The following is a 57,671-nucleotide window of genomic DNA, read 5'->3' on the forward strand; positions in this document are numbered from 1 at the left end:
GAAAAGCATTGCTTGCACGGCTGGGGATGGAACGGTGTAAAATAATGGAGTATCCCCAGGGGTGTAAGGATGCAAATGAGGTGTTACAGGCCCACCACCACGCCCTACGGGCACCCCTCCTCAAAAAGGAGGGGAGTTACGATGCCGCAGAAAACCCGGAAGCAGGAGGAGAGCCGGCGAGGCGCCGGAGCCAGATTCACGATGCCGGCAAACAGGTACTTGCCTCGCTGCTGGAGGAAGCGCAGGAAGTGCCGCTGGAAGGGGTATTCAGTCTGAAAGATGTGAGCCGGGATTTAAGGGTGCTCTTTGAGGAAGGCATACAGCCCGGAGCAGATACGGGCTGGCTGGACTTTGACAAGCTCTGTACGTTTGAATTGGGGCGGCTGTGTGTGATAACAGGCGTGCCGGGATCGGGAAAGTCGGAGTTTACGGACGAGCTGGTGATGCGGCTCAACGTGAGGCACGGGTGGAAGGCGGCATTCTTTAGTCCCGAGAATATGCCGTTGACGTATCACTTACGCAAGCTGATGGAAAAAGCCACCGGGCAACCCTTTGAGGTGGGACTGATGCCGGAACCGGACTATTGCCGGGCCGAACGGTATATACAGGAGAATTTCAGCTTTATACTGCCCGAAGAGGATTTTACGGTGGATCATATTCTGGATATTGCCCGCGAGCTGGTGCGCAAGCAGGGAGTAAGGATACTGAGCGTGGACCCGTTCAACCGGTTTGAGCATCAGATACCGCCAGGGCAAACAGAGACACAGTACATATCGGCCGTGCTTGACCGGTTTACCAACTTCGCCCTAAGGAATAACTGCCTGGTGATTCTGGTGGCGCACCCAAGGAAGATGAATAAGGCGCCGGGGCAACTAAAGGAGCCGGTGCCAGGGTTGTATGACATCAATGGGTCGGCTGCATTTTACAACAAATGCGATTTTGGAATGACTGTAGACAGGGATGATCAGGCAAAGGTAGTGCGCATACATATACAAAAGGTGAAGTTTAAACATCTGGGAAGCAGAGGGGAGGTGGCGCTGAAATATAATGAACGCAATGGGAGGTATGGTGACGATAGTGAGGGAGTTTTGGCTTTTCATTAAAAAAATCGCCCCTACCTGTGACAAATTGAAAATTGGTGCGACTGATAGGCAAAATGTCAACTCAATTATTTACCTTTGCTAACGACTGCCGCGTTAGCGCTAAAACTATATAAAAAAGATGAAAGACTTTCTAAAATTCACAGGCGCCACAGTTGTGGGAATTGTATTATCGAGTGTTGTAATGTTCCTCATCAGCATTATGGTTCTTGTTGGTATGCTATCCAGTGCAGATACTGAAACGATAGTTAAGAAGAACTCAGTGATGATGCTTGACCTGAATGGTACGCTATCTGAACGCTCTCAGGAAAACCCCTGGGATAAACTGCTGGGCAGTGACAACACCGTTTATGGTTTAGACGATATTCTGGCGTCTATCAAAAAAGCCAAAGAGCATGACGATATTAAAGGTATCTACATTCAGGCGTCATCATTAGGTGCTTCTTTTGCCTCATTACAAGAAATCCGGGAAGCCCTTGCAGATTTCAAAGAAAGCGGCAAATTTGTATATGCATACGGAGATTCCTACGCGCAAGGTCTATATTACCTGTCGAGTGTGGCAGATAAAGTGATGCTGAATCCTAAAGGAGCAGTAGAGTGGAAAGGACTTGCCGCACAACCAATGTTCTTCAAAGGATTGCTGGAAAAGATCGGCGTAGAGATGCAGATATTTAAGGTAGGTACCTACAAATCGGCAGTTGAACCATTTATCAACACCGAAATGAGTCCCGAGAACCGCGAACAAATGAAGGAATATGTAAATTCCGTATGGAATAGCGTGGTAAGCGAGGTTTCCGCATCACGTAAGCTAAGCGCCGAAAGCCTGAATGAGCTTGCGGATCAAATGTTACTGTTCAGCCCTGCTGAGAAGAGTGTAGAAGCCGGACTGGTAGACACACTGATTTATCACAATGACATACGCGATTATATTAAAACGCAAATAGGAATAGACGAAGACAAAAATCTTTCGGTACTGGATCTGAAAGATATGATCAACGTTAAAAAGAACGTTCCAAAAGATAAAAGCGGTAATATAGTAGCTGTATACTATGCATTTGGTAGTATTACATCAAGTGAGGCTTCGATGAGCGACGGTGAAGGGATTGCTTCGGATAAAGTAATCAAAGACCTGCGCAAACTTCAGAAAGATGAAAATGTTAAGGCGGTGGTACTACGCGTAAACTCGGGTGGTGGTAGCGCATATGCATCAGAGCAAATATGGTATGCCGTTGAGGAACTGAAAAAAGAAAAACCCGTAGTTGTTTCCATGGGCGACTACGCAGCATCGGGTGGATATTATATTTCTTGCGGAGCAGACTGGATTGTAGCAGATCCGACTACGCTGACCGGTTCTATTGGTATTTTTGGTATGATTCCTAACGTAGAAGGGCTAACCAACAAATTGGGATTAAACTTTGATATCGTAAAAACAAATAAGTTCTCTGACCTTGGTGTTATAGGCCGTGCCATGAACAATGACGAAAAAGCATTGATACAGATGAGCATCAATGAAGGGTACGATTTGTTTATTACCCGTTGTGCCGAAGGACGTAATATGACCAAAGAAGCAATTGATAAAGTTGGCCAGGGACGTGTGTGGACCGGAGAAAAAGCACTGGAACTGGGTTTGATTGACGAACTGGGCGGCATCGACAGAGCATTGGAAGTGGCTATCGAAAGAGCAAACATCGAAGGATATACGGTGGTAAGCTATCCGGAAAAGGAGAATATACTTACCTCTATCCTGAACGATAAGCCAACCAATTATATTGAAACCAAATTGCTGAAAAATAACCTGGGTAATTATTATAAAGAATTCAATTTACTGAAAAATCTCGAAAATGCTGATTATATGCAGGCAAGAGTGCCTTTCAGTTTGAATATGGAATAGAATAAATGTTGCTGCAATGGAGGAGCATCTTGTTAAGATAAACAAGTGGCTATATCCGGTATCATTCCTTTATGGAATGGGAGTTGGCCTAAGAAATAAGCTCTTTGACTGGGGAATTCTCCAGTCAAAGAGTTTTGACATTCCAATCATTTGTATTGGAAACATTGCCGTTGGCGGCACGGGGAAAACCCCGCACACGGAATATCTGATCAATTTGCTTAAAGATAAATACCGCGTTGCCGTACTGAGCCGGGGATATAAACGCCGGACCAAAGGGTATGTATTATCGGATTCGGGAAGCAGCGTTCGCAGCATTGGCGACGAACCGTATCAAATTAAAAAGAAATTTCCCCATATCACTGTGGCCGTCGACGAGAAGCGCGTCCGGGGGATAGAGAACTTATGCAAGCTGGATAAGCCTAAAATAGAACTGATTTTATTGGATGACGCCTTCCAGCACAGGTATGTTGAAGCCGGAATGAATATCATATTAACCGATTACCACCGGTTGTTCTGTGACGATGCCCTACTACCTGCCGGCAGACTTCGTGAACCGGAGAAAGCCAAAAACAGGGCGCAACTTGTTATCGTGACAAAATGTCCGGAAGATATAAAACCCATAGATTATAATATTATTGCCAAACGACTGGGGTTGTTTCCTTATCAGAAGCTGTTTTTTTCGTCTTTCCAATATGGCAATTTAATCCCGGTATTTCCCAAAACAAACATTACAGCCAGAAACCTCTCTTCACTTAAAAGGAGCGAACATGTTCTATTGGTAACGGGCATCGCATCGCCCACCATTATGAAGGAAGAAATATGCCGGTACACGCGGCATGTAGAATTGCTCTCCTTTGGCGATCATTACAATTTTAAGAACAAAGATATTAAACTGATTACAGATCAGTTCAATAAGCTGCAAGGCGAAAAAATCATCATTACTACTGAAAAAGATGCTACCCGGCTGGCAACCCACCCGGCCATAAGCGAGGAGTTGAAAAAGCATATTTACGCACTCCCGATAGAGATTAAGATATTACAGAATCAAGAAGATACGTTTAATAAAACAATTATAGACTATGTTAGAGCAGATAAAAGAAACGGCATCATTCCTTAGAAATAAGATGCACACAGCCCCAGAAACAGCAATCATTCTAGGTACAGGACTAGGTAGTCTCGTTAACGAAATAACCGAAAAATATGAAATCAGCTACGAGGTAATACCCAACTTCCCTGTGTCGACAGTAGAAGGCCATAGCGGAAAACTGATTTTCGGAAAACTTGGCAATAAAGATATTATGGCTATGCAAGGCCGTTTTCACTACTACGAAGGCTACTCGATGAAGGAAGTGACCTTTCCGGTACGTGTAATGAAAGAGTTAGGCATCAAAACCTTGTTTGTATCTAACGCAAGCGGTGGTACGAACCCTAACTTCGAAATCGGCGATTTAATGATTATTACCGACCACATCAACCAATTCCCCGAACATCCGCTAAGAGGTAAGAATCTGTATGGCGACCGTTTCCCGGATATGAGCGAAGCCTACTCGAAGGAACTTATTGAGAAGGCTAAAGGGATTGCCAAAGAGAAGGGGATTAAGGTGCAGGAGGGTGTTTATGTGGGCACGCAAGGCCCGACATTCGAAACTCCATCCGAATATAAACTATTCCGTATCATGGGTGGCGACGCCGTGGGCATGTCTACCGTACCCGAAGTGATTGTAGCCAACCACTGCAAGATCAAGGTATTCGGTATGTCGGTTATTACCGATCTGGGCGTGGAAGGAAAAATCGTGGAAGTATCGCATGAGGATGTACAAAAGGCAGCTAATGTGGCACAACCGCTAATGACTGATATTATGCGTGAGCTGATAAACCGCGCATAAGCGGCAACGTGGCGCTGCGAGATTTTTAATTATAATCAAACATGAAAACGGAAATAGCATCGTTAGGTGAGTTTGGCCTGATCCGCCGACTCACCCAGGATATAGAACTTAAAAACGAATCGAGTAAATATGGTGTGGGAGATGATGCGGCGGTACTCTCCTACCCTGATAAAGAAATCCTGGTCAGCACGGACCTTCTTATGGAGGGTGTGCACTTTGACCTGACTTATGTTCCTTTGAAGCATTTGGGATATAAGGCGGCGGCAGTGAACTTTTCGGATATCTACGCCATGAACGGTAGCCCCAAACAGATTACCGTATCCATTGCGTTGTCTAAACGGTTCTCTGTTGAAGACCTGGAAGAGTTTTATGCCGGAATACAACTGGCTTGCAAACACTATAATGTGGATATTGTAGGAGGAGATACCAGTTCTTCATTAACCGGACTGGCTATCAGCATTACCTGTATTGGCGAAGGAGAGAAAGGACGCATTGTATACCGCAACGGCGCCAAAGATACGGACCTGATCTGTGTAACCGGAGATTTGGGGGCAGCCTATATGGGATTGCAACTTCTGGAACGTGAGAAGGCGGTCTTTAGAGGTGAGGAGGATGTTCAGCCCGATTTCGAGGGGAAAGAGTATTTGTTGGAGCGCCAACTGAAACCTGAGCCGCGCGCTGATATCATCAAACGTTTGGCAGAGGCTAATATCGTTCCTACGGCTATGATGGATGTTTCTGACGGTTTGTCGTCTGAGCTTATGCATATTTGCAGCCAGAGCGATGCGGGTTGCCGGGTGTATGAGGAACATATTCCTATTGACTACCTGACGGCGGTAACAGCGGAAGAGTTTAATTTGAATTTAACGACTTGTGCCATGAATGGCGGTGAAGATTATGAACTTCTGTTTACGGTTCCTATTGCCGATCATGAGAAGATTGCAGAGATGGAAGGCGTTAAATTGATTGGGCATATTACGAAGAAAGACCTGGGGTGCGCTCTGATTACACGAGACGGGCAGGAGTTTGAGCTGAAAGCACAAGGGTGGAATCCGTTGAAGGAGGGGTAATACCTGGATTGCTTCACTGCGTTCGCAATGACGAACAGACACGAAAGGGGACCGTTTTATCCAGTTAACTACATGGACCTCAGTATTTTCGTTAATTTCCATTGCAGGAAATAAAAACTATTATTATTTTTGCGCAACCTTCACTAAATAACAACTACTTTGCTAATGAACCCTGAGGAGTCAAGACTAGAGAACCGACGACTAAACTTATTACTGGAAATCGCCAAAATCGGATGGTGGGAAGCTGATCTTATCAATGAAACATATACATATTCCGATTACACAGCGGAAGCACTAGGTCTGGATAAGAGCAGTTGTTCCTTTGCCACATTCCACCGCATCATACGGGAAGATTATAGTTCGTACCTTGTTCAGAATATGATGAATATTAAGGAAGGGGATACGATTACTGCCGAATTTCCGGTTCTAACTCCTAACGGAACCAAGTGGGTGCTTTCAAAATACAGTATAAAAGATCTGGAAAACGGAAAACCGGTTACACTGCTAGGCAGTATAGAGTTTATTGATGGTCCTAAGGAGACTAAGAACAAGGAGTATCTTGAGCATCTTTACCGGTATATGCCCATTGGCTATCAGCAAACCAAACTTATTTATAAAGATGGGGTGGCTGTTGATTATGAATTTACAGAAATAAACAAGAAGATAGAATACATAAGCGGTAAATCCCGTGCCTGGATATTATCCAAAAAAGGTAGCGAACAAGAGTATGCTTTCGAAAAAGAGCTAAACCGCATGGTCCGGATTGTCAATACCGATAAGCATATTGAATATAACTATCTGGAAGTAGAAACCGACAGGCATTGCCGGGCTATTATGTTCTCGCCACAAAAAGAAGTTATCGTAACGCTGTTATTGGACGTCACCGATACGTATCATGCTCATGAAGCCCTACAAGAAAGCGAACATCTACTGAGAGACATCTATGACAACCTTCCTGTTGGCCTGGAAGTTTTTGATAAAAACGGTATCCTTATTAAAGCAAACGAAAAAGATGTTGAGATTCTGGGAATGGCTTCCATGGATGATTATATGGGAGTAGATATCTTCAAACATCCCATATTACCATTGGAGGTTAAGGAAAGAATGAAACGCGGAGAAAGGATTGACTTCAATTCAAGTTATGAATTCAGCCGTGTAATGGAAAACTATTACAAGAAACTTCCGGTAAAGAAAGGTGTAACCAACCTGACCACCAAAATTGTTCCGGTTCTGGATAATAACAACCAGATTCAAAACTACCTCTTTATCAATATAGACAATACCGAAACGACCAACGCTTATCTACGCATTCAGGAATTTGAAGAGAATTTTTCTTTAATAGCAGATTTTGCCAAGGTAGGTTACTTTAAATGGAACCTGATAAAGAAAGAAGGATTTGCCATTAGTCAATGGTTTAAAAACCTGGGGAAAGATCCCAATACACTGGTCACTGAAGATATTGATGAGGCATACAGTACGGTTGATCCGGAAGACCTTCGCGCGATCAAAGAATTCCACGCTCTGGCTATGGCTGGAAAAGCCAAAACGCTGGACCGCGAGATTAAAGTATTAGGGAAAGAAAGCGACTCACCCCGCTGGCTGCGTTGCACGCTAACCATAAAGGAGTATGATCCCGATGACAGTATTGAGGTGATCGGCGTCAGCGTGGATATTACAGAACTGAAGGAAATGATATTGGCCAAGGATAAAGCCGAAGCGCTGGACAAACTGAAGTCGGCTTTCCTGGCAAGCATGAGCCATGAGATCCGCACGCCGTTAAATGCGATTGTGGGATTCTCGGATATGCTTTGTATGATAGACGACCCGGCGGAAAAAGAAGAATATGTGCGTATCATTCGTCATAACAATGACTTGCTTCTTAAACTGATATCAGATATTCTGGACTTATCGAAGATAGAGGCTAACATGCTGGAACTCAACAAAAACGAGATTAGCCTGAAAAGCCTGTCAAGCAATATTATAACTTCAATGCGGGTTAGAGAGACGGAACAGGTTAAACTGTTGTTTGACGAGACTCTGCCAGAGGTGGTTATGATTGGAGATCCGGACCGTATCAGCCAGGTGGCTACTAACCTGATCAGTAATGCATTGAAGTTCACAAAGTCCGGGCATGTGGAATATGGGTATAAAGTTGATGGGGATTCCGTTCTCTTCTATGTGGAAGATATGGATAAGATTTTTGACCGGTTCGTAAAACTAAACTCTTTTGTACAAGGAACCGGCCTGGGACTGCCGATTTGCCAAAGCATCGTCAACCAAATGGGAGGAAAAATGGGAGTTGAATCCAAGCTGGGCGAAGGTTCACGGTTTTGGTTCACACTCCCACTGTGGGCGCTATAAAGTAAATGTATACGTCTGCCCTGCTTTTGTTGATACATCATACAGATAGAACTCTTTCAGTTCAACTCCTTTTAAAGGAGCTTTCTCGCTGATTAACGGACGGGCTATTTGTTGTTTTACAAACAAGGGGTTTGCGTTAACACCCTCTGCCCGGGACAATGATTCGCCATTCAGTTTCAGTTGATTGTGGGCGCGCAGGCGTAAGTTACCTCCAATGGTCGATTTTATAACTGCCGATTCAATCTTTCCATCTTTCCATTTCAGTGATATGATTTCAAATCCACCACGGGTGCGAAGTCCTTTGATTTCTCCGTCTTTCCACGCATCGGGTAAAGCGGGTAATAAATGGATAGCCTCATCGTGGCTCTGCATCAGCATTTCTGCAATACCGGCCGCACAACCAAAGTTACCGTCTATCTGAAAAGGGGGATGTGCATCGAATAAATTAGGATATGTGCCTCCGTCTTGTCCTTTCTGCAATACGGGCGATACCAGGTTCAACTGATTGGTAATGAGCTTCAACGCATGATTTCCATCCAAACACCTTGCCCAGAAACAAACCTTCCATCCCATAGACCAGCCTGTGGAAGGATCGCCACGTTGTATCAAGGTATTGCGAGCGGCTTCGAATAAAACCGGCGAAGAGTAAGGAGAAATCTGATAGCCCGGGAAGAAACCCCACAGATGGGATATATGACGGTGATGATCACCGGGGTGGTCCCAATCTTCGAACCACTCCTGCAACTGGCCGTATTGCCCTACCTGCATGGGAGGAAGTTGCTTCTTTAATCCTGAAATGGTATCACAGAATGATTCATCTTTATACAAAAGGCGGGCAGCAGCTTCTGTGTTTGTGAAAAGATCAAATACCAATTGGTTATCCATTGTAATGCCGGCAAACAGATTGGCTTTTCCTTTTAAATGACGTGGAGCATTTTCGGGAGAGTTGCTGGGAGTAACGACCATATATCCTGTGTTGGGGTCTTCTACCAGGAAGTCGACAAAGAATTCGGAAGCGCTCTTCATGATCGGATATACACGGGCCAGGAATTCCTTATCGCCCGAATATAAATAACGATCCCACAAGTGCTGGCATAACCAGGCGTTGCATGTTGGCCACGGTCCGCAATATGCCCTGTCTACTGCACCGTTCATACGCCAGAGGTCGGTATTGTGATGCAACACCCACCCCCGGCAACCGTACATTTCGCGTGCAGCTTCCTGCCCGTTTTCATATAATTCGCTGATCATTTGCAGGAAAGGTTCATGCATTTCGGCCAGATTGGTTACCTCAGCGGGCCAATAGTTCATTTCGGCATTGATATTGGTTGTATATCTACATTTCCATGCCGGGTTTAGTTTGTTGTTCCAGATGCCTTGCAGGTTGGCAGGCTGTCCGCCAGGTTGTGAGCACGCAATAAGCAGATAACGTCCAAACTGGAAGTATAAAGAAACCAGATGCGGATCATTTGAAGTGGCAAACTCTTTCACACGGACATCCGTAGGTTTATCCGCTTGCGGAGTGCGTCCAAGTTCCAGAGAAACCCGGCGGTAATACTTTTGGTATTCATTAATATGCGCCTGGAGAGCTTTTGAGTAGTTCTTTCCGGCGTTTTTCAAATCGCTTTTATTGCGTTCAACCGGATCGGCAGATATATCTTTGTAGTTAACAAAGTTGGTTGCCATAGCTATATAGATGGTTGCGCTGTTGGCATTAGTAACCATCAACAGGCTATCGCCGGCAACGCTTTTACCCCCTTGAATATGCAACTTCAAATCGGCACGAAAACGCACTTTGCCTTCTGTAAATTCATCTCCCTTTGTAACTCCTTCCATCGTGAGCCGGTCTTTGCCGGAAGCCACGACATCGACCGCCTGCGGACAAGTCAGTTTGGTGTTGAATGTCAGTTTGCCGGGTTTAGAGGCAGTCAGGCGTACAACAACCAACTGATCGACAAAAGAGGTAAAGATTTCACGTTTATACTCTACCCCACCGACTGTGTATATTGTAGTGGCTACCGCCTTGTCAATATCCAGTTCGCGGCGAAAGTTGGTATAGTTTTCATGCCCTTCAAAATCCAACCATAAGCTACCAACGGTTTGATAAGGCATACCAAATCCGTTTTTGGAAAGGATCTTCTCCCCTGCCATCATCTGGGCTTCCGGATAGTTTCCATCAAAGATCAATTGGCGTATATCAGAAAGCGCTGCTTTAGCATCCGGATTATAGTTTTTGTAGGGTGATCCGGCCGAAACGGTTTCTTCATTCAACTGAATTTCCTCTTTTGCAGGATTACCGTATACCATAGCGCCTATTCTGCCATTTCCCAAAGGCAGAGCTTCTTCCCAATACTCAGCCGGTTTGTCATACCATAACACGGCTTGTTGTTGTGCATGTAAATGAACTCCCAGCATGATCATTAGAAAGCTGAGCGCTAATCTTGATAAATAGTCTTTCATGTTTTCAGTAATTCTTTTATATGATAATTAATTAGTGACAATATTAGCCATTTATTCATGCAACATGGGGGAATTATTAGCTTTTCGAAAAGATTTGAACAAATAATGCTCCAGATTGGATAATTAATCTACTCTTATTGCTCTGATTTAGATGAATATTGCTCTTTCTTTACAGAAATTCATCTTAGATTCGCAGAATTAATAACTAACCCATATTTAACGATGAAACGCATTTACGTATTCCTGACCCTATTGGTGCTTATCCTGCCACTTCACAGTAATGTCTATAATATAAAAGAACTGGGCGCCGATCATACCGGAAATAAGATTTGTACTGAGATTATTAATCAAACCATACTGAAAGCTCATCAGAGTGGTGGCGGTACTTTATATTTTCCGGCAGGAACGTATCTCACAGCTACCATCCGCATGAAAAGCAATATTGAGCTCCGGCTTGATGCAGGAGCCACTATCCGTTTCTCCGATCGTTTTGAAGATTATCTGCCCTTCGAAGAAATCAGGTGGGAGGGTACGGTAATGAATACGCTTACTCCGCTGATCTATGCCCGCAATGAGGATAATCTGTCTATTACAGGCAGAGGAACTTTAGACGGTAATGGGTTTAAATGGTGGGCGTATGACCGGAAGTTGTCTGCGGAAATCCGCAAGAATGGTAAACTCGGCCAGTTAACGGAGTTGCAGGAGTTATGGGTGGAGTCGAACAAAGAGCTTGTGGTGGAGGAGTATTATAAGAAGTCGTTGGAACGTAAGTTCTTTCGCCCCCCATTTATTCAGTTCTTTGAGTGCAGCAATATCCTGATTGAGAACGTTAAGATTATCAATTCACCCTTCTGGACTATCAATCCTGCTTTTTGTGACAATATAACGATTCATGGGGTTACTATAAATAATCCGTCAAAAGATCCCAAAGGTCCGAACACGGATGGGATTAACCCATCTTCGTGCAGTAACGTGCGGATTTCCGATTGTTTTATCAGTGTGGGGGATGATTGTATTACGATAAAATCGGGCAGGGATGGAAATGGCAGGAAATATGGCAAGCCTTGTGAGAATATCACCATTACAAATTGTATTATGCTTTCAGGGCATGGCGGGGTTGTTATCGGCAGTGAGATGTCGGGAGGGGTGAAGAAAGTAACTATATCAAACTGTGTTTTCAATGGCACGGATGCGGGAATCCGGCTGAAAGCTTCGCGAGGCCGGGGAGGTGTGGTGGAGGAAATCAGGGTAAATAATATTATTATGAATGATATACAGAGAAATGCTTTTATCTTCGATCTGTTTTACGACCGTCTGTCTACGCCTGAACCGGTTACGGAGCGTACGCCTACGTTCAGGAATATTCATTTAAGTAATATTACGGGGTCTAATATTGAGCAGATTGGGTATATATCGGGGATTGAGGAAATGCCTGTTGATGAGATCTCTTTCTCTAATATTAATCTGGAAGCCCGGAAAGGTTTTAAGGCGGAAATAGCAACGAATATCCGGTTTTATAACGCAGACTTTTCGGTGAAGGAGGGACCTTCGTGGAGTTTTAAGAATTGTAAGCATGTGATTCTTAATGATGTGAGATCAAAGAAGCCGATAGCCGGACAACCGGTTGTGGTTATGGATAATGTAGAGAATGGGGTTATTACGAACTGTTTCCAGATAACACCTACGGATGTGTTTTATGAGATTAAAGATTCGCAGGTGAGGATGGGGACGAATGGTATGGAGAATGGTGGGAAGTAGATATCGGCGTCAAGGGCGGACACAAGGCCCGCCCCTATGGAATTACAGGATTTAATCCTGGTATAGACCGATGCGGTTTCCTTCGCTATCTGTACACACGGCGAAATAACCTCTGTCTTCGGCTTCAATTTTGGTTTTAGGAATGGTCACCGTTCCTCCCTTGCTTTGAATGACGGATAAGGTCTTCTCCAGATCATCGCAATTAAAGTGGATGAGTACTCCGTGAGGCGAAGGCAGGAAATCTTTTGCCCAGGAGATGGCCCCCACAGACTTTTCGCCTTCATTGAAGAAAGCCATTTTTTCTGCATCGCAGTCCATAACCGGAAGCGTCATGTTAAATACAGTTTGGTAGAAGTCGACTGCCCGATTAAAATCGGCGGCCGGGATTTCGAAAAAAGAGATAAACTTGTTCATGTTCTTTCTGATTTAAATGATTATTCGTTTGTACTTTGCAAAGACATGACAAAGGTAATGGCAATGAATCTCCTGCGATAGGAAAAAAAAGACATCTTATCCTACAGAGAAATAATCGGAATAAGGGGCACAAACGGCAAGGTACTCCGTAGGAGTATAACCGGAGAATAGTTTAAACTCTTTGATGAGGTGCGACTGGTCTGAAAAGCCGCAGGTATATGCCAGTTGTGCAAAATCAATCGCCGGTTGCTGTTGCATGGTGTACAAGGCCCTCTGCATACGTACAATACGCATAAACTCTTTAGGGGTGGTGCCTACATGGTCTATAAATACGCGGTTGAATTGTTTGCTGCTCAGGCAGGCTATATCTGATAGTTTTGTTACGGTGGTTTGCGTTTGCCGGCCTATTTCGTCGATAGTGGCAGAGAGCCGTTGCAAATGGTAGGATGTATAAGTTGCCAGCCGTTGCATCAGAAAAGACTCGATATATTGTATGCAGGTATCGTTATCCGGGGTATCTGCCACACGTTTTGCCAGGTCGGAAAGGAGTATATCGTTGGTGTCGCAGACGGAGACATGCCGCCCGCGAAACTCATTCATCGGTAAACGGAAGAATATTTTTGCCGCATGAGGATGGAATACCACTGTGATCATATTCAGATCTCCGGTTGTTATGACATCCGAGAACCCAATGGTATGTCCGCATACCAGCGATTGAGGCTGCAATTCTTTCTCCGTCAGCGAGAAAAGCTGTTTCCCTTTATGAAAAACCATTTGCACACTGCCTACCGGAAAAATCCGTTCGGATACAGGCAATGTGGCATCATCCTGTAATATCCAGTAATGCTTTATGTAAGGTGCCAGTTCGGGACGGGGCTTTATGGTTCGAAACGATTGCATAATGTAAAAATAGTACTTTTACCTAAACCAGCGAGGCGCTGGACCCAGGTTTCTATGCAGACGATAACAATTATTTTAAAATAACCGTAACGCCACGCGCTCCATGTGCACCTACAACCAATGCTTGTTCAATATCGGCCGTTTTGGATGGTCCGGAGATGAACACGCCAAAGCCATATTCGCTATCCGGAATACGTTTATAGGCATCGTGCATGGTGGCTACAAGTTTGCTCTTATCTAACAGGATGACAAGATATTCGGAGATAAAATAAATCACTTTCTGCCGCACTTGTTGGGGTATCCAGATGCATCCGTTTTCTGCCACGCCGATCTCTCCTTCTATCACTGACAGATCCAGATTATCCAGTGCATGAGGATCATCTACCTCGTCGGGGTTTACGGTAGAAAGGGTTATGTCTGGCAGATTCGAAGCTATATTCCGGGCATCCGGATAGAGGGAACGAATCAGTTCGTTCACATCTTCTCCTTCTTTCAATTCAATGGCTTGCCCGCCCACAAAGCTGCTGATCTGAATGAATTGTTCTATATTATCGGTATAGCTAATCTGCTCCAGTGTTAATTCGGGCATATCGTAAGGAACAGGCGTATGGTTCTTTAGCCTGTTCATAAATTCGTTTCTTGTGCTCATCGTTCTTCTTTATTGTTTCCGACTTTTCCTTCTTTCCACAGGGTGGTGAATGATTTCTTTGCAAAGCGAGGCAACTCCCGGCCTTTCCCCCAGGCATTCAGTCCGTTGTATTTCAGAAAACGCGGGGTTACATTTACGATAGGTGCAAACCGCAGGGCTGTGTTATAGAGGCGTGGCCTTTTGAATAAGTACTTCATACCGCCCGACATGATTTTCTTCATGCGGTCGGCTTTGCCATAGTGGTCTAAATCCTGCCGCCAAAGGTAAATCTGATCGGCCAGATTGATTTTCACCGGGCAGACATTGTTGCAGGAATAACAAAGCGAGCAGGCCGACACGTTATCATAATAAGATAGCGGGTCTTTCGCCATGCCCAGATTGATACCGATAGGTCCGGGTATAAAATAGGTATAGGAGTATCCTCCGCTGCGGCGATACACCGGGCAGGTATTCATACAGGCACCACAACGAATGCATTTCAGGAGTTGATTGTGCGAGGTATTGCTTAGCGTATCGCTTCGTCCGTTGTCTACAATAATCAGGTGCATTTCACTGCCTTCACGGGGCTTGCGATAGTGCGAGGTATAGGTCGTCACCGGCTGTCCGGTGGCCGAGCGTGCCAGTAGGCGGGTGAATATGGCTAAGGCATCCAGGGTGGGTACGATTTTCTCCATTCCCATGGATACGATGTGTACAGGCGCGAGCGAGGTTCCCATATCTGCGTTGCCTTCATTGGTGCAGACCACGATGTCTCCGGTTTCGGCTACACCGAAGTTGGCCCCTGTCATGGCTGCATCGGCGGTGAGGAATTCGTTTCGCAGGAAGCGACGGGCGGTATGGGTCAGGTAGGTCGGGTCGCTATTGTCTTTCTCGGTTTGCATCTTTTCTTCAAAGAGCTTGCCTACTTCCTGGCGTTTCAGGTGGATGGCGGGCATGACGATATGGCTAGGTGCTTCGCCCATGAGTTGCAGGATGCGTTCTCCGAGATCACTCTCTACAACATCTATGCCTTGATGTTCAAGATAAGGGTTCAGATGGCATTCTTCGGTCAGCATGGATTTACTTTTTACCAGCTTCTTTACTCCGTGGGAGTGAAGGATGTCATACACCATCTGGTTGTGTTCATCGGCATCTTTGGCCCAGTGTACAATGATTCCGTTGGCTTCGGCTTTGTCGGCAAACTGTGCCAGATAGGTTTCCAGGTGGGTTACGGTGTGCATTTTGATTTCGTGTGCCAGTTCGCGAAGTTGCTCCCATTCGGGAATGTGCATCACCAGGTTGTCTCTTTTCTGGCGGACAAACCATAGGGTTTCGTTGTGCCATTGTTCCTGCGGACGGTTGGCTATGAACCGTGCGGCCGCTTTTGAATGTTTCGTACTCATAAGCCGGCGGATAGAATTTGAACAACATGAATAAACTTAATGGGAAGCTTTTGCCTTTCGACAACGCCTTGCATGTGCATCAGGCAGGAACTGTCGGCTCCGGTTATGTATGCTGCACCGATGGCCATGTGGTTGCGTACTTTATCTTCTCCCATGCAGGTGGAGACTTCGGGTTCTTCCACGGAAAACATGCCTCCGAAACCACAGCACTCGTCGACCTTTTGGGGTTCAAGGATTTCAATGTCTTTTACGAGGTTTAACAGGTCTTTTATTTTAGAATAACGGGGAATGTTGAGTTCGCTGGCAGAAGATAGTTTTAGTTCGCGCACACCGTGGCAACTGTTGTGCAGGCTTACTTTATGCGGAAAGATGCCGGGCATACTTGTTGGTTTGAGTATGTCGTGAATGAATTCACAGACATCGTATATTTTATCGCTCGCCTGGCAAAGGTGTCCGCCCGCTTTTAGTACATTGGGGTAGTTGAATTTTACGAAGGAGGCGCAACTTGCCGAAGGAGCTACTATATAGTCGTAGGCATTGAAGAGTTTCTCGAAAGAGAGGGCGAGCGGCAGGGCTTCATTCTCAAATCCTGCGTTTGCCATAGGCTGCCCGCAACAGGTTTGTTGCAAAGGGTAATCTACATCGCAGCCCAGATAGTCAAGTAATTTATAAGTCGCCACTCCTACTTCGGGATAAATGGCGTTTACGTAGCAAGGGATGAATAATCCGACACGAACAGCCTCACCCCGTCCCTCTCCAAAGGAGAGGGGGATGGGCTGCGCATCATTTAATTTATGAGTCATTAGTTTTATGTATCTATATATCTTTTATTACAAGGAACTTCACCCGCAGGAAGCCCCCTCTCCTTTGGAGAGGGCTGGGGTGAGGCTGTTCTATTTAGTTTCCAAATACACCACATGTGTTTGCAGATACTCTTCCAAACCATGTTTGCCATCGGCACCACCGATACCCGATTTGCGCCATCCGGCATGGAAGCCTTGCATGGCTTCGAAGTTTTCGCGGTTGATGTACGTTTCGCCGAACTTCAGGGAGCGCATCAACTTGAATGCGGCATCGAGGTTCTGGGTATATACGGAAGAAGTTAAGCCATACTCACAGTCATTTGCCCATTCAATGGCCTGATCGACAGTTTCGTATTCTACCACCGGCAGTACGGGGCCGAATGTTTCTTCCTGAATGATGTCCATTTTCTGGGTAGCGTTATCCAATATGGTTGGTTCGAAGAAATATCCTTTTGTACCGATGCGCTTGCCACCACATACTAGTGTACATCCCTGACTGATGGCTTTCTGTACTTTTTCTTCGATTGATTTCAATGCATTTGCTTCCACCAACGGTCCCATATCCAGATCGGCTACTTCATTTGGGTTGCCCACTTTCACGGCTTTCATGCCGGCTACGAGTTTCTCCATGAACAGAGCTTTCACTTTCTTATCTACATATACGCGTTCGGCACAGTTGCATACCTGGCCGGTATTGATGACGCGTGAAGCTATGATTGATTTTACAGCCAGATCCAGATCGGCGTCTGCCATCACGATAGCGGGAGCTTTTCCACCCAGTTCCAGCGATACTTTGGTAACATTCGGAGCCGCCGCCGCCATAGTTTGCTGACCGGCACCGACGCTACCTGTAAGGCTAACCATACCGACTTTCGGATTTGCAGCCAGTTCGCTACCGATCACGGAGCCTCTACCCATCACGAGGTTGAATACGCCTGCCGGAAGTCCGGTTTCTTCTACGATTTGCGCAAATACATAGGCATTTTCGGGTGTTACCTGACTGGGTTTTACTACGATGGTGTTTCCTGTTACCAAAGCCGGAGCAGCTTTACGGGCAATGAGGAAGAATGGAAAGTTCCAGGGCAGGATTCCTGTGGTTACACCGATAGGTTTTTTGAAGAGCATGATGGTTTCGCGTGGACGGTCGCTTTGGATGATTTCGCCTTCGTAACGGCGTGCCCAACCGGCCATATATTCCAGATAATCGGCCGTGAACAGTACTTCTACATTGGCCAATCCTTGTGTTTTACCACCTTCGCGAACAATAATATCGGTCAGTTCCTTTTCGCGTTTGCGGATACCTGCTGCCATCTTTATTAAATAGGAAGCTCTTTCCACTGCCGGGGTTCTCTCCCATGCGCCTTGCGCTTTCTCGGCGGCATCAATCGCTGTTTTTACATCATCAACGGTTCCTTCGGGCATCAGGGAAATCACTTCCTCGGTTGAAGGGTTTAATACATTAATCCATTTCCCTGTGGTGTTCTCTACGAACTTACCGTCGATAAACATTTTTAATTCTTTCATGGTACTTGTGTTTTATATTAAAAATTATGCAAACTTTGGAACCCTAAAATTAAGAAAATGAATAACCTAATGACTTTCGAAAATGATTTTTGTTTTAATGGAAATGATATTAAAGCAAAAATCACTCAGTTTCCGGATAGATATACAGGGATATTACATTATTTCGTATTTTTGCGTAGCATTGTACTAGAGGGGGTGTCTTACTGTAGGTTTACTCCACTTCGCCTACAGCTACCAATGACGTGGTCACTGTTCTACTTATGACACAGCCTCGCGGGAGCAGGGGGTGGACGTTGAAGTCAGCATAGAATTAATTCATTTCCATCCAGTTATGAGTGTAAATGATTAGCTGTAGGGGCGGTTCGCGAACCGCCCGAAAATGGTTTCCTGTGTATTCTGGGCATTGGGCGGTTCGCGAACCGCCCCTACAGTAAATCATTCCTTTCCATACCGTTTTACATTGTTTGTTTTGTGCGGAGAGTGACCATACACCCTACATATCTTTTCTCAAAAACGTGCTAAAAGTGTCACTCATTTCATTGGAAGCCTTTATTCAAGGGGCATATAAGGATGAGACTTTGTCTTTTTCCTACTAGCACTCATATAGCACTACTATCACACTCATGCCTGACGCAACTGGACGGACTTCTCCTTAATGACTTCTCAGGTTTCAATTGCCGGTTTCATTTCGTTTTCCCCACCTACATGGGGAAGCCTGCCCGACGTACATGGGGAAGAATCGAACACCTAGGTGGGGAAAGCGAAGTGGACCAGGCAATTGAAATTACTACAAGCAGAACTTCAAATTCAATCAAGTAGAACTTCAGATTCAATCAAGCTTCTACCCAATAGTTTGATGCTAGTAGTGAGACTAGAGTGCTAGCAGGAAAAAGACAAAGTCTCATTCCTGCATACCCCTTGAATAAAGGCTTCCAACAAAGCGAGTGCTACTTTTAGCACGTTTCTTCATTTTCTATGGTACAAAAAAACAGTTTCGAATCAATTCTTAACCTGCGTAACTCTGCGGTTAAAATCCCATCATTTCATTCCTGCTTTCCCTTCTTTCCGCAAAAACCTTTTCGTTAAAAACCGGCGGACCGGCTCATCATAAAGTTTCAAAGAAGCATACGCCAACAGAATACTACCTATCACCAAAGCCACGGCTCCGGGGAGAGATTCAACAAATGTGAGATCATTGTTTTTCACCCATGCATAATACCAATAAATAAAAGGATAGTGAACCATATATAAAGGATAAGAAATATCCCCCAGGAATTTACATATCCGAACCGTATACTTATCTGTCGTTTTGCCCGAAGCACCCAGGAAAACGATAAGCGGAAAGAACACAGCAAAACACAGCGTTTCATACAAGCCATTCATCCAGAAATGATCGGCTCCGCCCAGGCGGGGAACAGACAGTAGAACAACTATCGACAGGCTACACAGCCAAAACGCCCCCTTTATATGAACCGGCTTGAAGATGCGCGACAAGAGCAATCCCGCCGAGAAAGAGAAAAGCAAACGCAGGAAACCGCCCGTAAACTCCGTCCCCGTCAACTGAAACCCGGCACAGATATCACCATAAGGTCCGAAGATAGCAAATGTTGCCAATCCACACCCGGCGGCAACAACCAATACCGTAAGCGCTTTGGTAGAAAGCCGGCGGATAAACAATGCATACAAGATATTGCCGATGTATTCAAAAAACAACGACCACGTAGGCCCATTCAACGGATACATCTCTCCCAGCCCCCTGACTTCCATACCCGGCGTAGAGGGCAAGAGGAAAGCATTCAGCAAAGTCGCCATCAACAGCGCGCCTATCGTAACCTGCGAAACATCCCACACGGAGCATCCCTGAAGGTAAAACACAGCACCGCCGATGATCGCACCCAAAACAACCATCGGTTGCAGACGTATGACCCGGCGCTTAAGGAAATCCCATGTTTTCATCGTCTTCCAACGATCATCATACGCATACCCTACCACGAAACCGGAGAGGATAAAGAAAAAATCGACAGCCAGATAACCGTGGTTTATGTTCTGGTCCAGATGGCTGGTTGCAAAAGCTTCAAACAAATGGAAACAAACAACTGTAATTGCAGCTATCCCACGCAATCCGTCGAGGATATTGTAGTGTGGTTTAGTGTCAGCAAATGCAGCAGAGGGGGGTGGGGTCTGTTTTTGTGACATGAATATATGTGTTAATTTAATAATGATTTCTCTTACCGGCCGTTTATTTATGTTTGTTCAGATATTCCACAAGCAACATGCAACCGGGTGCACACATGCTCCCGTGGTCGAAGCCTTGCAACTCATACAGATATACACGCTCATTCCCTACTCCTTTGAGTACAGCGTATAGATGTGCATTTTCTTCATAGCGGGCCATCATTTCCAGTCTGCGATCTCCTGCAACCAAATGAATAGGGGGAGTATCTTTCCGGGCATGCTGTATGGGGGCAAACGCATCAATAAACGGAATGCCATCGGGCATTTTGCGCTCTTTGCGAATGGTATAATGAGTTACGGTCTGTCCGCTCAACGGAAACCATGCCATCATCTGGTCGGCATCCACACTATGTTTTGCCAGATAAGACTTGTCGAGTGCAAGTATCAACGCCAGATAACCACCGGCAGAATGGCCAGACACCACGATCCGTTCCTTATTACCGCCATACTTTCCGATATGATTAACCGTCCACGCTACAGCCTCGGCAGCATCCTCAATATAAGCCGGATGGGTGGCCTTCGGACTCAGGCGATAATTCACCGAAACAACAGCAAAACCCCGCTCCGTCAACTCCCGGGGAATATGTTTATTACCGCCCTCCAGTCCGCCGCCATGAAACCAGACAACGGTAGCGAAATTTGTTTTTCCTTCAGGGTAATAAACGTCCAACTTACAACGCTCCATACGATACGCATCCTTCTCGGTTGCAGGGATATAAGGAATGTCACGCTCGGTTTTATAAATATCCTGTGCTAAAACAGTCGATGTAAACAGGAATGACAGGATCAAAAGGAAAGACAGAGTCAGGCAATGTTTTTTCATATAGTAATTATATATTGATGGTTCAAGAACAGCTTTTGAGTTGATGGCAAACTTACATAAAAAGAATGATTTATAAGCGAGTCCAATAAAAATAATTAATGAACACAGAGTCACAGAGACACAAAGAAAGAATAAAAACTCTGTATCTCTGTGACTCTGTGTTCATTTTATAGAGGAAATATACCTGTATCAATCCTAAATAGCGGCAAAACTTACATTTTTTGCATCATATGTAATAAGGTAAGGGGTTACGAATACCTACTTTTGTCTGCACGCTATGCCTCGGCAACAGGTAGAGTGCAAACCTTATTATTCATCGTTAACCCTTATCCAAATGAAAATCATCAAATTTTCTTTTCTCGCTGTATTATGTATATGCCTCCCGGCAGTCCAGGCCGGCAATGACCCGATTTACAAAGATAAAAACGCCCCTATCGAAAGGCGTGTCGAAGACCTACTACGGCGCATGACCTTACGCGAGAAAGTGATTCAACTCCAAAATCGCTCTACCGGAGATATAAACAACCTTCATGGCACCTACCATGGAGAAAGCTTCGGGTCCATCCACGAAATGAGTCTATCGGCCCAGGATGCAGCCAACCTCTTCCAAAAAGTACATGAATACATGAAGAACGAAACACGTTTGGGCATTCCCATCCTCACCTCCTCCGAGGGCATTCATGGTATCTTACAGAACGGTTGTACCATTTTTCCCCAAGCCATAGCACAGGGAAGCACATTCAATCCCGGATTAATCTTTCAAATGGCCGAAGCCGAAGCCGCCGAAGCCCGCGTTCAAGGCATTCGCCAAGTACTATCGCCCGTGTTAGACATAGCCCGCGAACTTCGCTGGGGACGAGTGGAAGAAACCTTCGGGGAAGATCCCTATCTGATTTCCGAAATGGGAATCAACTTCGTTCGTGGTTTCCAGAAACATGGCGTAGGATGCATGCCTAAACACTTTGTGGCACACGGAACTCCTACCGGCGGACTGAACTGTGCCTTCGTGGCCGGTGGCGAACGCGAACTACGCAGTTTATATATGTACCCTTTTGCACGAGTCATTAAAGAAGCCGATCCAATTGCCATTATGAGTTGTTACAGTGCCTACGACGGGATTCCGGTGAGCGGTTCACCCTACTTTATGACCGATATTCTACGTGGAGAGTTGGGCTTCAAAGGATTTGTTTACTCGGACTGGGGATCTGTGGACCGACTGAAAGTATTTCACTTTGCAGTCCCCACCACAGCAGCAGCCGGCAAACAGGCACTTATAGCCGGTATCGACATGGATGTCTGGGACCCCGCATACGAAACACTACAGGAACAAGTAGAAAAAGGACAATTGGATGAATTCTACATAGACCAGGCTGTGCGCCGGGTGCTGACCGCCAAATTCAGACTGGGCTTATTCGACGACCCATATGGCGATCCGCAAAAAGTAGATCAGGTGGTTCGAAGCAAAGAACACGTTGCATTGGCTAAAAAAATAGCCGACGAGAGCGCCATTCTATTAGAGAATAAGAATAACATCCTCCCGTTAGATATGTCGAAATACCGTTCAATAGCAGTTATCGGCCCCAATAGTGCTCATGGTGTGGCGGGTGATTACGCATGGGTAAACCCGGAAGACGATGAATGTGTTTCTTTATATCAGGGAATCAAAAATGTATTCGGAAAGAAAGCAACCATCAACCAGGTAGATGGTTGTGACTGGTGGAGCCAAAACGAAGAAGGAATTGCCGATGCGGTAAAAGCAGTAGAAAAGAGTGATCTGGCCATTGTAGCAGTAGGAACACGAAGTTACTGGCTGGGACGCAATGCGAAAGCACATAAGGTTACTTCGGGTGAAGGTTTCGACCTTTCTTCGCTGGAACTGCCCGGCAAACAACTGGAACTGCTCAAAGAGATAAAGAAAACCGGCAAGCCGATGGTGGTGGTATTAATTACGGGTAAACCGCTGGTTCTTTCGTGGGTAAAAGAGAATGCAGATGCGCTATTGGTGCAGTTCTACGCCGGGGAACAACAAGGCAACTCTATGGCAGATATTCTGGCAGGAAATGTAAACCCGTCAGGCCGCTTAAATATATCTTTCCCGAGGAGTACGGGCAATACACCTTGCTACTATAATTACTATCCTACAGACCGCGAACAGATATTCGATACGGGTGGATCACTCGACAATCCCGGCGGGCACTATGTATTCGAAAAGCCTTATGCGTTGTATAACTTTGGATATGGTTTGAGTTATACTGATTTTAAATATAACACATGCACGCTAAATGATTCCATATTTTCGAATACAGGAACATTAACTGTAAATGTAGAGGTTGAGAATACAGGAAAACGGAATGGGAAAGAAGTGGTGCAGTTATATGTACGGGATAAAATAAGTTCGGTATCCACTCCTATCCAACAATTAAAAGCATTCAAAAAGGTAGAGATAAAGCCGGGGGAAAAGAAAATGGTTACACTGGAAATGCCTATTTCCGAACTGGCTTTGTATAATGCTTATATGAAACGGGAAGTAGAACCCGGCGAATTTGAGATACAGGTAGGTGGTTCATCGGACCGGATTTATTTTAATAATATAATTACAGTAAAATAGCTGTAGGGGCGGTTCGCGAACCGCCCGAAAATGGTTTCCGATGTATTGGGCGGTTCACGAACCGCCCCTACAGTTATTTAATCTCCAAACTCAATACCTGCAAATCCTGAGTTCTTGAACTTGACCCTACCATCAATTCATAACTTCCCGGATGTACCCGCATGGTATTAGAAGCCTCATCCCACCATTCCAGTTGTTTTCCGGTTAGGTTCAATTTAACCTCAGTCTGTTTTCCGGCCAGGATACGTACACGTTCAAAAGCACACAAAGCTTTAGCCGGTCCATTCACATCACCCAGTTTACGAAGATACACCTGCACCGTTTCATCGCCATCCATTTTACCAGTATTAGATACCGGAACAGTCAGAGATAAAGTACCGTCAACCGTAATCTCTGTTGCGCTCAGTTGCGGCTTGCCATATTCAAAAGTAGTATAACTCAATCCATAACCGAATGGGAACAAAGGCTCTTCTTTCATGTAACGATACGTACGTCCCGTCATATTATAATCCTCGAAATCAGGAAGTTGATTCACATCACGATAGAAAGTCACCGGCAAACGCCCGGACGGGTTATAATCGCCAAACAAAACCTCTGCTACCGCTTTACCACCCGATTGTCCCGGATACCAAGCCTGGAGTATAGCATCGCACGTTTTTGTTTCAGGCACAAGTCCGATAGGAGAACCGGAACAGTTCACCAAAATAACCTTCTTGCCGGCATCTTTCAGCGCTTTGATAAACTCGCGTTGCACGGCAGGAAGTTCAATATCCGTACGGTCGCCACCCCTGAATCCGGGCAGGTTCACTCCCATCTCTTCACCTTCAAGCGATGGAGATATACCACCGGCAAAGACTACTACATCAGCATTTTCAATTAAATGCAAGGTGGTCTTTATGTCTATTTCACTTTTATATCCCAGGTCAAAGTTTAGTTGTGCATCACCCATCAGATAAGCAAAATCAATTTGTATATCATAAGCCTTGCCCGCTTCAACCGCCATTTCGTAAGTGGTTTTACGACTACCATGCCCATTCTTAAATGATTTCACCTCTTCTCCGTCAACGTAAATCTTACCAATACCACAAGTGTACATATCAAAAATCACCTTACCCGACTGCTGGGGTGTAAATACGGAGTTATACGTAGCCGAGAAATCTTTCAGGTTTACTCCCGGAGCAAACACCGTTGCCCCCGATGTGCAAAGACGGAAAGGCGTGGCTATCTGAGCAGTAGCTACAGGCTCGCCGGTACGTTCAGGATTATTCCAGTAACGCGCAGAGAATCCGGGGCCTTCTTTGGATACACACTGAGTAAAGAGACTCTTCATCAGCGTCCTCTCCACCCATGAGCAACCGGGTGTATAGATCAAATTATCGTTAGGGGTTAAAGCCGAACGGATACCATCAAAAATGGTAATGGTACGGGCTGGAGTACCGTTATAATTTCCCCACTGCATCACAGAGTCATTGGCGTTTGGCCCTATCAAAGCAACAGTCAACCCACCACGTTTCAAAGGTAGTGTGTTATCTTTATTCATCAACAGCGTCATTGATTTACGTGCCATATCTAATGACAATGAATCGTGAGCAGCAGAAGCTACTACCGAATAAGGAATCTTACTCCAAGGCACATCTTTCAGGTTGTCCATTTCGCCTAATGCAAAACGATCTCTCAGCAATCGTCTGACAGAAACATTGATATCTTCTTCGGAGATCAAGCCTTTTTGTACACTTTCCACAAGAGATGTATAACTGGAACCACATTCCAGATCCGTACCATTCAGAACGGCATAGGCAGAAGCACTTGCAGCATCAGGATGTGTCTTATGGGCATTCTCCTTATAGAAATCGGCTATTGCACCGCAATCGGAAACTACGATTCCGTCAAATCCCCATTCTTCGCGCAATATCTGTATCAGCAATTGATTGCTGCCACAACAAGGTTCACCCTCAAAACGATTATATGCACACATCACTTCCCTTACCTTTGCATCCATAACCAAAGCCTTAAATGGAGGCAGATAAGTTTCATACAAATCGCGGGGACTGATGTTTTCGGCATCAAAAGAATGGCGGTTCCACTCCGGACCGGAATGTACAGCGAAGTGTTTGGCGCAGGCATGCAACTTATTGTATTTACCATCTTCAGGACCTTGAAGACCTTTAACAACTTCCACCCCCATCATACTGGTCAGGTAAGGATCTTCACCATACGTCTCAATACCCCTACCCCAGCGCGGGTCACGGTAAATATTGACAGTGGGTGTCCACATCGTTAATCCCTGGTAGCGATGATAGCTGCCTTCCGAAGCAAAACGGGTATTCTTCGCACGCCCCTCATCGGATACGGCATTAAACACCTGATAAACGGCATCCGGGTCGAAGGATGCCGCCATACCGATAGGCTGAGGAAACACCGTAGCTAATCCGGCACGGGCAACACCATGTAGCGCTTCGTTCCACCAATTATAAGGTTTAATATCCAATCGGTCGATGGGTTTCGACCAGTCGACCATTAATTGGACTTTTTCTTCCAACGTAAGTCTGTTTAGTAAATCCTCCGCACGCTCTTCGGGCGAAAGAGATGTGTTTTTGTAAGCGGGTCCGCTATTACATGCTCCCAACAACGGAAGCAATAATAATAAGTAAAAGATTCTTAGATTCATGATTTATTCATTTGATTTCCGAAGGCAAACATAGGGTTTTCTCTTTGGAAAAGAGTGCACTATTTCGCTGAATATTCGTATTTTTTCTATTTTATAGCTTTTTCACCAGTGCGACAGTCGTTTTTCTACCTATCTTTGAGGAATAATATAAAACATCAATTATGGCAAAATTAAACATCTACCTTAAGTTTGACGGAAATTGTGAAGAAGCATTCAAGCATTACGAAACCGTATTTGGAACAACCATATCTTTCGTTAGCAAATACGGTGACGTACCAAGACTGGAAGAAGAAGGCATGCCTGTAATTCCGGAAGAAGACCTGGAAAAAATCGAAAACATCTGCCTGCCGATTAATAAAGATACGCTACTTATGGGAGCCGATGGATTGGAAGCGTTCGGCATGCGCCCTGTAGCCGGAAATAATTTCTCCATCTATGTAACGGCCGAGACACAGGATGAAGCTTACAGTATTTTTAATGGACTGTCGCAAGGTGGAGCCGTACAAATGCCACTGAGCCGCGCACATTGGGGCGATTATTTCGGCATGTGCACAGACAAATTCGGTATCAGTTGGTTTGTGAATTATAGCCCGAAGTTATAAACTAAATCCCTAACTCCTTGTTATTCAAATAACTGTTTTTGCATATTCATAGAAACAAATAAACAAAGATATTTGGACAGTTAAGAAGAACCACTTAAATTTGAGACATTTTAAAGAAACTAATTCTTAATTGATATAGAATATGAAGAAAGCTGTATTTTTCACTTTAAGTTTACTACTTCTTATGGCATGTACAAAAAGTAGCGATAAAAGTGGCTTCAGGCAAGCCGCCCCTCCTATCGCAGAAAAGAAAGAACACGTACGAACACTACATGGTGATACGGTTCTTGATAATTATTACTGGATGTACGACTTCTTTGGAAAAGGTCCCGACAGTACACTCGTTATCGAATATCTGAATGCCGAAAATGCGTATGTAGATAGCGTCATGGCTAATACAACAGCCTTACAGAATTCTTTATTCGAGGAAATGAAAGGGCGCATAAAAGATAAAGATGAGAGTGTTCCTACATTCCGTAACGGATATTATTACTATACGCGCACGGAAGAGGGCAAACAATATCATAAATATTGCCGTAAGAAAGAAACATTAGAAGCACCCGAAGAAATACTGCTGGATGTAGATAAAATGGCCGAAGGATATGCATACTATGCTGTCGGAGGTGTCTTTATCAGCGATGACAACAAACTGATGGCATATAGTGTAGATGAAGTAAGCCGGAGGCAATATACTATATTTATCAAGAATCTGGAAACCGGAGAAATCTATAAAGAAACCATCCCCAATACACAAGGAGGGGCTGTTTGGGCAGCCGACAACAAGACCATCTTTTACACCTCAAAGAACCCTGTAACCTTATTGGGTGAGAAAATTAAAAAGCATGTTTTAGGTACCGATCCGGCTGCGGATGTTACGGTTTATGAAGAAAAAGATAAAACCAACTATATTGGTGTAGGAAAAACAAAAGACAGAAAGTATATCTTCGTTATATCACAGTCGACCATGTCTTCCGAAACATTCTATATAGAATCCAGCCAGCCAAATGCTACATTCAAATCTTTCCAACCGCGAATGGAAGATGTTTTATACGATATCATTCCATTGGAAGACAGATTCCTTATCCTTACCAACATGGATGCTCAGAATTTCCGTGTAATGGAATGTCCGCTGGATAAAACCGGTGTGGAAAACTGGAAGGAGTATATACCACACCGGGCAGATATCCTGATCGAAAGCGTAGATGGATTTAAAGACTTTATTGTAATCGAAGAACGCAAAGAAGGTTTGATACAATTACGTATCCGCCACCTGACAGATGGAAAAGAATATTATATTGATTTTGGAGAGCCTACTTATCTGGCATACACATCCGGTAATCCTGAATATAACACGGATGTAGTAAGATATAACTATACATCAATGACCACTCCTTATTCTATTTATGACTATAACATGAATACGCAGGAGAAGAAACTGATGAAAGAGCAAGAGATAGTGGGAGGCTATAATAAAGAGGAATATAAAACAGAAAGATTATATGCTACGGCAAAAGACGGAACAAAAGTACCCATCTCGATTGTTTATAAGAAAACGACAGCCAGAACTGCCAAAACTCCGCTTCTGCTTTATGGGTATGGAAGTTATGGTAACAGCATGGATGCCACCTTTAGCAGTGGCCGGTTAAGTTTGCTGGACAGAGGATTCATATATGCTCTTGCTCACATCCGTGGGGGACAGGAAATGGGCCGCCAATGGTATGAAGATGGTAAACTGCAAAAGAAGATCAATACATTTACCGACTTTATCGCTTGCGGAGAATATCTGATCGCCGAAAATTATACCGGCAAAGGTCACTTATATGCTGAGGGTGGTAGCGCCGGAGGTCTTTTGATGGGAGCTGTTGTGAATATGGAGCCGGAATTATGGCATGGAATAATAGCAGACGTTCCGTTCGTTGATGTGATAAATACCATGTTAGATGAGGACATCCCTCTGACCACCAATGAGTTTGGCGAATGGGGTAATCCGAAAGAAGAAGAGGCTTATTTTTATATGAAACGCTACGATCCATACGAAAATGTGGAAAAGAAGAACTATCCGAATATGCTTGTCACTACTGGTCTTCACGATAGCCAGGTGCAATACTTTGAACCGGCAAAATGGGTAGCCAAACTTAGAGACATGAAGACGGACAACAACGTATTGTTATTGAAAACCAATATGGAGTTCGGTCACGGAGGAGCAAGCGGCAGATTTGATTATTTGCACGATGTAGCTTTGGCATATACATTCCTCTTAACGTTGGAAGGAATTAGTAAATAGATATAAGTATGTCGGAAAATGTTAAGCCACCCCGGAGTGGTTGGAAAAAGTTTAAGATAATAGCACTTGCTATTATCATTCTAGGATTAGCCGGTTTTGTTGGCATTCGCTATTACTACCCGTATGGCGAAGGCGTAAAGACCGGTCAACTAAACTTCGTTGTTTACAAAGGAGTAGTATTCAAAACCTACGAGGGGAAGCTGATTCAAACCGGCTTTTGGTCGAATAGTGGAGGAATACAATCGAATGAATTTGAGTTCTCCATCTCCGATCCGAAGATTGCAGATTCTCTTATGCATGCAGGCGGACAAATTGTAGATTTGCATTATAAAGAGTATTTCGGAACATTGCCTTGGAGAGGACATTCACGGTATATCGTGGATGACATTCTGAAAATAACTCCTTCACGGAGTAATGCAATGGAAGTAATGCCTCCTGTTGCGGAGTAGCTTCGGTAAGATTGTTGTTTTAAAAGAGGTATATTCATCAAATTTTGTGAATATACCTCTTTTTGTATGAACAAAAAGAAAGGGCACATGTTTACGTCTATGTAACAATAAAGATTTCACATGTTTTTTGTCATAAAAAACATATCGTTTTTATATATAAATTTAACTTAAACAGAAAAATTATGAAGAAAGTAATCTTTTATGCTTTAGCCCTGATGATATCGGGTCTATCATTGCAATCCTGTAAAACAAGTGACAAGGATTTGCAAACCAACGTTCAAACCGAGATTAACAAAAAAACAAACCAGGTAACTGCTACAGTAAATGCCGGAGTCGCTACACTGGTAGGAACCGTTAATTCGGATGCAGAACGCTTTTCAGTAGATAGTATTGCGCGCTCGGTTAAAAACATTAAATCTGTAGTGAATAATACAACCGTAAAAAAGGCGGCTCCTGTAATCAAAGTGGATGCCGACGGAACAATCAAATCAACCATTGATACGGCCTTAGCTGCGGGTGGGTTTAAGAATGTATTGGTCGAGGTTAAAGACGGAGAGGTAACACTTACCGGTAATGCTAAACGTGCCGACATTCAGAAAATCATGCAGATTGCCAATGAAGCTAATGTGAAGAAAGTAAATAACAAAATCGACTTGAAATAATGGGACTACAAGATAAATACAAAACATTGATAGATTTTGCTCAGAACTCTAAAGTAGCCAATCTGTCTATTGTCGAAAATGATGGAGTACTCCACATTTCGGGAACGACATCACCCACCAACAAAGAGGCCATGTGGAATATCTATAACCAAATAGACCCCGATATGCGCGCCGGCGATGTGGTGATGAACATTGAAGAAGATGGTAGCGAAGAAATCTACGAAGTAAAAGCCGGAGATAACTTAAGCAAAATAGCTAAGAAATACCCCAATATGACCTGGCAGAAAATCTTTGAAGCCAACAAAGGCTTGATCAAAGATCCCAATAAAATCTTCCCGGGACAGAAAATTAAAATCCCGGTAGGGTAAGGCAGCAAGCCGCCGTATAGTCGGATGTCGTAGCTAAGTTTTGAAGCAGCCGTTTTATCTCGTTAGAATAGATATTACGGCTGCTTTTATGACACTTCCGAACAGGCCCATTGCAGCTATTTCTTTATTACTTTGATCTGAGTTTTAACTGATTTCCCAAACAATTCTTCCTCTTCCGTATTCAAGGCAATACTTACCACAGAGATTTTCTTTTCTGTGTTCTCTTTGTCAATCGTAGCATTTCTAGTCAGCAACACTTTACCTTTTGCATCTACAAAATCAAATGTACATGCATAGTCGCCCGGTTCGAGAATGATGAAGTAGGCATCAAGCACCGGAGTATCTTTTATTTTTCCGTATTGTTGAAGCACAATACCGCTGGAGAAATTATCTTCGTGAGGAACCGCATCGTAATACTCGGTGAGTAAACCTCCTTCAAACCCATCTAAAGCCTGCACAAAAGTACGACCTGTCACAGAAGCAACATGTGTTGCGTGCTCATTTAGCTGGCGGTCAACACTTTTTCCGGCGCCTTTCAACACAGCACCAAGAGCATCTGTCATTTTTTCACTGGTCGACTCACCATGTTCGGCGATAGATTCGCTCACACCTTCAAGCGCACTCATGCTCAAATCGGTTACTTTCTTTGCTGTTTTCTGTACACAACTCTCACAGGAGGAGAAAAATAATATAGCCACAAGCATTATGGCTATTACAAGTAGTTGTTTATTCATCTTATTTTGGTTTAAAATTTTGTTTGCAATAATCAATAACTGGGATTATTTACCAGTCAACGGAATAATATTTTTCAGTTCCGGAATGATTCCGATATGTGGAAAACGCTCAAGTTCTTCTTTCATTGTCATGCCTGTGGTGACTCCGATAAAATCCACTCCGGAATTCTTTGCTGTTTCGCCATCCACTACACTATCTCCCACATAAAGCACATTGGCGGACGATATTCCCAAACGTTCCAAGGCAAGAGTCACTCCCTGCGGATCTGGTTTGTGTTTCGTTACATCCTCACCGCCCACGATCACATCAAACCATCCTTCCGGAAGATATTTCCCGAAAAATTCCAGGATACGAAACCGGTACTTAGTCGAGATTATTCCAACCTTAGCACCATTCGCCTTGAAATATTCCAGAACCTCCAGCGTGTCGGGATAAATATGGGTATTTACGGTCATATATGTATCTGCTTCTTTCACATATTCTTTTCTCCAGTTTTCCAGTTGCTCAGCATTCGTTTCTCCTGTGAGAATGGAGAAAGAATCCTCCAAGGTCTTTCCAATAGTACGTTTTATGGTTTCATCAGCAACGTCTGTGTAGCCATGTCGCTTTAACACCTGCTGGAAACAAGTTACAATACCTCGGGAAGAATCGGCTAGGGTATAATCAAAATCAAATAGTACAGCCTTGTATTTCATGCTAAAGTTTTCGGCAAAGATAAAGAAACGTTTTATGACAGGCAAATTCTGTGTGCCCAACTACCCTATGGAGGCCATCATAGTATGCTGCTGAACTTTCTCTTAATCCTGTTGTTAATCATTATACCAATTTATAGTGATTGACATGGGTCGGTTTATTTTAGACCTTTGTACCTGCAAAATCAGTAATTAACGAATGTACAAAAACCATATAACAATGAAAAAGATCGTTTTGCTCCGCCACGGGGAGAGTACCTGGAATCAAGAGAACCGGTTTACCGGATGGACAGATGTAGACCTGACCGAAAAAGGTGTTCAGGAAGCCACTAAAGCCGGTGACCTGCTTAAAAAAGAAGGTTTTGTTTTCGACAAAGCCTATACATCTTATTTAAAACGCGCCATTAAAACGTTGAACTGCGTATTAGACCGTATGGATCAGGATTGGATCCCGGTAGAGAAAAACTGGCGTCTTAACGAGAAGCATTACGGAACACTGCAAGGTCTCAACAAAGCCGAAACAGCAGAGAAGTACGGCGATGAGCAAGTATTGATCTGGCGTCGCAGTTACGACATCGCTCCATTGCCATTGGAAGAAAATGATCCGCGTAACCCTCGCCTGGATATCCGGTACAAAGATGTCGATAATAACGACCTGCCACGTACCGAATCCCTGAAAGACACTGTCGACCGGATTCTGCCTTATTGGCACGAAACCATCTTCCCTACCCTCAAAAGTGCAGATCAGATATTGGTTGCCGCACATGGTAACAGCCTGCGGGGAATCATCAAATACCTCAAAAATATTTCCAACGAAGAAATTGTACACCTAAACCTACCGACAGCTGTACCTTATGTTTTTGAATTTGACGATAACCTGAATCTGGTAAAAGATTATTTCCTTGGCGATCCCGAAGAAATCAAAAAACTAATGGACGCTGTTGCTAATCAAGGCAAGAAGAAGTAGGCTTACACACCGTTTAGGCCATTACCTTGACTCCTTCCCCGATAGGATGCATCCTATCGGGGAAGTTTTGTTTCATACCATCGGTAGCCGTGTGCAAATCAATTATATCCGATTTACTCTTCCTTATTATACGATTGATATATAAATTTAAAATAAATTAGCTTTAATATTTATTAATTAAAATATTTTCGTATCTTTGATATATGCTGTAAGAGGCCTTTGTTTTCGGAATGAACTGAGTATCCACTAAATATTTATATTCGGTATGAAAACACGTTATATCTTTACCTTATTAACAGCGATGCTGTTGATGGTACCCGGTGTCATGGCACAGAAAAAGAAAAAGTTTCAGGAAGCCAACCTGAAAGGTATCTGGCAAATGTGCTGTTATGTATCTGAATCTCCGGACACTCCCGGCGACTTAAAACCAAGCAATACTTTCAAAATACTTTCGGATGACGGCCGTATCACAAATTTTACAGTGATTCCCAACAAAGGCGCGATAATCAACGGATACGGTACGTATGCACAAGTATCAGACGGAGTATACCATGAAAATATTGAGCGCTCCATCCACCTGCCCATGCTCAACAGTGCGGTTAATACCTTGTATTTTGAAATCCAGGATGACAAATACCTGCGTTTGAAGTTCTACATTGAAAAAGATGAGAACGATAACATACTTGACGCCTGGTATCACGAAACTTGGGTAAGAGTAGAAATGCCGGATAAAATGCCGGAAAACATAATCAGATAATATAAATTCGGAGCAAGTCACTGCCTCGTCTCATCGATAAAACCTCTTTCCTGATAGATTAATTATATAAACTTTTATTGATAGAGTATTTTTAGAACGAGTATCTTTGAGAAAAGATTTTTTCAATTATCAATAAAATATAATTAGGTATGAGATCATTAGTAGGTAAACTTGCTCCTGATTTTAAGGCTTCGGCCGTAATCAACGGGCATGAGATTGTTCAGGACTTTTCATTAAGCCAATACCGTGGCAATAAGTATGTGGTATTCTTCTTCTATCCGATGGACTTTACATTCGTATGTCCAACAGAGTTGCATGCATTCCAGGAAAAACTTGTTGAATTTGAGAAACGCAATGTAGCCGTAATAGGTTGCTCTGTCGACTCAGAGTACTCTCACTTCTCCTGGTTACAAATGCCAAAGAAAGAAGGAGGAATACAGGGGGTAAAATATCCAATCGTATCCGACTTTTCTAAAGAAATCTCCGAAAATTATGGCGTACTTGCCGGTGATTATTCGTTGGATGAAAACGGAAAGATCAAATATGAAGGAGCACCCGTAGCTTTCCGTGGCTTATTCCTGATTGATAAAGAAGGAATTGTACGCCATATGGTAATCAATGACCTCCCTTTGGGACGTAATGTAGATGAAGTTCTGCGAATGGTTGATGCTTTGCAACATTTTGAAGAAAACGGCGAAGTTTGCCCGGCAAACTGGTCGAAAGGAAAAGATGCACTAAAAGCAACGGAAGAAGGCATCTCTGATTACTTGAGTAATCACTGATAACACACAACATAGTCTTGGTTAAAAGTCAGGTTGGAGTTTTTATGCTATCAACCTGACTTTTTTTATGTTTATCACTAGGAATGTAGATCGAGAATAAATCGTGTACCCTTTTTGTATTCGGGATCTACTTTCAATGTTCCATTAAGTTTATAAGCCATCAAACGGCAAATGGGAAGTCCCCAACCATTTTCCTGTGCTAAAGGTTCGGTATCAGCAAAAGGTTTAAACAGCGCTTCCTGCATATCCGGTTCAATCACTGCCCCTGTGTCTGTTATAAGAAACTGACCGGTACGGGCATTACGTTTTTTAAACTCCAACGAAATCTTTCCGGTTTCCGTATTTGCAGAAGCCCGGGAAAGTAAATAGGACAAGATATACTCTAATGCCTCTACATTTGTTTTCATACTTACCCTTGGCGCAGTCACTACCGATTCAATTCCGGTACGGAAATTCGGGCTTGCCTTCTCCATTACAGTTTCACAAAGCAGCTTCACATCCAGGTTGTTTACAGGATAAGTTTCCTCCCGGGTTTCTTCCAGTGAAATGTAGGTTTGCATATTCGTAATTCTCCGTTTCAAAGCAACAATACTTTGAGCAATCGTTTTAGAGTCCGAACTTTCGCCCGCCTCTTCCATTACTTCTAAAGTAGGAGTAATCTGCGTATTGATATTGCTGATAAAGTGAGATTTCTGCGCATTACTTTCATTAGCAATCTTCAAACTCTTCTTTAGTTTTCTGACCTGATAGATGCTCTTGAAGAGCAACAAAAGCAGAACAACACCTACAGCGGCTAAAGCTATAATTATTGTCCACAGTCCGATAGTTACCATTTTATTGGCACTGATGGTTTGTTCTTTTTCTTCCAGGTTTTGTTGAAGAACAGTGTGCTCCTGTTTCAGTATTTCCAGTTCCTGGGCAGCTCTTACCATATTAATAGAATCTTGCCAAACCGTATACAAATTCTGCACAGTTTTGGTTAATGGAGATATCTTTTTACGTTCGGCATAGGCCAGCATATTTTTGTAACAATCTTCTCTGTCGTGTCCATCGTTACTGCTCACACATCTTTGCAAGAGTTCTTTATATGCTTCCAGACTTCTGTTTGCTTGTCCGAAAGCATGGTAGTATTCGGCATCCGTCAATAGCATATTATCCCTCAACGCTTTTTCATCTTTCAGATGTGTCATGCAGTAGTGCATCAGATTAAACTGAGTTTTACTACTCTCCGACTTACCTTCATTGATATACATACGAAGCCGTTGGTTAGCCAACAGGAAGCGCGAACGGAAATTGGTTTTCTTTGTTTGCTTTTCGCTATCAATAACCATTTGATCCATTTGATAAAGAATGGAAGCAGTTTCTTTCAGATTACGGGTTTCAGTCAGCATTTCGGCAACCTTCACCCCTTTCTCCACGGCACCATCTACATTTTTTTGCCGATATAACTCTTGAAATTCTTTTTTCAGGGATGTCAACTCGGCTTCATTGATTTGGGGGTTCAAATTAATTTGCCCCTGAGCCGTACCATAAAAAAACACACTAAGTAAGATTACTATAAATTTCTTCATTTTATTTCACTCAAATATTAATTCTATCTATCGAAGCCGTCGTACGCTTCGTAAAGGTATGACAAAGATATATTATTTAGCTGTATAGATTGACACAAAAACCACGTAAAAACGTGAAATCTTAAATATTTTGCTCTAACTTTGTAAGCCTTAAACAAAAATTAAAATGAAATGGTACTACCGGAATTAAAACGGCGACGTGATAAAATCCGTTCGCTAATGGCTCAACAGAACATTGATGCCGCATTAATTGCTTGCAACGTTAATTTACTTTATACCTGTGGACAAATCATAAGCGGATACCTCTACCTACCTCTGAAATCTCCCGCTTGCATTTTCGTAAAACGCCCCAATAACATCACAGGCGAACATTTTCACTCCATCCGTAAACCCGAACAAATTGTTGAAATACTCAAAGAACAGGGACTTCCTGTTCCCGAAACAATTATGCTTGAAGGAGATGAGTTGTCTTTCAGCGAGTATAACCGATTGGCGGCTATGTTCTCCGAATCAAAAGTGGTGAATGGTACGCCGATTATTCGCCAGGCACGTAGCGTGAAGACTGAAATGGAAGTTGAGATGTTCCGCCGTGCAGGAATAGCACATACCAAAGCCTATGATAAAATTCCATCTGTTTACCGTGAAGGCATGACAGATGTTGAACTCTCTATCGAAATTGAACGTTTGATGCGTTTGGAAGGCAACCTGGGAATCTTCCGCGTCTTTGGTCAAAGTATGGAAATATTCATGGGTAGCCTATTGGTTGGCAACAATGCAGCCGAACCCTCTCCTTTCGATTTCGCTTTGGGTGGAAAAGGAATTGACCCATCTATTCCGGTTGGTACAAGTGGAATCCAAATTCAAAAAGGTCAGTCGGTAATGGTTGACTATGGCGGTAACTTCAACAGCTATATGTGTGATATGACTCGCGTTTTCTCTGTAGGCAAACTACCGGAAGAAGCCTATCTGGCCCATCAGGTATGTCTGGATGTACAAGAAACAGTCACCTCCATGGCAAAACCCGGAGCTATTTGCGAAGACTTATATAATGCGGCGATTGATGTAGTAACCAAAGCCGGTTTTGCAGATAACTTTATGGGAATTTCACAAAAAGCAAAATTTATCGGTCACGGGATTGGGCTGGAAATCAATGAAGCCCCCGTACTTGCCCCGCGTGTAAAAGTGGAATTAGAACCCGGAATGGTATTTGCACTGGAACCAAAGATTGTACTACCCGAGATCGGTGCCGTAGGCATTGAGAATTCCTGGGCAGTAACCAATGAAGGAGTAGAAAAACTAACACTCTGCGAAGAAAAGATCATTGATTTGCTCGGCGAATAGCCATATCCGTGCATTACAAAAGCATATCTTATAATATAAAGGAAAGGAGCGATTACGTTTCTTTCCTTTTTTATAGCAATTTTTCTTAATCTAAACGTTTGTAGACATTTGAGTTTGATGGAGCTAGCCATTGTTCGTTCCAAAAGTTTATCCTATCTTTGCAACAGAATTTTAAACTTACTCATTCTTAAACATTTCAAAGAAGAGTATAACAATGACTACCAAATAATAACATAACGCTCCTTGAGGCCAGCTCTTTTTCCAAAGAGTTGCAGGGAATAGTATACCTACCGGCCTCATCTTTCATTTTCATTTTTTATTGTTATCAGTTAATGAAGTCACCAAATACATTGTTTGCTGACCAAACAGAAATAGTTATGTTATCACAAAAATATGGCCGTACTTACCATTATCCTTTTTCTCCCGGAACTACAAGTGACGACCGCATCAACCATACATATTGGGAGGATATACAAAAAATAGAGACATTAATACATACAGAAAAACTGGATGGTGAGAATAATTGCCTCAACCAATTCGGAGTTTTCGCCCGTTCTCATGCCGCACCTACCACCTCACCCTGGACCAACCAGCTACGTGAGCGTTGGAGTTTGATGAAACGTGACCTGGGCGATATAGAATTGTTTGGAGAAAACCTGTATGCCGTTCATTCCATAGAGTATAAACGCATTGAAGAATATTATTTTATATTCGCGGTACGCTGCATGGACAAATGGCTTTCCTGGGAAGAAGTTAAATTCTACGCCGCAGCATTCGACTTTCCTACTGTACCCAAACTATTGATTCAACCGACTAAAGAATTGACCAAAGATATTCTGAAAGAACAAATCATAGACTGGGCACAGCAAGCAAGTGTTTTTGGTTCAAAAGATACACAAACCAACCAGGATTGTACACGGGAGGGGGTTGTCAGCCGGAACGTTGAAGAATATCCGGTGTCGGAGTTCAGTCACAACGTATTCAAGTATGTACGCAAAGGGCACGTAAAAACCAATGAACACTGGACACGCAACTGGAAACGAGCCCGCCTGACATGGGAAAGAATAGAAGAAAAGGAGGAAGAAAAATGAATTGGAAACTAACAAATGATAAAACATGGGATTCCCTTGAGAAGCAATTCTCCTGGATAGCCGATATGCAGCATATACTTCAGCATGAGTCACACCATGCTGAAGGCAATGTAGCCATACATACACAAATGGTACTTGAAGAGTTAATTCATTCTTCCTATTATCAATCGCAGGATGCAGAAGCACAAGAGATTTTATGGTGCGCCGCATTAATGCATGATATAGAGAAGCGTTCCACCTCTGTCGATGAAGGTGATGGGGTGATTTCAGCAAAAGGACATGCCCGGAAAGGCGAATATACCACAAGAACTATCTTCTACCGCGATATTCCAACCCCGTTTCATATTCGTGAGCAAATAGCTTCACTTGTTCGTTTTCATGGACTACCGCTTTGGTTGATGGAGAAAACAGAGCCGGCAAAGAAAGTACTTGAAGTTTCCCTTCGTGTCGACACACGCCACCTGAAAGCATTGGCAGAAGCAGATGCCAGAGGACGTATCTGTAACGATCTCCCCTCTTTACTGGAGAGCCTGGAGTTCTTTGAAATCTTCTGCAAAGAGCAGGCATGCTGGGGAACGACTAAAGAGTTTGCAACTCCACATGCCCGTTTCCATTATTTCAATACTCCCAATAGTTATGTGGATTATACTCCATTTGAACAATTCAAATGTGAAGTCATTATGCTGTCCGGTTTGCCAGGTATGGGAAAAGATCACTATCTGCAATCCATCAATAAAGAGCTTCCGGTAGTTAGCCTGGATGATATTCGGCGAAAGCATAAAATCAGCCCAACCGATAAATCCGGCAATGGATGGGTAGTTCAAACAGCAAAGGAAGAAGCACGGGGATATCTCCGCAAAGGACAAAACTTTGTTTGGAACGCAACAAATATCACCCGGCAAATGCGATCGCAACTTATCGACCTGTTTACTGATTACGGAGCAAGGGTCAAAATTATCTATATCGAAAAGCCATATACTACCTGGAAAATACAAAATAAGAACCGGGAATATATGCTCCCGGAGAATGTATTGGATAGAATGCTTGGTAAGCTGGAGATACCGCAGTTAACGGAAGCGCACGAGGTTGAGTATTTAGTCTCCGGATAAACTATTATCCGTTTATCTCCTATTCAAAGTTCGATTTTGTCTTAAACATGTTTTCAACCAGATGTACGTCTGGTTAGTGACTAGATGTACATCTAGTTACTGACCACATGTACATCTGGTCGTTATCATCTCCCTATGAAAAACAGTTATCTTCTAGTGATAATTAAGTTATCATTAGGAGATAAACGATATAACTCTAAGAGTTATTTCCGGGAGATTAAGTATAAAAGGGGATTATTATTACTTCTTCAGTGGTTCCAGTCCCATTTTCCGGGCTTTCTCCATCATATACTGATATGCTGCCTCGTACTCATTAGGAATTACCCCATCAAGAATAGCATCTTTAATAGCACTCTTCAATGCACCAACCTCTCGGCAAGGCTCCAATCCGAATATTTCCATAATCTCTTCACCACTAATCGGCGGCTGAAAGTTCCGGACACGGTCTTTTTCCTCAATATCTTTAAGCTTCTGACGTACCAGACGAAAGTTATTCAGAAAGCGTTCTTTACGCTCACTGTTTTTAGAGGTTATATCTGCCTCACAAAGCATCATCAAGTCATCAATATCATCACCGGCTTCAAAAAGCAAACGGCGTACAGCAGAATCTGTGACCTCATCATCGGCTATGGCAATAGGACGCATGTGCAAGCTTACCAGCTTCTGGACATACTTCATTTTTTCATTCATCGGAAGTTTCATTTCCCGGAAAATGCCCGGTATCATCTTCTCGCCAATGAAATTATGGTTATGGAAAGTCCATCCAATGCGGGGTTCCCAACGTTTTGTGGCAGGTTTAGCTATATCATGAAACAAAGCGGCCCAACGCAACCAGAGGTTATCTGTATGTTTACTGATATTATCCAAAACTTCAAGGGTATGGTAGAAGTTATCTTTATGGCCACGGCCATTTTTTACATCAACACCCTGTAATGCAGATAGTTCCGGAAAGATTAACGCCAATAATCCTGAACGCTCGAGGTCAATAAAGCCTTTGGAAGGAACAGGAGAAAGAATGATCTTATTTAGTTCATCGGCAATACGCTCTTTGGAGATAATCTTTATCCGTTCACGGTTGCGACACAGGGATTCAAACGTTACATCATCAATGTAAAAATTGAGTTGGGTAGCAAAGCGAATGCAACGCATCATGCGTAGCGGGTCATCACTAAAGGTTATATCGGGATCAAGTGGGGTACGGATCGTCCGTTCCTTCAAGTCGGATATTCCGTTGAAAGGATCGACTAATTCACCAAAACGATCTTTATTCAGGCATACTGCCATGGCATTAATGGTAAAGTCACGGCGGTTCTGATCATCCTGAAGTGTCCCGTCTTCTACAATTGGTTTACGAGAGTCACGCTGATAAGACTCCCTGCGTGCACCTACAAACTCGACTTCCATATCCCGGAATTTAACCTGCGCTGTGCCGAAATTCTTGAAAACCGCTACTTTAGCCGACTTTCCAATCTTTGTACCAAAGGCTTTCGCCATCTCGATTCCACTTCCTACAACAACTACGTCAATGTCTTTGGATGGGCGTTCCAGAAATAAATCCCGTACATATCCCCCTACGGTATAACATTCAAGTCCCAGACTATCTGCGGTTTCCGATAAGGTATGAAATATTTTATGGTTAAAACGTTGCTTAAGCTCTTCAGCGGTCAGATCAATCATGCTAATTTCTTTGAATCTTTTGAGAGTGCAAAAATACGAATAAGTTTTGAGTTTTGAGTTATAAGTTTTAAGTTGCTATGCAGTGCTTAGTTTGTTATTTTGTGAGAACTCATAACTCAAAACTCAGAACTCATAACTTAAAACTCAAAACTTATTCTTAATTTTGTGCTTTCACTATAAAGACCGAACAATGAAAAAACTGGTTATTCTCTCATTCGTATCTTTGTTGCTGGTTTCCTGTGGAGACGGAACAGAAAAAAAAGCGGCCCAAAAGCTTCAGTCGGCACTTCAAGCATTCGACGCGGGTGATTTTAATCTGGCTAAAACTGAAATAGACAGTATTAAGATATTATATCCCAAAGCATTCAATGCACGTAAGGAAGGAGTCAAATTGATGCAACAAGTAGAACTCGCAGAGCAAAAGCAAACTGTAGCTTATTTGGACAGCATACTTTCCAGTAAACAAGCTGATTTTGAAGCTATCAAGAGTAAATTTGTTTTGGAAAAAGATACGGCATACCAAGAGATTGGCAATTATTTCTGGCCAACACAAACCGTTGAAAAGAACCTTCACCGCTCTTACCTGCGCTTCCAGGTTAATGAAAGAGGAGTGATGTCTATGACATCTATTTATTGCGGATCGTCCAACATACACCATCTGGCTGTAAAAGTGATTGCTCCCGACGGCACATTTGCTGAAACTCCTGCATCCAACGATAGCTATGAGACTACAAATTTAGGAGAAAAGATTGAAAAAGCTGATTATCTACTTGGGCAAGATGGCAACGTTATGGGATTCATTTATTTTAATCATGATAAGAATCTGAAGGTAGAGTGCCTGGGAGGTAAAAAGTACACCACAACCATGTCTGCTTCCGATCGTCAAGCTTTAAAAGAAACCTATGAGCTTTCGCAGATTTTATCGGCAATTGAACAGGCGAAAAAAGAAAAAGAAGAAGCAAACCTGAAAATCGGATTCATTTCACGCAAGATAGAAGAAGATCAAAAAGCGAATCTATCCGAATGAGAATCAAACTGGTAGAGATACAGGAAAGCGATTTATCTTTTATTAAAGAGATATATGACTATTATACGCTCAATACAACTGTGGTTTATTCTATAGAGCCCGTCAGTATAGAGGAAATTCGTTCGTTTCTCCCTATTGGCGACCCGGTTTATCGCTCTTTTATAATTAAATCGCCCGAAGGTGAGGATATTGGCCTTTGTTATTTTTCTAAATTTAAACCACGTGAAGCCTATCGTATTTCTGTAGAACTAACCATCTATCTAATACCGGAAGCCGCCGGTAAAGGCTATGGCAGCGAAGCCCTTAACCAAATAGAAGAGATCATTAAGTCCGGTGGATTTCATAATATTATGGCATTGGTTGGAAATGAAAATGACGCCAGTATCCATTTGTTTGAGAAATCAGGCTATACATGTTGCGCTGATATAAAGGAAGCGGCCGAGAAGTTTGGCCGGAAGATCGGCCTCAAGATGTACCAGAAAATATTGAAAGTATGAAGTGCCGAAGAGCTAATCTCTTCAACACCATCATACCTCACAAACACCCAGTATTAACGTTATTCAATGTTTAAATAAAAATGGAACCATCCTCTTTTTCTGAGGAAGGCTCCATTTCCTCATTACATGATACTCCCACGAGCGCAAATAATGATAATGAGAATGCTCTAAACATTCTACTGGAAACAACGCAATAAGAAAATAGCGATAATATTTTCATTTTCAACAAACATACAAAAAAACAACAGGAATGAGAAATCACCCCTGTCCTACTTCCTACAAATGGTTTACATAAACGCACTTATAGAACAATATTTTCTGTTTAAAAGAATTGTATCCCTACCGCGAACGGTTTGCGGACTAACCCTATAGCCGTTTAAAAGCTTGTTTAATGACACTTTCTACGGGTGCCTGCGGATCATCTTTTAAAATAGCCATAACCACTTTTTGCGATGGAGCAGCAGCAAAGCCCAACATGGTTAAGGCAGCTACAGCCTCTTCCAATACTGCACTGTTCCCAACAGGTACGGTCATGCCGCTTTCAACAGATGTAGCACCTGTGCGAATCTTATCTTTCAGGTCAACAATCACACGCTGAGCCGTTTTCAACCCGATACCCTTTACGGTTTTCAACATCGTCACGTTTTCAGTGCTAATAACATTCACAAGTTCTGCCGGACTTAGTGCAGAAAGTATGGTACGTGCCGTATTTCCTCCAATACCCGAAACGGATATCAATAGCAAAAACAATTCACGTTCCTGCTTACTTACAAATCCATAAAGCACATGGGCATCTTCGCGAATGGCTTCATAGATATATAGTTTACAACTGGTTTTGCCTTGTATAGCGGAATAAGTGTTTAGTGATATATTTACCGCATAACCCACTCCATTACAATCTACAACTGCGACGGCCGGAGTCAGTTCGGCCAATTCGCCCTTAACATATTCAATCATAATCCAAAGATAAAGCAGATAAAATATATTTCAGCTATGAATCTGAAAGTTTTTGCGGCATCAAACTTATAATTCACAATTTGCCTATCTTAAAAACACATAAACCTGACACAAAATTCAGCAAAAACCAGATAGAATGCTTACTTTTGTACTCAGAAAACAGAAATTTGCATAATATAACCAACGAAAAGATGAAAAAAGTAAGAGCCGCCATCGTAGGATATGGCAACATCGGACAGTATGTTCTGGAGGCACTTCAAACTGCCCCGGATTTTGAGATAGCAGGTGTGGTTCGTCGTAACGGCGAAGAAAATAAACCCACAGAGTTGAATGATTATCTGGTAGTAAAAAACATAAAAGATCTGAATGATGTTGATGTAGCGATTCTTTGCACACCAACCAGAAGCGTTGAAACGTATGCTAAAGAATGTCTGGCACTTGGCATCAATACAGTAGATAGTTTCGATATCCATACTGGTATCGTTGACTTGCGCCGGGAATTGGCAGCTGTAGCAAAAGAACACAACAGTGTTGCTATCATTTCTGCCGGATGGGACCCGGGAAGCGATTCTATCGTACGTACCATGCTGGAAGCTATTGCTCCAAAGGGCATTACGTATACAAACTTTGGTCCGGGTATGAGTATGGGGCACACCGTGGCTGTAAAAGCGATTGACGGAGTGAAAGCTGCACTTTCTATGACTATCCCAACAGGAACAGGTATACACCGCCGTATGGTTTATATTGAAGTAAAAGACGGATATAAGTTTGAGGAGGTGGCGGCTGCCATTAAAGCAGATGCTTATTTCGTAAATGACGAAACACATGTTAAGCAGGTATCTTCTGTTGATGAATTACTCGATATGGGACACGGAGTAAGCTTAACCCGCAAAGGTGTATCGGGCAAGACTCAGAACCAATTATTCGAATTCAATATGCGTATCAATAACCCTGCATTAACTGCTCAGGTATTGGTGTGCGTAGCCCGTGCATCGATGAAGCAACAACCGGGTTGCTACACCATGATCGAAGTCCCTGTTATCGACTTGCTACACGGCGACCGTGAAGATTTGATCGCACACCTCGTATAACAAACAGGCGAGCAGACGGCAAGGTGACGGCAAGGTGGCGCTGCCAGTTTCCATGCGGATAATAAGATATTAATCAAGGTTTTAAAGGAGACTGTCTCTGCAAAGAGATGGTCTTTTTCTTTTTAATGTAAATTGCAAACCAAAATATATAATTAAGCATTGTTAATTCACACATAATAATTATCTTAGGCAAGGAAAAAAGACTAAATACAAGGCTTAATCATAATATTATGAAAAACAAACACTATCCACGAATGATTGCGATCATTATCTGCTCTTTTTGTATGGTATCACAAATGTCTGCACAACAGTTCAGCACTAAATTTGGGAAAGTCACAGACGACGAAGTGAGCATGACAACCTATGCTCCGGATACGGCAGCAAATGCCGTTATTCTCTTCAAGAATGGCACGACTATGTATGATTTGCTTGCCAACGATTTTAAGATAACCTATGTTGTCGAAACAAAAATCAAAGTCCTTAAATCCGAAGGAACGGAATATGCCAATATACAGATTCCTTACTACAGCAATGAGCGTAATCCCCAGACCAAAGAAATTGTCAGCCAGATAGAGGCCATAGCCTATAATATGGAGAATGGACAGGTAGTAAAAACCAAGATGAAGAAAGAATACATCTTCCGGGAGCGCCTCAGCGATAAGTACATGCAAGTCAAATTCTCAATTCCTTCGGTCAAGGCCGGCACGGTTATTGAGTATAAATATAAAATACAGTCCGATTTCTATTATCAGCTCAAAGACTGGGAAATACAGGATGAGATTCCCGTTATGTCCAGTAATTATGATATCACTATTCCCGAGTATTTCAAATTCAATTTCGAAATGCGGGGAGCTTCATCCATTAAGACTGACCGTAAGGAGGTTCCGATGTCTTTATCGGCTGGGGGACAAGTTATACGTTGTAATGCTTCTAATATTACATTCCAAGCCAACGATATACCTGCCTTAAAAGGCGACGATTACATCTGGTGTCCGGATGACTACAAGTCGCAAATTATCTTCGAATTAAGTGCATTAGACTTTGGGGCCGGTGGTTACCGTTCTTTCACCACATCATGGGAAAAGATTGATGAACTATTGTTGGAGGACGAAGACTTTGGCAAGTTACTTAAAATGAAGAATCCATTGCAGGATGAGATGAATGCCCTCAATATTAGCAGTCTATCTACCGATCAGAAAATTGCAGTTCTGTTCAGATTCTTAAAAAGTAAGATATCCTGGAACGAGAAGTATGGTTTATACGGAATGGATATTAAAAAAAGCATCAAAAGCGGAACGGCCAATAACGCTGAACTTAATTTTATACTTATCAGTATGCTTCGCGAAGCAGGAATCAGGGCATATCCGGTTGTTCTGAGCCGCCGGAATCTGGGGATCATTCCTTACACCCATCCTTCAATCAACAAAATCAATACATTCGTTGTCGGAATCGAGAACTCGGATAGTACACGTGTTTATCTTGATGGTTCTGTTGAGGATGGTTTTATAAATACCCTCCCTCCGGTACTTCTTACGGACCGGGCAAGAATTATCAGTACGACTAAAGGAGATAAATGGGTAGACTTAAGCGCGATCGGAAGAAACATATTCCGGTCTACCATTAATGCTACGATTGACAGCGAAGGCAACATCAAGGGAGATCGAAGCATTTCGGCTATGGGACAGAATGCTGCTAACTACCGGAGTCATTTCAAAGCGGCTAAAGATAGCACCGAATATATTGAAAAGAGGGAGGAAAAGTTCGATATCAAGATGCTTTCTTACAGTCAGGAAGGAATGCGGGCATTCTCGCCCGAAGTAAAGGAGTCGTTTACTTTCACAAAAGCATCATCGGCAAGTGGAGATTTCCTTTATATAAATCCTATCATATTTGCTCACATTGACGAGAATCCTTTTATTCAGGAAAAGCGGCAGTTGCCTGTAGACTTTTCTTATCCTTATTCGGTTAGAATGGCGAATGTGTTTATTATACCCGAAGGATACCAGATAGAAGAACTTCCTAAAAGTCAAATGCTGAAGATGGACAACAAAGGCGGCGATTGTACCTACAGAGTGGTGGGATCGGGCAATCGCATTCAGGTAAGTTATGTCTTCAATATTTACAGGACATTGTTTACTTCGGAAGAGTATCCGATGCTGAAGAATTTCTGGGGAGCAATAAGCGACAAGAGTAGTGAGATGATCGTTTTAAAGAAAACAGCCCAATAATCAATCTTGAGTTATGAGAAAAAGTCTTGCTATTTATCTGGCTATATTTCTTTGCCACAGTATATCTGCGCAAATCGCAACGAGTGTTCCTGAAGAGTTAATGGAGAATGCCTACTGTGTTGTACTGGACAATCAGATTGATTTCATATGTGAATCGCTCACAAGTGCAGTGAAAAAAGAAACAATCACGATAATGATTCTCGACCAGAAGGCTAAAGATGCAGGTCATTTCACTTCGATGTGCGATAAATTCAGTACGTTACGAAAGTTTACGGGAGAAATATTTGATAAAAGTGGAAAGTCAATCCGGAAGATCAAAAAAAGCGATTTAAAGATGACGGAATATTCTTCGGGACTAACCAGCGATGATTATTTGTATTATTATGAGTGTAATGGTCCGTCCTATCCATACACTGTTAAATACGAATGGGAAGTTAAATACAAGGACGGACTCATTATGTTTCCGGTATTTGCTCCGCAAGAAGGGTTCAACCAGTCGGTTGTTACGGCATCTTACCGGCTTTATGTACCTGGAACCGTTAAGTACCAACGCAAGATGATCAATACGGATATTACTCCGCAAAAGAAAACAACCCCGGATGGCGAATGTGAAGAGATTGTCTTCAAAAACATGAAAGCATACGAGAACGAGCGATACGGACCTTCCATTTATACACTGGCTCCCATCGTTTACCATACGCCTCTGAACTTCTTCTTTGATGGTGTTGCAGGAAGTATGGAATCATGGACTAATTATGGATTATGGCAAAACAGTTTACTAAAAGACCGGGATATATTGCCCGAGCCTTTCAAAGCGAAACTCAAAGATATTACGGCAAACTGTACCACAGACCGGGAGAAGGTAAAGGCTGTTTACGATTATTTGGCCGAGACTACCCGCTATGTAAGTATCCAACTGGGCATTGGAGGATTTCAACCGATTGCCGCTGCAAACGTAAACAAGTCCGGCTTTGGCGACTGTAAGGGTTTATCCAATTATGCGATGGCTATGCTGAAAGAACTGGGCATAAAATCTTATTATACAGAAATAAGTACCCGGAACAGTCGGTTATTAAAAGATTTTGCGAGTGTGAACCAAACCAACCATGTTATACTTCAAGTTCCACTGCCCAATGACACCCTTTGGTTGGAATGTACCAACCCACAGCTTCCTTTTGGTTATGTACACAGCGGAATAGCCGGCCATGACGGGTTGTTGATAAAAGAAGAAGGAGGCGAAATTTACCGTTTACCGTCCTATCCTGATGCTACAAATACGCAAGTCGTAGAGGCGAATATAAGTCTTGACCCAACCGGAAAAGCAGAAATAAAGGCTCAACAGATATCCCATCTGCATCAATATGAATCGATGTCTTATATTAAGCAACTGGAACCCAATAAACAAAAAGATTATCTCCGGTCGGATATTCAACTGGCCAATGCCAGCATTAATAATATAATTATCAACGAGAAGAAGGAGGCAAATCCATCCATTGATATTCAGTATACTATTGACTGTGAGAAATATGGGAACAAAACCGGAAATCGTTTATTTATTCCTGTCAACATATTCCGCAGCAGACTAAATACTTCCAGCAAGAAAGAGCGTATTTATGATATCTACATATACAACGGATACCTAGATACCGACAAGATCGTTATACAGATTCCGGAAGGTTTTACGATTGAGGCCATGCCCAAACCGGTTGAACTTACCGAAAAATTCGGCAAGTTTCAGTCGACCATTACTACCGAGGGAAAAAGTATTGTGATTACGCATCAGTTATTATTAAAATCCGGAAAATACCCAAAAGAAGATTATCCGGTTTTTGCACAATTTAATCAGGTTGTATCCAAACAATATGATGAGAAGATTATATTAAGAAAGGAATAACACTTTATATCATAATTGGATTGGAAATGAATTAAAAGTAAATGGTTAACTGTAGGGGCGGTTCGTGAACCGCCCAATGCCCAGAATACACAGGAAGCCATTTTCGGGCGGTTCGCGAACCGCCCCTACAACTAATCATTATCATAACCATTCAGAAACGCGTAAAACCAACCAAAAAGGAGGGAAACTCTATAAAGGGATTAGCAACTAACTTTTCTTTTTGCTCCAAAATAGGTTGAATTGCTAAATTAATCTGATCACCAATCCACCAAGTCACAAATATAAGAAAAAGCAGATCAAAAAGATAGTATTTAATTCATTCTGATTACATGCAATTTTTAAAAAAAACCTCAATGAGATGTTAAAATCGGGTCTTAGCCTTGCTTGTACAGTGTATTATTGACATTTGGAAGTACCCTCGCGCAATAATTTCTATACTTGAGCCGCGTACTGTCGACAGCACGCGGCTCAAGTATAGATAACACGCGGCTCAAGTATCGACAGTCAAGCGCTCAAGTATCGACAGCACGCGGCTCAAGTGTTCAGCGTATTTCATTTTATAGATCTCCATCTTCTGGTTGGTCTGTTTCAAGCAAAGTAATTGAAGTACCTATTTGCTACGCCCATTTTAATACACGCAACTATTCGCAATACACTGTCCCGTATTTAAAGCATTTAGATAACTAATTCTGAGAATCAAAATCTTTTTGATTTTAGCAAACATGATTCTTTTGTCATTTTCCCTTCCCTTTCTGCCCCAAGCTCGGAATTTGCAATTACCACTCCATTCTGTTATCAAAATGTCATTTCTGTCATTTTGTCTATACGTTGCTATTTCCAACAAAACCCTACAAAAAGAAATGAAACTCTATAAAAGATATTGTTTATACAATGATTAGCAATTAACTTTTCTTCTTGATCCCTCGTTTATAAATCACTGTTTTTATGTAAGTTTGCATAAAATAACAAGGAAATAAATGATACAGAATATTCAAAACGCCGAACCTGACTCGAATAAAAGATACACTATCCGTGAAGAACGGATCAATACATTGTCTCACGCTTTAGGCATTATATGCGGTATCGTTGCCAGTTATTTCTTACTACATAAAGCCGTTCGCAACCCCGATCCATTTGCCGTGGGATGTGTAATTGTATATCTTTTGGGAATGCTTTCATCCTATATCACTTCAACCTGGTATCATGGCATTCGTCCCGGAAAGACAAAAGAAGTGCTCCGTACACTCGACCATGCCGCTATTTATTTGCATATTGCCGCAACCTATACGCCTTTTACTCTTTTAACGATGAGGCATTCGGGCATGTGGGGATGGGGAATTTTCATATTCGTATGGTTGGCAACTATCATTGGCCTGATTCTTTGCTTTACCAACCTTAAGGAGCATAGCAATCTCGAAACAGCAAGTTTTATAGGTATGGGTTGTGCCGTTTTAATTGCGATCAAACCCTTAATGGATAGTCTGTCGGAGATGAATGCCTTACCTGCATTCTGGTGGTTAATAGGAGGAGGAGTATCGTATATTACCGGTGCGCTTTTTTATTCCCGTCCACGGGTAAAGTATATGCATTGTACTTTTCATATATTCTGCCTCGGAGGTAGTATTTCTCATATTATTGCCATTTGGCTGATTCTATAAAACGAAATCGAGGCTGTCTCGTAAGTCTTTTTCATCACGTCATTGCGAGTTGCCACTATATTAAAATATAGAACTATTTGATAATGACAATATCCACCCCCTGCCCCCGCCAGCGGGGGATACCTGCGGCATCGTATCCCCCGCTGGCGGGGGCAGGGGGTGGATATTGTCATTGGTAGGGTTTATCCGAAGCAATCCAGGTTATACGCTTTGTAGGCTGGATTGCTTCGGATAAACCCTCGCAATGACGAAATGAAACCTGGCACCGGCACCTTGCCGGCTTGCCGGCTTGCCGGTTTGCCGGCTAAAAGATGAATCGCATGATATCGTTAAAGTTAGCCCAAATCAGCAAGCCGAACAATAATACCATTCCGGTAACCTGAGCATACTCCATAAATTTATCGCTTGGTTTACGGCGAGCGATCATTTCGTAAAGCAGGAACAACACATGTCCACCATCCAAAGCAGGGATGGGAAGAATGTTCATAAAGGCCAGAATGATCGAAAGGAATGCAGTCATATACCAGAACTTATGCCAATCCCATTGAGCGGGGAAGATACTTCCGATAGTTCCGAAACCTCCCAATTGTTTTGCTCCTTCCTTCGAGAACACATGTCTCATATCGCCTACATAGCCTTTCAGCGTACTTACTCCAAGGGCAATACCTGCCGGGAAAGATTCAAAGAAGCCATAGCTTACCTTAACGAGAGGTAAACCTCTTGTTGGATCAGACATCACACCAAGGGTATATGCCGTATCAACCTCTAAAGAAGCGGTATGGGCAATGCCGTCTCTATAGTATGAAAGTGAAACCAAACGATTATTAATGCTATCATTTCCAGCAGCTTCAGCCTTTAGAGCCTTCATTCCACTGTTTAATCCTAACAAGGACACCGGTTTACCATTCAGCGCAGAAATACTATCGCCCGGCTGAAGACCTGCTGCCATCGCCGGAGAGCCTTCTTGCACCGTGCCAACCACATGAGCGGGAATATAACGTGCAAAATAAACCGAATCGGCCATTAGTTTTTGCATTAAATCTTCAGGAATATAAACCGACACTTCTTTGCCATCGCGCAATACGCTTACCTGACGGGCATCAATCACTGAACGCAGATCAAAGCGGGTAAACGCCACACCATCGGCAGAGAGCATGATGTCACCATCCTTGAAACCTACATTCTTGGCCGTTTCGTTAAATACCATACCGAATTTCGCTTCCTTTGCAGGAATATACTCATCTCCCCAATGGAAAAGAATCATAGAGTAGATGAACAACGCCAGCAGAAAGTTAAACAAGACACCGCCAACCATAATCAACAACCGCTGCCAGGCTGGCTTAGAACGGAATTCCCAAGGTTGTTCGGGCTGTTTCATCTGGTCGGTATCCATTGATTCATCAATCATACCGGCAATCTTTACATATCCCCCTAATGGCAACCAGCCAATGGCATATTCTGTTTCGCTCTTCTTGGGTTTAAACTTGAACAGGGTAAACCAAGGATCGAAGAATATACAAAATTTCTCTACCCGAACCTTGAACAGACGGGAGAAGAGGAAGTGCCCACCTTCGTGTACTATCACAAGCAACGATAAGCTCATGATCAACTGGAGGGCACGAATCAAAAATGTTTCCATCAATTATTTAATTTATTGTTTATTTATTTTCTGTTTCTTATACTATACAAGCAGCGGCTCGCTGTCGTGCTTCTGCGTCGGTTGCTACATAATCATCATATGTTGGTGTTTTCACAAAAGACACCTTGGCCATTGTTTCCTCTATCACGTCACTCATGCCGAGGAAAGAGATCTCGTCGCGCAGGAAAGCAGCCACTACAATTTCATTTGCCGCATTCACAATACACGGCATATTCCCTCCCCGGTTCATGGCTTCATAGGCCAGAGCCAAATTGCGGAAGCGGGCGGTATCGGGTTGCTCAAACGTCAGACAAGGATACTTCATAAAATCCAACCGTTCAAAAGAAGAAAGAATACGGTCCGGATAGGAAAAAGCATACTGAATAGGCAGACGCATATCCGGCAACCCCATCTGGGCCTTTATCGAACCATCTTCGAACTGTACCATTGAATGAATAATGGATTGCGGATGTACTACAACCTCAATCTGATCGGGACGCACACCAAACAGCCATTTAGCTTCGATAACCTCAAACCCCTTGTTCATCATGGTAGCTGAGTCAATCGTTATCTTTGCCCCCATGTCCCAGTTGGGGTGTTTCAGCGCTTGTGCTTTGGTAACCGTCTGTAACTGCTCCATTGTACAATTACGGAACGGCCCACCCGAAGCGGTAAGAATTACTTTCTCTATCGCATTGCCAACTTCGCCGGATAAACACTGGAAAACAGCAGAATGTTCCGAGTCGACAGGTAATATGGGGGTGCGATATTGCTGTGCCAGTTCATTTATCAATTCCCCAGCTACCACAAGTGTTTCTTTATTCGCCAATGCAATTGCCTTTCCGGCACGAATCGCATTAATAGTAGGTTTCAAACCGGAATACCCAACCATAGCGGTCAATACAATATGAATGGGTCCGGATTCCACCACCTGGCAGATGGCCTCCATCCCGGCGTATACTTTAATCGGCAGGTCGCTCAAAGCATCACGCAACTGCGCATATTTATCTTCATTGGCAATGATAGCCACTTCGGGCTGGAACTTTCTTGCCTGTTCTATCAGTAACTCAACTTTATTGTTTGCCGTCAGTGCATAAACCTCATATAGATCGTCATGCTCCTCTATTACCTGAAGGGCTTGAGAACCAATAGAGCCTGTAGAACCAAGTATAGCGATTTGTTTTTTCATTAGAATAGAATGTAGTTAACCGGGTCTACTGCCCTACCTTTATGCCAAAGTTCAAAATGCAGATGCGGACCCGTTGTGAGTGTACCTGTATTTCCAACCACTGCAATCACATCTCCACCTTTCACCAGGTTTCCCTCTTGTTTCAACAAAGCTGCACAATGTTTGTAAACAGAAACAAACTCCTGACCGTGTTGTATGGCAATGACATAACCGGTTTCCACAGTATAGCTACTGAATATGACTGTTCCGTCCAGTGTTGCCAATACACTCTCATTGGGGTTGGCAGCAATATCAATGCCTAAGTGTTTGCCGTCTGCATCAAAATGTGAAGATACAATTCCGCGGGTTGGTGTATAGAAAATAAGTCCGCCAACTTCGGCTTGAATATTGATTGTTGTCAGATTATACTTTTCTGCTTCTTCGTACTGTTTGCGAAATGCCGCTTCACGTTCGGTACGCTCCATTAATGAGTCTTCACGCATCTCTGTCAGGTTGGCCATTGTCGAAACCGTATCAACGCGTATAGCTCCTTTAAAAATATCCTGCACATTCAGAATATACATATTCTGACGTTCCACGACACTGATCAAAGAGTCTGCTCGTAATGCGTTTTGCACAATCTGCTCACGAACTTCACTGTTCATGTAGCCAGGCAGATAGTTACGCAAGGGAGTAAAGGCGATAATGGATGCCGCAATGGCGAAAAGAATAAAGAGTACGGTCAAAAGTACAGATAGCCCGTTCAGTTTGGATACATAAAGTCCAGCCACCTCCTCCAGTGTATTCTCGTTGGTGATGGATATTTTGTATTTGAACTTAAAATTATGCCAGAAGGCTTTACCAAACAGTTTTTTAGGCATCTTCTTTTATATAAGCATGCAAATGTAAGTAATTCACTTTACTTACCGGTAGTTTCTTTATGCTATTTAACAAACTAATCGTCTGCTTCAATAGTGTCTAATGTGAGCAGACCTTCCGGTAGGTTCACTGTAATGACCTTGTGCATCTGATCTATCTCTACAATAAATTCCTCCTGAGCAGGAACCAATAATTCTTCCTTTCCGTACTTTATCACAAAAAGTACATTCACCGTAGTTTGGTCTACATCAATAACCTCTCCTAACTCACCCGCATGAACATCATACATGGTAAAACCGATAAAGAAGTTCCATGTCACCTCATCCGGTTCCGCTTCGCTCACATACTTCACTGGAAAATACACTTCGATATTCGTAAACATACGGGCACGTTCTGCACTATCCACCCCCTCCAACTTGATCAGGGCCGTGGAATCGGAACGAAAACGGTATTCTTCAATAAAGAAGGGAACAAAAATACCATCCAGCAAACATACCAGATAATCGCAATCTGCACGATCAAAGATATCGTCGGTAAACGTAAACGACAACTCTCCGTGAATGCCATGAGGCTTGTTGAATAGCCCTATTTTATATACCTCTTCCTTTTTTATCATATTCTGGTAATCCTTGCTCCGATAGCGTTCAAACGGCCTTCAATGTTTTGATATCCACGGTCGATCTGCTCAATGTTATGGATACGGCTGATTCCGTCGGCACTCATTGCAGCAATAAGTAAAGCAATACCTGCACGGATGTCAGGAGAAGTCATATTGCCACCACGTAGCGTAAATTCGTGATTATGACCATTTACAACGGCACGGTGCGGATCGCAAAGAATGATCTGAGCGCCCATATCAATTAACTTGTCGACAAAGAACAAACGACTTTCAAACATTTTTTGATGAACCAATATACTGCCTTTGGCCTGTGTGGCCACAACGAGGATCACGCTCAATAAGTCCGGCGTAAGTCCGGGCCAGGGAGCATCGGCAATGGTCATAATGGAGCCATCCATAAATGATTCGATCTGATAACAATCCTGTGCAGGCACATAAATATCATCTCCCCGTTGTTCGAGCTTGATTCCCAAACGGCGGAAACTTTCAGGGATAATTCCCAGGTTATCGTAAGAAACGTTTTTGATAGTCAGCTCACTACGGGTCATGGCAGCCATACCGATGAAGCTACCTACTTCGATCATATCGGGCAATACGGTGTGTTCTGTTCCACCCAGACCTTCTACCCCTTCAATAGTGAGAAGATTAGAAGCAATACCGCTGATGCGGGCACCCATACGGTTCAACATCTTACAAAGCTGTTGCAGGTAAGGTTCACAGGCGGCGTTGTAGATGGTAGTGATTCCTTTTGCCAATACGGCAGCCATAACGATATTGGCAGTACCCGTTACAGAAGCCTCATCGAGCAACATGTAGGAACCTTTCAATTCGTTGGCCGATATTTCAAAGACTTCACGTTCCCTGTTATAATTGAATTCGGCACCAAGATTCTGTATGCCAATGAAATGCGTATCTAAACGACGGCGACCAATCTTATCACCTCCTGGTTTAGAGATCATAGCCTTGCCGAAACGGGCAACCATAGGACCGATCAACATCACCGACCCGCGAAGGCTGGCACACTTTTTCAGGAATTCATCGCTTTCCAGATACTTTAAATCAACAGAGTCTGCTTTGAAAGAGTAGGTATCCACTCCTTTTTTGGATACTGTAACTCCCATGTCGCGCATGAGTTGTATCAGGTTGTTTACATCAAGTATATCAGGTACGTTATATACAACAACTTCTTCCGAAGTCAACAAAGTGGCGCAGATAATCTGCAACACCTCATTCTTTGCACCTTGCGGATAAATATCGCCACTTAACTTGTGTCCTCCTTCAATTACAAATGAAGCCATATTCTAGTAGTTAGTAGTTAGAAGTTAGTAGTCAGACTGTAATCAGAGACTAATAGTTAGTAACTAGGTGTGGCATTACCTCATCGACCTAACTACTAACTACTAGCTTCTAATTACTACTTCGAATATCTCTTTTGATTATTTGAATAACCGTGATTTGTATTATTAGGTTTGGGGCGACGATTAGAAGCCAATCGGGTTTCCATCAGTTTTAGCAAGCTATCGGTTAATTGCAGTTTTCCTCTGGACAACTCTATCAAATCATCGTTTATTTTTTCATTATCTATAGTGTCTTTATTCCATGCCATATAATCCTTTTTCATATGGTTGGCTATAAGAGCCACCAGATTGTCTTTCTCATCACCTTCGGGAAACTCAATTGCTTTCTTTATCAACACCTCAATAGTCCGGCCGTAGTGGCGATAACGTATTTTCGTGCTTGGATAAGGGATTAAGTCGGGCTTTGTCGACAGATTATCTTTGCGGATAATCTCATAAGGATAATCAATATCCAGCTTGAAGTCAGACATAATAGCCAAGTGATCCCATAGCTTATGTGTAAAATCGGGAACATCTCTTAAATGTGGGAACATATTTCCCATGATACTGATGATTGTATTGGCACATTTCTGACGTTCGGCACGGTCTTCAAGCGTCAGAGCGTAATCAACCATGTTCTGAATACTCCGTCCGTACTCCGGAAGTGGAAGTTTTTTTTGCTGCGTATTATACTGCATATATTGTTTAAGTTTTTAAGTTTATGAGTCTTTAAGTTTTTAAGTTCAGTTTGGTAGACAGATATTTTATTAGAATACTCATTGGCCTTACTACTAACTACTAGCTTCTGACTACTAAATTCTTTTCTTAGGCATTGTGGCTATAAATTCTTTCAGGTAAAACGGTTCGAAGTAAGCCACATCTTCAAACTTTCCATTCGCCATTGCTTTGTCTGCCAGGGGGAACATCATTTTAGCCAACGGATGGATATTGTCAATAAAATGAGCATTAGGATGAGTAATTTTCTCCCGGCACTTAGCTGCACCATTCCCAAAGAAATAAACAGGATGTTTATCCAGAAATTCCAGGTATGAGTTCTC

The 57,671-nt window shown here is 43.0% G+C and carries 47 protein-coding genes (1 of these 47 running past the window's edge); 25 read left to right on the plus strand and 22 right to left on the minus strand.

Annotated elements, in window-relative coordinates; genetic code table 11:
- From D0T87_RS20685 to D0T87_RS20710, 6 genes are all read left to right on the plus strand, one after another.
- A partial coding sequence (locus D0T87_RS20685; RefSeq protein WP_304521318.1) for a DnaB-like helicase C-terminal domain-containing protein occupies positions 1–1,103 on the plus strand: 1,103 nt, incomplete at its 5' end.
- Between the two features lie 118 nt (positions 1,104–1,221).
- Entirely contained in the window at positions 1,222–2,991 is a 1,770-nt protein-coding gene (sppA, locus tag D0T87_RS20690; RefSeq protein ID WP_163177665.1) for a signal peptide peptidase SppA, read from the plus strand.
- A 16-nt stretch (positions 2,992–3,007) separates the two neighbouring features.
- Positions 3,008–4,108 (plus strand): tetraacyldisaccharide 4'-kinase, encoded by a 1,101-nt coding sequence (gene lpxK / locus D0T87_RS20695; protein ID WP_163177667.1) that lies wholly within the window; start codon positions 3,008–3,010, stop codon positions 4,106–4,108.
- Positions 4,071–4,877 (plus strand): purine-nucleoside phosphorylase, encoded by an 807-nt coding sequence (locus D0T87_RS20700; RefSeq protein ID WP_163177669.1) that lies wholly within the window; start codon positions 4,071–4,073, stop codon positions 4,875–4,877. Before lpxK ends, D0T87_RS20700 begins: the two co-directional genes overlap by 38 nt.
- Positions 4,878–4,918: 41 nt before the next feature.
- Positions 4,919–5,947 (plus strand): thiamine-phosphate kinase, encoded by a 1,029-nt coding sequence (gene thiL / locus D0T87_RS20705; RefSeq protein WP_163177671.1) that lies wholly within the window; start codon positions 4,919–4,921, stop codon positions 5,945–5,947.
- Positions 5,948–6,112: 165 nt separating this feature from the next.
- On the plus strand, positions 6,113–8,308 hold the full coding sequence (locus D0T87_RS20710) for a PAS domain-containing protein (RefSeq protein ID WP_163177672.1): 2,196 nt from the start codon (positions 6,113–6,115) through the stop codon (positions 8,306–8,308).
- Here D0T87_RS20710 and D0T87_RS20715 read toward each other — a convergent pair.
- A complete protein-coding gene (locus D0T87_RS20715) occupies positions 8,303–10,729 on the minus strand; it encodes a glycoside hydrolase N-terminal domain-containing protein (protein WP_370526948.1) in 2,427 nt (808 codons plus the stop codon). The genes D0T87_RS20710 and D0T87_RS20715 overlap by 6 nt on opposite strands.
- Before the next feature lie 261 nt (positions 10,730–10,990).
- Between D0T87_RS20715 and D0T87_RS20720 the strand changes: the two genes are divergently transcribed.
- On the plus strand, positions 10,991–12,526 hold the full coding sequence (locus tag D0T87_RS20720; RefSeq protein ID WP_163177675.1) for a glycoside hydrolase family 28 protein: 1,536 nt from the start codon (positions 10,991–10,993) through the stop codon (positions 12,524–12,526).
- 51 nt (positions 12,527–12,577) lie between these two features.
- Here the strand turns inward: D0T87_RS20720 and D0T87_RS20725 are convergent, their stop codons facing one another.
- The 8 genes from D0T87_RS20725 to D0T87_RS20760 form a co-directional block, all read right to left on the minus strand.
- Positions 12,578–12,940 (minus strand): VOC family protein, encoded by a 363-nt coding sequence (locus D0T87_RS20725; RefSeq protein ID WP_163177677.1) that lies wholly within the window; start codon positions 12,938–12,940, stop codon positions 12,578–12,580.
- 96 nt (positions 12,941–13,036) lie between these two features.
- A complete protein-coding gene (locus tag D0T87_RS20730) occupies positions 13,037–13,840 on the minus strand; it encodes a helix-turn-helix domain-containing protein (protein WP_163177678.1) in 804 nt (267 codons plus the stop codon).
- Positions 13,841–13,910: 70 nt separating this feature from the next.
- Positions 13,911–14,489, minus strand: a complete 579-nt coding sequence (locus tag D0T87_RS20735; protein ID WP_163177680.1) for an LUD domain-containing protein — start codon at positions 14,487–14,489, stop codon at positions 13,911–13,913.
- The gene (locus D0T87_RS20740; protein ID WP_163177682.1) at positions 14,486–15,871 is read right to left on the minus strand and encodes a lactate utilization protein B; all 1,386 of its coding nucleotides are present in this window, start codon (positions 15,869–15,871) and stop codon (positions 14,486–14,488) included. The genes D0T87_RS20735 and D0T87_RS20740 overlap by 4 nt, the downstream gene beginning before the upstream one ends.
- Positions 15,868–16,674, minus strand: coding sequence for a (Fe-S)-binding protein (locus tag D0T87_RS20745; RefSeq protein WP_163177684.1), 807 nt, complete (start codon positions 16,672–16,674; stop codon positions 15,868–15,870). The genes D0T87_RS20740 and D0T87_RS20745 overlap by 4 nt, the downstream gene beginning before the upstream one ends.
- Before the next feature lie 90 nt (positions 16,675–16,764).
- The gene (aldA, locus tag D0T87_RS20750) at positions 16,765–18,198 is read right to left on the minus strand and encodes an aldehyde dehydrogenase (RefSeq protein ID WP_163177686.1); all 1,434 of its coding nucleotides are present in this window, start codon (positions 18,196–18,198) and stop codon (positions 16,765–16,767) included.
- A 1,038-nt stretch (positions 18,199–19,236) separates the two neighbouring features.
- Positions 19,237–20,394: an acyltransferase gene (locus tag D0T87_RS20755; protein ID WP_163177688.1), complete on the minus strand. Its 1,158-nt coding sequence runs from the start codon at positions 20,392–20,394 to the stop codon at positions 19,237–19,239.
- Positions 20,395–20,437: 43 nt separating this feature from the next.
- Positions 20,438–21,256, minus strand: a complete 819-nt coding sequence (locus tag D0T87_RS20760) for an alpha/beta hydrolase (protein WP_163177690.1) — start codon at positions 21,254–21,256, stop codon at positions 20,438–20,440.
- 334 nt (positions 21,257–21,590) lie between these two features.
- On the opposite strand from D0T87_RS20760, the gene D0T87_RS20765 reads away from it, so the two are divergent.
- Complete coding sequence (locus tag D0T87_RS20765; RefSeq protein ID WP_163177692.1) at positions 21,591–23,864, plus strand: glycoside hydrolase family 3 N-terminal domain-containing protein; 2,274 nt, start codon at positions 21,591–21,593, stop codon at positions 23,862–23,864.
- A gap of 73 nt (positions 23,865–23,937) precedes the next feature.
- Here the strand turns inward: D0T87_RS20765 and xyl3A are convergent, their stop codons facing one another.
- On the minus strand, positions 23,938–26,532 hold the full coding sequence (gene xyl3A, locus D0T87_RS20770) for a xylan 1,4-beta-xylosidase (RefSeq protein WP_163177694.1): 2,595 nt from the start codon (positions 26,530–26,532) through the stop codon (positions 23,938–23,940).
- A 161-nt stretch (positions 26,533–26,693) separates the two neighbouring features.
- Here xyl3A and D0T87_RS20775 point away from each other — a divergent pair, with 161 nt between their 5' ends.
- The 5 genes from D0T87_RS20775 to D0T87_RS20795 all read left to right on the plus strand — a co-directional run bounded on the left by D0T87_RS20775 (position 26,694) and on the right by D0T87_RS20795 (position 30,897).
- The gene (locus D0T87_RS20775; RefSeq protein WP_163177696.1) at positions 26,694–27,134 is read left to right on the plus strand and encodes a VOC family protein; all 441 of its coding nucleotides are present in this window, start codon (positions 26,694–26,696) and stop codon (positions 27,132–27,134) included.
- Between the two features lie 184 nt (positions 27,135–27,318).
- The gene (locus D0T87_RS20780; RefSeq protein ID WP_239063807.1) at positions 27,319–29,418 is read left to right on the plus strand and encodes a S9 family peptidase; all 2,100 of its coding nucleotides are present in this window, start codon (positions 27,319–27,321) and stop codon (positions 29,416–29,418) included.
- 8 nt (positions 29,419–29,426) lie between these two features.
- Complete coding sequence (locus tag D0T87_RS20785) at positions 29,427–29,867, plus strand: hypothetical protein (protein WP_163177700.1); 441 nt, start codon at positions 29,427–29,429, stop codon at positions 29,865–29,867.
- A gap of 182 nt (positions 29,868–30,049) precedes the next feature.
- Entirely contained in the window at positions 30,050–30,529 is a 480-nt protein-coding gene (locus tag D0T87_RS20790) for a BON domain-containing protein (RefSeq protein ID WP_163177702.1), read from the plus strand.
- The gene (locus tag D0T87_RS20795) at positions 30,529–30,897 is read left to right on the plus strand and encodes a LysM peptidoglycan-binding domain-containing protein (RefSeq protein ID WP_163177704.1); all 369 of its coding nucleotides are present in this window, start codon (positions 30,529–30,531) and stop codon (positions 30,895–30,897) included. The genes D0T87_RS20790 and D0T87_RS20795 overlap by 1 nt, the downstream gene beginning before the upstream one ends.
- Before the next feature lie 116 nt (positions 30,898–31,013).
- Here D0T87_RS20795 and D0T87_RS20800 read toward each other — a convergent pair whose 3' ends face one another.
- Positions 31,014–31,631, minus strand: a complete 618-nt coding sequence (locus D0T87_RS20800) for a hypothetical protein (protein WP_163177706.1) — start codon at positions 31,629–31,631, stop codon at positions 31,014–31,016.
- Between the two features lie 45 nt (positions 31,632–31,676).
- A complete protein-coding gene (locus D0T87_RS20805) occupies positions 31,677–32,327 on the minus strand; it encodes an HAD family hydrolase (protein ID WP_163177708.1) in 651 nt (216 codons plus the stop codon).
- Between the two features lie 217 nt (positions 32,328–32,544).
- Here D0T87_RS20805 and gpmA point away from each other — a divergent pair, with 217 nt between their 5' ends.
- The 3 genes from gpmA (at position 32,545) to D0T87_RS20820 (ending at position 34,830) form a co-directional block, all read left to right on the plus strand.
- Positions 32,545–33,291: a 2,3-diphosphoglycerate-dependent phosphoglycerate mutase gene (gpmA, locus tag D0T87_RS20810; protein WP_163177710.1), complete on the plus strand. Its 747-nt coding sequence runs from the start codon at positions 32,545–32,547 to the stop codon at positions 33,289–33,291.
- Between the two features lie 265 nt (positions 33,292–33,556).
- A complete protein-coding gene (locus tag D0T87_RS20815) occupies positions 33,557–34,048 on the plus strand; it encodes a DUF4488 domain-containing protein (protein ID WP_163177712.1) in 492 nt (163 codons plus the stop codon).
- 149 nt (positions 34,049–34,197) lie between these two features.
- On the plus strand, positions 34,198–34,830 hold the full coding sequence (locus tag D0T87_RS20820) for a peroxiredoxin (protein WP_163177714.1): 633 nt from the start codon (positions 34,198–34,200) through the stop codon (positions 34,828–34,830).
- A 77-nt stretch (positions 34,831–34,907) separates the two neighbouring features.
- Here the strand turns inward: D0T87_RS20820 and D0T87_RS20825 are convergent, their stop codons facing one another.
- Positions 34,908–36,401 (minus strand): HAMP domain-containing sensor histidine kinase, encoded by a 1,494-nt coding sequence (locus D0T87_RS20825; protein ID WP_163177716.1) that lies wholly within the window; start codon positions 36,399–36,401, stop codon positions 34,908–34,910.
- 171 nt (positions 36,402–36,572) lie between these two features.
- Between D0T87_RS20825 and D0T87_RS20830 the strand changes: the two genes are divergently transcribed.
- The 3 genes from D0T87_RS20830 (at position 36,573) to D0T87_RS20840 (ending at position 39,942) form a co-directional block, all read left to right on the plus strand.
- Complete coding sequence (locus D0T87_RS20830) at positions 36,573–37,742, plus strand: Xaa-Pro peptidase family protein (RefSeq protein ID WP_163177718.1); 1,170 nt, start codon at positions 36,573–36,575, stop codon at positions 37,740–37,742.
- Between the two features lie 377 nt (positions 37,743–38,119).
- Positions 38,120–38,833: an RNA ligase family protein gene (locus tag D0T87_RS20835; protein ID WP_163177720.1), complete on the plus strand. Its 714-nt coding sequence runs from the start codon at positions 38,120–38,122 to the stop codon at positions 38,831–38,833.
- Positions 38,830–39,942, plus strand: a complete 1,113-nt coding sequence (locus D0T87_RS20840; RefSeq protein WP_163177722.1) for an AAA family ATPase — start codon at positions 38,830–38,832, stop codon at positions 39,940–39,942. Before D0T87_RS20835 ends, D0T87_RS20840 begins: the two co-directional genes overlap by 4 nt.
- Before the next feature lie 240 nt (positions 39,943–40,182).
- Here the strand turns inward: D0T87_RS20840 and D0T87_RS20845 are convergent, their stop codons facing one another.
- Positions 40,183–41,619, minus strand: coding sequence for a CCA tRNA nucleotidyltransferase (locus tag D0T87_RS20845; RefSeq protein WP_163177724.1), 1,437 nt, complete (start codon positions 41,617–41,619; stop codon positions 40,183–40,185).
- Between the two features lie 190 nt (positions 41,620–41,809).
- Here D0T87_RS20845 and D0T87_RS20850 point away from each other — a divergent pair, with 190 nt between their 5' ends.
- Positions 41,810–42,646: a hypothetical protein gene (locus D0T87_RS20850; protein WP_163177726.1), complete on the plus strand. Its 837-nt coding sequence runs from the start codon at positions 41,810–41,812 to the stop codon at positions 42,644–42,646.
- Positions 42,643–43,143: a GNAT family N-acetyltransferase gene (locus tag D0T87_RS20855; protein ID WP_163177728.1), complete on the plus strand. Its 501-nt coding sequence runs from the start codon at positions 42,643–42,645 to the stop codon at positions 43,141–43,143. Before D0T87_RS20850 ends, D0T87_RS20855 begins: the two co-directional genes overlap by 4 nt.
- A gap of 366 nt (positions 43,144–43,509) precedes the next feature.
- Here D0T87_RS20855 and ruvA read toward each other — a convergent pair whose 3' ends face one another.
- Positions 43,510–44,100 carry a Holliday junction branch migration protein RuvA gene (ruvA, locus tag D0T87_RS20860; protein ID WP_163177730.1) on the minus strand — a complete coding sequence of 197 codons (591 nt, stop codon included), beginning with the start codon at positions 44,098–44,100 and terminating at the stop codon, positions 43,510–43,512.
- Positions 44,101–44,291: 191 nt separating this feature from the next.
- Here ruvA and D0T87_RS20865 point away from each other — a divergent pair, with 191 nt between their 5' ends.
- The 4 genes from D0T87_RS20865 (at position 44,292) to D0T87_RS20880 (ending at position 50,971) form a co-directional block, all read left to right on the plus strand.
- Positions 44,292–45,191, plus strand: coding sequence for a diaminopimelate dehydrogenase (locus tag D0T87_RS20865; protein ID WP_163177732.1), 900 nt, complete (start codon positions 44,292–44,294; stop codon positions 45,189–45,191).
- A gap of 230 nt (positions 45,192–45,421) precedes the next feature.
- On the plus strand, positions 45,422–47,419 hold the full coding sequence (locus tag D0T87_RS20870; RefSeq protein ID WP_163177734.1) for a DUF3857 domain-containing protein: 1,998 nt from the start codon (positions 45,422–45,424) through the stop codon (positions 47,417–47,419).
- A gap of 13 nt (positions 47,420–47,432) precedes the next feature.
- Complete coding sequence (locus tag D0T87_RS20875) at positions 47,433–49,313, plus strand: transglutaminase domain-containing protein (RefSeq protein ID WP_163177736.1); 1,881 nt, start codon at positions 47,433–47,435, stop codon at positions 49,311–49,313.
- 977 nt (positions 49,314–50,290) lie between these two features.
- Entirely contained in the window at positions 50,291–50,971 is a 681-nt protein-coding gene (locus tag D0T87_RS20880) for a hemolysin III family protein (protein ID WP_163177738.1), read from the plus strand.
- A gap of 304 nt (positions 50,972–51,275) precedes the next feature.
- Here D0T87_RS20880 and rseP read toward each other — a convergent pair whose 3' ends face one another.
- The 7 genes from rseP to tsaB all read right to left on the minus strand — a co-directional run.
- Entirely contained in the window at positions 51,276–52,610 is a 1,335-nt protein-coding gene (gene rseP, locus D0T87_RS20885; RefSeq protein ID WP_163177740.1) for an RIP metalloprotease RseP, read from the minus strand.
- Positions 52,611–52,647: 37 nt separating this feature from the next.
- Complete coding sequence (locus D0T87_RS20890; RefSeq protein WP_163177742.1) at positions 52,648–53,799, minus strand: 1-deoxy-D-xylulose-5-phosphate reductoisomerase; 1,152 nt, start codon at positions 53,797–53,799, stop codon at positions 52,648–52,650.
- Entirely contained in the window at positions 53,799–54,659 is an 861-nt protein-coding gene (locus D0T87_RS20895; RefSeq protein WP_163177744.1) for a M23 family metallopeptidase, read from the minus strand. The genes D0T87_RS20890 and D0T87_RS20895 overlap by 1 nt, the downstream gene beginning before the upstream one ends.
- A gap of 74 nt (positions 54,660–54,733) precedes the next feature.
- Positions 54,734–55,273: a ribosome maturation factor RimM gene (rimM, locus tag D0T87_RS20900; RefSeq protein WP_163177746.1), complete on the minus strand. Its 540-nt coding sequence runs from the start codon at positions 55,271–55,273 to the stop codon at positions 54,734–54,736.
- Positions 55,270–56,574: a UDP-N-acetylglucosamine 1-carboxyvinyltransferase gene (gene murA, locus D0T87_RS20905; protein WP_163177748.1), complete on the minus strand. Its 1,305-nt coding sequence runs from the start codon at positions 56,572–56,574 to the stop codon at positions 55,270–55,272. Before murA ends, rimM begins: the two co-directional genes overlap by 4 nt.
- Before the next feature lie 116 nt (positions 56,575–56,690).
- Entirely contained in the window at positions 56,691–57,311 is a 621-nt protein-coding gene (locus D0T87_RS20910; protein ID WP_163177750.1) for a DUF4290 domain-containing protein, read from the minus strand.
- Positions 57,312–57,425: 114 nt separating this feature from the next.
- Positions 57,426–57,671, minus strand: the 3' end of a protein-coding gene (gene tsaB / locus D0T87_RS20915) for a tRNA (adenosine(37)-N6)-threonylcarbamoyltransferase complex dimerization subunit type 1 TsaB (RefSeq protein WP_163177752.1). The gene runs 444 nt beyond the window's last position; the window shows 246 of its 690 coding nt (coding positions 445–690); the start codon falls outside the window, past its right edge — the gene reads right to left on this strand; its stop codon occupies positions 57,426–57,428.

Source organism: Bacteroides sp. 51 (assembly GCF_010500965.1).
Lineage (GTDB): Bacteria > Bacteroidota > Bacteroidia > Bacteroidales > Bacteroidaceae > Bacteroides.

Bases quoted from the DNA above. Each gene is read 5' to 3' on its own strand.
- sppA (WP_163177665.1), top strand. From the start codon at position 1,222: ATGAAAGACTTTCTAAAATTCACAGGCGCCACAGTTGTGGGAATTGTA.
- lpxK (WP_163177667.1), top strand. From the start codon at position 3,008: ATGGAGGAGCATCTTGTTAAGATAAACAAGTGGCTATATCCGGTATCA.
- D0T87_RS20700 (WP_163177669.1), top strand. From the start codon at position 4,071: ATGTTAGAGCAGATAAAAGAAACGGCATCATTCCTTAGAAATAAGATG.
- thiL (WP_163177671.1), top strand. From the start codon at position 4,919: ATGAAAACGGAAATAGCATCGTTAGGTGAGTTTGGCCTGATCCGCCGA.
- D0T87_RS20710 (WP_163177672.1), top strand. From the start codon at position 6,113: ATGAACCCTGAGGAGTCAAGACTAGAGAACCGACGACTAAACTTATTA.
- D0T87_RS20715 (WP_370526948.1), bottom strand. From the start codon at position 10,729: ATGATCATGCTGGGAGTTCATTTACATGCACAACAACAAGCCGTGTTA.
- D0T87_RS20720 (WP_163177675.1), top strand. From the start codon at position 10,991: ATGAAACGCATTTACGTATTCCTGACCCTATTGGTGCTTATCCTGCCA.
- D0T87_RS20725 (WP_163177677.1), bottom strand. From the start codon at position 12,940: ATGAACAAGTTTATCTCTTTTTTCGAAATCCCGGCCGCCGATTTTAAT.
- D0T87_RS20730 (WP_163177678.1), bottom strand. From the start codon at position 13,840: ATGCAATCGTTTCGAACCATAAAGCCCCGTCCCGAACTGGCACCTTAC.
- D0T87_RS20735 (WP_163177680.1), bottom strand. From the start codon at position 14,489: ATGAGCACAAGAAACGAATTTATGAACAGGCTAAAGAACCATACGCCT.
- D0T87_RS20740 (WP_163177682.1), bottom strand. From the start codon at position 15,871: ATGAGTACGAAACATTCAAAAGCGGCCGCACGGTTCATAGCCAACCGT.
- D0T87_RS20745 (WP_163177684.1), bottom strand. From the start codon at position 16,674: ATGACTCATAAATTAAATGATGCGCAGCCCATCCCCCTCTCCTTTGGA.
- aldA (WP_163177686.1), bottom strand. From the start codon at position 18,198: ATGAAAGAATTAAAAATGTTTATCGACGGTAAGTTCGTAGAGAACACC.
- D0T87_RS20755 (WP_163177688.1), bottom strand. From the start codon at position 20,394: ATGTCACAAAAACAGACCCCACCCCCCTCTGCTGCATTTGCTGACACT.
- D0T87_RS20760 (WP_163177690.1), bottom strand. From the start codon at position 21,256: ATGAAAAAACATTGCCTGACTCTGTCTTTCCTTTTGATCCTGTCATTC.
- D0T87_RS20765 (WP_163177692.1), top strand. From the start codon at position 21,591: ATGAAAATCATCAAATTTTCTTTTCTCGCTGTATTATGTATATGCCTC.
- xyl3A (WP_163177694.1), bottom strand. From the start codon at position 26,532: ATGAATCTAAGAATCTTTTACTTATTATTATTGCTTCCGTTGTTGGGA.
- D0T87_RS20775 (WP_163177696.1), top strand. From the start codon at position 26,694: ATGGCAAAATTAAACATCTACCTTAAGTTTGACGGAAATTGTGAAGAA.
- D0T87_RS20780 (WP_239063807.1), top strand. From the start codon at position 27,319: ATGGCATGTACAAAAAGTAGCGATAAAAGTGGCTTCAGGCAAGCCGCC.
- D0T87_RS20785 (WP_163177700.1), top strand. From the start codon at position 29,427: ATGTCGGAAAATGTTAAGCCACCCCGGAGTGGTTGGAAAAAGTTTAAG.
- D0T87_RS20790 (WP_163177702.1), top strand. From the start codon at position 30,050: ATGAAGAAAGTAATCTTTTATGCTTTAGCCCTGATGATATCGGGTCTA.
- D0T87_RS20795 (WP_163177704.1), top strand. From the start codon at position 30,529: ATGGGACTACAAGATAAATACAAAACATTGATAGATTTTGCTCAGAAC.
- D0T87_RS20800 (WP_163177706.1), bottom strand. From the start codon at position 31,631: ATGAATAAACAACTACTTGTAATAGCCATAATGCTTGTGGCTATATTA.
- D0T87_RS20805 (WP_163177708.1), bottom strand. From the start codon at position 32,327: ATGAAATACAAGGCTGTACTATTTGATTTTGATTATACCCTAGCCGAT.
- gpmA (WP_163177710.1), top strand. From the start codon at position 32,545: ATGAAAAAGATCGTTTTGCTCCGCCACGGGGAGAGTACCTGGAATCAA.
- D0T87_RS20815 (WP_163177712.1), top strand. From the start codon at position 33,557: ATGAAAACACGTTATATCTTTACCTTATTAACAGCGATGCTGTTGATG.
- D0T87_RS20820 (WP_163177714.1), top strand. From the start codon at position 34,198: ATGAGATCATTAGTAGGTAAACTTGCTCCTGATTTTAAGGCTTCGGCC.
- D0T87_RS20825 (WP_163177716.1), bottom strand. From the start codon at position 36,401: ATGAAGAAATTTATAGTAATCTTACTTAGTGTGTTTTTTTATGGTACG.
- D0T87_RS20830 (WP_163177718.1), top strand. From the start codon at position 36,573: ATGGTACTACCGGAATTAAAACGGCGACGTGATAAAATCCGTTCGCTA.
- D0T87_RS20835 (WP_163177720.1), top strand. From the start codon at position 38,120: ATGTTATCACAAAAATATGGCCGTACTTACCATTATCCTTTTTCTCCC.
- D0T87_RS20840 (WP_163177722.1), top strand. From the start codon at position 38,830: ATGAATTGGAAACTAACAAATGATAAAACATGGGATTCCCTTGAGAAG.
- D0T87_RS20845 (WP_163177724.1), bottom strand. From the start codon at position 41,619: ATGATTGATCTGACCGCTGAAGAGCTTAAGCAACGTTTTAACCATAAA.
- D0T87_RS20850 (WP_163177726.1), top strand. From the start codon at position 41,810: ATGAAAAAACTGGTTATTCTCTCATTCGTATCTTTGTTGCTGGTTTCC.
- D0T87_RS20855 (WP_163177728.1), top strand. From the start codon at position 42,643: ATGAGAATCAAACTGGTAGAGATACAGGAAAGCGATTTATCTTTTATT.
- ruvA (WP_163177730.1), bottom strand. From the start codon at position 44,100: ATGATTGAATATGTTAAGGGCGAATTGGCCGAACTGACTCCGGCCGTC.
- D0T87_RS20865 (WP_163177732.1), top strand. From the start codon at position 44,292: ATGAAAAAAGTAAGAGCCGCCATCGTAGGATATGGCAACATCGGACAG.
- D0T87_RS20870 (WP_163177734.1), top strand. From the start codon at position 45,422: ATGAAAAACAAACACTATCCACGAATGATTGCGATCATTATCTGCTCT.
- D0T87_RS20875 (WP_163177736.1), top strand. From the start codon at position 47,433: ATGAGAAAAAGTCTTGCTATTTATCTGGCTATATTTCTTTGCCACAGT.
- D0T87_RS20880 (WP_163177738.1), top strand. From the start codon at position 50,291: ATGATACAGAATATTCAAAACGCCGAACCTGACTCGAATAAAAGATAC.
- rseP (WP_163177740.1), bottom strand. From the start codon at position 52,610: ATGGAAACATTTTTGATTCGTGCCCTCCAGTTGATCATGAGCTTATCG.
- D0T87_RS20890 (WP_163177742.1), bottom strand. From the start codon at position 53,799: ATGAAAAAACAAATCGCTATACTTGGTTCTACAGGCTCTATTGGTTCT.
- D0T87_RS20895 (WP_163177744.1), bottom strand. From the start codon at position 54,659: ATGCCTAAAAAACTGTTTGGTAAAGCCTTCTGGCATAATTTTAAGTTC.
- rimM (WP_163177746.1), bottom strand. From the start codon at position 55,273: ATGATAAAAAAGGAAGAGGTATATAAAATAGGGCTATTCAACAAGCCT.
- murA (WP_163177748.1), bottom strand. From the start codon at position 56,574: ATGGCTTCATTTGTAATTGAAGGAGGACACAAGTTAAGTGGCGATATT.
- D0T87_RS20910 (WP_163177750.1), bottom strand. From the start codon at position 57,311: ATGCAGTATAATACGCAGCAAAAAAAACTTCCACTTCCGGAGTACGGA.